This is a genomic window from Marinomonas spartinae (assembly GCF_900089775.1).
Lineage (GTDB): Bacteria > Pseudomonadota > Gammaproteobacteria > Pseudomonadales > Marinomonadaceae > Marinomonas > Marinomonas spartinae.
On record NZ_FLOB01000005.1, the window covers coordinates 1 to 57671 of the forward strand.

General features: G+C 44.7%; 46 protein-coding genes and 2 rRNA genes (1 of these 48 running past the window's edge). 23 read left to right on the top strand and 25 right to left on the bottom strand.

Going from position 1 to position 57671, the window contains the following annotated elements:
* Both MSP8886_RS11805 and rrf read left to right on the top strand, forming a co-directional pair.
* Positions 1-389, top strand: a 23S ribosomal RNA gene (locus MSP8886_RS11805); the annotation flags it as partial.
* A gap of 218 nt (positions 390-607) precedes the next feature.
* Positions 608-722, top strand: a 5S ribosomal RNA gene (gene rrf / locus MSP8886_RS11810).
* 129 nt (positions 723-851) lie between these two features.
* On the opposite strand, the gene MSP8886_RS11815 is transcribed toward rrf, so the two are convergent.
* Positions 852-1094, bottom strand: coding sequence for a hypothetical protein (locus MSP8886_RS11815; protein WP_067016658.1), 243 nt, complete (start codon positions 1092-1094; stop codon positions 852-854).
* Between the two features lie 859 nt (positions 1095-1953).
* On the opposite strand from MSP8886_RS11815, the gene MSP8886_RS11820 reads away from it, so the two are divergent.
* Both MSP8886_RS11820 and MSP8886_RS11825 read left to right on the top strand, forming a co-directional pair.
* On the top strand, positions 1954-2658 hold the full coding sequence (locus MSP8886_RS11820; protein ID WP_067016660.1) for a hypothetical protein: 705 nt from the start codon (positions 1954-1956) through the stop codon (positions 2656-2658).
* 10 nt (positions 2659-2668) lie between these two features.
* Positions 2669-3130 (top strand): hypothetical protein, encoded by a 462-nt coding sequence (locus MSP8886_RS11825; protein WP_067016662.1) that lies wholly within the window; start codon positions 2669-2671, stop codon positions 3128-3130.
* Between the two features lie 348 nt (positions 3131-3478).
* Here MSP8886_RS11825 and MSP8886_RS11835 read toward each other — a convergent pair whose 3' ends face one another.
* Positions 3479-4420: a LysR family transcriptional regulator gene (locus MSP8886_RS11835; RefSeq protein ID WP_067016666.1), complete on the bottom strand. Its 942-nt coding sequence runs from the start codon at positions 4418-4420 to the stop codon at positions 3479-3481.
* 104 nt (positions 4421-4524) lie between these two features.
* Between MSP8886_RS11835 and MSP8886_RS11840 the strand changes: the two genes are divergently transcribed.
* The gene (locus MSP8886_RS11840) at positions 4525-5421 is read left to right on the top strand and encodes a DMT family transporter (RefSeq protein ID WP_067016668.1); all 897 of its coding nucleotides are present in this window, start codon (positions 4525-4527) and stop codon (positions 5419-5421) included.
* A 222-nt stretch (positions 5422-5643) separates the two neighbouring features.
* A complete protein-coding gene (locus tag MSP8886_RS11845) occupies positions 5644-6957 on the top strand; it encodes an MFS transporter (RefSeq protein ID WP_067016669.1) in 1314 nt (437 codons plus the stop codon).
* Positions 6958-7088: 131 nt separating this feature from the next.
* Here the strand turns inward: MSP8886_RS11845 and purK are convergent, their stop codons facing one another.
* The 5 genes from purK to gap all read right to left on the bottom strand — a co-directional run bounded on the left by purK (position 7089) and on the right by gap (position 11900).
* Positions 7089-8153: a 5-(carboxyamino)imidazole ribonucleotide synthase gene (gene purK, locus MSP8886_RS11850; RefSeq protein ID WP_067016671.1), complete on the bottom strand. Its 1065-nt coding sequence runs from the start codon at positions 8151-8153 to the stop codon at positions 7089-7091.
* Positions 8153-8644 (bottom strand): 5-(carboxyamino)imidazole ribonucleotide mutase, encoded by a 492-nt coding sequence (purE, locus tag MSP8886_RS11855; RefSeq protein WP_067016673.1) that lies wholly within the window; start codon positions 8642-8644, stop codon positions 8153-8155. Before purE ends, purK begins: the two co-directional genes overlap by 1 nt.
* Before the next feature lie 238 nt (positions 8645-8882).
* Complete coding sequence (locus MSP8886_RS11860) at positions 8883-9338, bottom strand: methylglyoxal synthase (RefSeq protein ID WP_281197846.1); 456 nt, start codon at positions 9336-9338, stop codon at positions 8883-8885.
* Between the two features lie 18 nt (positions 9339-9356).
* Positions 9357-10805 (bottom strand): pyruvate kinase, encoded by a 1449-nt coding sequence (gene pyk, locus MSP8886_RS11865; protein WP_067016677.1) that lies wholly within the window; start codon positions 10803-10805, stop codon positions 9357-9359.
* An 81-nt stretch (positions 10806-10886) separates the two neighbouring features.
* Positions 10887-11900, bottom strand: coding sequence for a type I glyceraldehyde-3-phosphate dehydrogenase (gene gap / locus MSP8886_RS11870; protein ID WP_067016679.1), 1014 nt, complete (start codon positions 11898-11900; stop codon positions 10887-10889).
* 388 nt (positions 11901-12288) lie between these two features.
* Here gap and edd point away from each other — a divergent pair, with 388 nt between their 5' ends.
* The gene (edd, locus tag MSP8886_RS11875; protein WP_067016681.1) at positions 12289-14103 is read left to right on the top strand and encodes a phosphogluconate dehydratase; all 1815 of its coding nucleotides are present in this window, start codon (positions 12289-12291) and stop codon (positions 14101-14103) included.
* 347 nt (positions 14104-14450) lie between these two features.
* On the opposite strand, the gene putP is transcribed toward edd, so the two are convergent.
* Positions 14451-15950: a sodium/proline symporter PutP gene (gene putP / locus MSP8886_RS11880; RefSeq protein ID WP_067016683.1), complete on the bottom strand. Its 1500-nt coding sequence runs from the start codon at positions 15948-15950 to the stop codon at positions 14451-14453.
* Positions 15951-16422: 472 nt separating this feature from the next.
* Positions 16423-17292: a transcriptional regulator HexR gene (hexR, locus tag MSP8886_RS11885; protein ID WP_067016685.1), complete on the bottom strand. Its 870-nt coding sequence runs from the start codon at positions 17290-17292 to the stop codon at positions 16423-16425.
* Positions 17293-17383: 91 nt separating this feature from the next.
* Between hexR and MSP8886_RS11890 the strand changes: the two genes are divergently transcribed.
* Entirely contained in the window at positions 17384-18295 is a 912-nt protein-coding gene (locus tag MSP8886_RS11890) for a choline/ethanolamine kinase family protein (RefSeq protein WP_067016687.1), read from the top strand.
* A gap of 5 nt (positions 18296-18300) precedes the next feature.
* The gene (gene ung / locus MSP8886_RS11895) at positions 18301-18975 is read left to right on the top strand and encodes a uracil-DNA glycosylase (RefSeq protein ID WP_067016689.1); all 675 of its coding nucleotides are present in this window, start codon (positions 18301-18303) and stop codon (positions 18973-18975) included.
* A 38-nt stretch (positions 18976-19013) separates the two neighbouring features.
* Here the strand turns inward: ung and ygfZ are convergent, their stop codons facing one another.
* Complete coding sequence (gene ygfZ, locus MSP8886_RS11900; protein WP_067016691.1) at positions 19014-19925, bottom strand: CAF17-like 4Fe-4S cluster assembly/insertion protein YgfZ; 912 nt, start codon at positions 19923-19925, stop codon at positions 19014-19016.
* Between the two features lie 364 nt (positions 19926-20289).
* Between ygfZ and xylB the strand changes: the two genes are divergently transcribed.
* Complete coding sequence (xylB, locus tag MSP8886_RS11905; protein ID WP_067016693.1) at positions 20290-21774, top strand: xylulokinase; 1485 nt, start codon at positions 20290-20292, stop codon at positions 21772-21774.
* Positions 21775-21807: 33 nt separating this feature from the next.
* Here xylB and MSP8886_RS11910 read toward each other — a convergent pair whose 3' ends face one another.
* From MSP8886_RS11910 to MSP8886_RS11940, 7 genes are all read right to left on the bottom strand, one after another.
* Positions 21808-22710: a helix-turn-helix domain-containing protein gene (locus MSP8886_RS11910; protein WP_067016695.1), complete on the bottom strand. Its 903-nt coding sequence runs from the start codon at positions 22708-22710 to the stop codon at positions 21808-21810.
* 32 nt (positions 22711-22742) lie between these two features.
* A complete protein-coding gene (locus MSP8886_RS11915) occupies positions 22743-23537 on the bottom strand; it encodes an L-iditol 2-dehydrogenase (protein ID WP_067016697.1) in 795 nt (264 codons plus the stop codon).
* A gap of 79 nt (positions 23538-23616) precedes the next feature.
* Complete coding sequence (locus tag MSP8886_RS11920; RefSeq protein ID WP_083200933.1) at positions 23617-25047, bottom strand: mannitol dehydrogenase family protein; 1431 nt, start codon at positions 25045-25047, stop codon at positions 23617-23619.
* Entirely contained in the window at positions 25040-26143 is a 1104-nt protein-coding gene (locus MSP8886_RS11925) for an ABC transporter ATP-binding protein (protein ID WP_067016699.1), read from the bottom strand. Before MSP8886_RS11925 ends, MSP8886_RS11920 begins: the two co-directional genes overlap by 8 nt.
* Positions 26144-26157: 14 nt before the next feature.
* A complete protein-coding gene (locus MSP8886_RS11930; protein WP_139063137.1) occupies positions 26158-26988 on the bottom strand; it encodes a carbohydrate ABC transporter permease in 831 nt (276 codons plus the stop codon).
* Between the two features lie 10 nt (positions 26989-26998).
* Positions 26999-27859: a carbohydrate ABC transporter permease gene (locus MSP8886_RS11935; RefSeq protein WP_067016701.1), complete on the bottom strand. Its 861-nt coding sequence runs from the start codon at positions 27857-27859 to the stop codon at positions 26999-27001.
* Positions 27860-27954: 95 nt separating this feature from the next.
* Positions 27955-29274, bottom strand: a complete 1320-nt coding sequence (locus MSP8886_RS11940; protein ID WP_067016703.1) for an ABC transporter substrate-binding protein — start codon at positions 29272-29274, stop codon at positions 27955-27957.
* Between the two features lie 324 nt (positions 29275-29598).
* On the opposite strand from MSP8886_RS11940, the gene MSP8886_RS11945 reads away from it, so the two are divergent.
* Together MSP8886_RS11945 and MSP8886_RS11950 are read left to right on the top strand one after the other, a co-directional pair.
* Positions 29599-29877, top strand: a complete 279-nt coding sequence (locus tag MSP8886_RS11945; RefSeq protein WP_067016704.1) for an FAD assembly factor SdhE — start codon at positions 29599-29601, stop codon at positions 29875-29877.
* Between the two features lie 100 nt (positions 29878-29977).
* Complete coding sequence (locus tag MSP8886_RS11950; RefSeq protein ID WP_067016706.1) at positions 29978-30319, top strand: hypothetical protein; 342 nt, start codon at positions 29978-29980, stop codon at positions 30317-30319.
* Here the strand turns inward: MSP8886_RS11950 and nadB are convergent.
* A complete protein-coding gene (nadB, locus tag MSP8886_RS11955) occupies positions 30316-31911 on the bottom strand; it encodes an L-aspartate oxidase (protein ID WP_067016708.1) in 1596 nt (531 codons plus the stop codon). The genes MSP8886_RS11950 and nadB overlap by 4 nt on opposite strands.
* 215 nt (positions 31912-32126) lie before the next feature.
* On the opposite strand from nadB, the gene rpoE reads away from it, so the two are divergent.
* The 6 genes from rpoE to MSP8886_RS11985 all read left to right on the top strand — a co-directional run bounded on the left by rpoE (position 32127) and on the right by MSP8886_RS11985 (position 38101).
* The gene (rpoE, locus tag MSP8886_RS11960; RefSeq protein WP_067016710.1) at positions 32127-32720 is read left to right on the top strand and encodes an RNA polymerase sigma factor RpoE; all 594 of its coding nucleotides are present in this window, start codon (positions 32127-32129) and stop codon (positions 32718-32720) included.
* Positions 32717-33391 carry a sigma-E factor negative regulatory protein gene (locus MSP8886_RS11965; protein ID WP_067016712.1) on the top strand — a complete coding sequence of 225 codons (675 nt, stop codon included), beginning with the start codon at positions 32717-32719 and terminating at the stop codon, positions 33389-33391. Before rpoE ends, MSP8886_RS11965 begins: the two co-directional genes overlap by 4 nt.
* A gap of 2 nt (positions 33392-33393) precedes the next feature.
* Positions 33394-34359, top strand: a complete 966-nt coding sequence (locus MSP8886_RS11970; protein ID WP_067016714.1) for a MucB/RseB C-terminal domain-containing protein — start codon at positions 33394-33396, stop codon at positions 34357-34359.
* A complete protein-coding gene (locus tag MSP8886_RS11975; protein WP_067016716.1) occupies positions 34356-34826 on the top strand; it encodes a SoxR reducing system RseC family protein in 471 nt (156 codons plus the stop codon). The genes MSP8886_RS11970 and MSP8886_RS11975 overlap by 4 nt, the downstream gene beginning before the upstream one ends.
* Positions 34827-34887: 61 nt before the next feature.
* Complete coding sequence (locus tag MSP8886_RS11980; RefSeq protein WP_067016718.1) at positions 34888-36309, top strand: DegQ family serine endoprotease; 1422 nt, start codon at positions 34888-34890, stop codon at positions 36307-36309.
* Positions 36310-36670: 361 nt separating this feature from the next.
* Positions 36671-38101: an alanine/glycine:cation symporter family protein gene (locus tag MSP8886_RS11985; RefSeq protein ID WP_067016720.1), complete on the top strand. Its 1431-nt coding sequence runs from the start codon at positions 36671-36673 to the stop codon at positions 38099-38101.
* A gap of 113 nt (positions 38102-38214) precedes the next feature.
* Here the strand turns inward: MSP8886_RS11985 and argA are convergent, their stop codons facing one another.
* Together argA and argE are read right to left on the bottom strand one after the other, a co-directional pair.
* The gene (argA, locus tag MSP8886_RS11990) at positions 38215-39528 is read right to left on the bottom strand and encodes an amino-acid N-acetyltransferase (protein WP_067016722.1); all 1314 of its coding nucleotides are present in this window, start codon (positions 39526-39528) and stop codon (positions 38215-38217) included.
* The gene (gene argE, locus MSP8886_RS11995) at positions 39521-40777 is read right to left on the bottom strand and encodes an acetylornithine deacetylase (protein ID WP_139063139.1); all 1257 of its coding nucleotides are present in this window, start codon (positions 40775-40777) and stop codon (positions 39521-39523) included. The genes argA and argE overlap by 8 nt, the downstream gene beginning before the upstream one ends.
* Before the next feature lie 127 nt (positions 40778-40904).
* Between argE and MSP8886_RS12000 the strand changes: the two genes are divergently transcribed.
* From MSP8886_RS12000 to MSP8886_RS12010, 3 genes are all read left to right on the top strand, one after another.
* A complete protein-coding gene (locus tag MSP8886_RS12000; protein WP_067016724.1) occupies positions 40905-41852 on the top strand; it encodes a CYTH domain-containing protein in 948 nt (315 codons plus the stop codon).
* A 117-nt stretch (positions 41853-41969) separates the two neighbouring features.
* On the top strand, positions 41970-44933 hold the full coding sequence (gene glnE / locus MSP8886_RS12005; RefSeq protein ID WP_083200935.1) for a bifunctional [glutamate--ammonia ligase]-adenylyl-L-tyrosine phosphorylase/[glutamate--ammonia-ligase] adenylyltransferase: 2964 nt from the start codon (positions 41970-41972) through the stop codon (positions 44931-44933).
* A 151-nt stretch (positions 44934-45084) separates the two neighbouring features.
* On the top strand, positions 45085-45303 hold the full coding sequence (locus MSP8886_RS12010; protein WP_067016726.1) for a hypothetical protein: 219 nt from the start codon (positions 45085-45087) through the stop codon (positions 45301-45303).
* Positions 45304-45444: 141 nt separating this feature from the next.
* On the opposite strand, the gene sbmA is transcribed toward MSP8886_RS12010, so the two are convergent.
* Positions 45445-46716 carry a peptide antibiotic transporter SbmA gene (gene sbmA / locus MSP8886_RS12015; RefSeq protein WP_067016728.1) on the bottom strand — a complete coding sequence of 424 codons (1272 nt, stop codon included), beginning with the start codon at positions 46714-46716 and terminating at the stop codon, positions 45445-45447.
* A gap of 134 nt (positions 46717-46850) precedes the next feature.
* Here sbmA and MSP8886_RS12020 point away from each other — a divergent pair, with 134 nt between their 5' ends.
* A complete protein-coding gene (locus MSP8886_RS12020; RefSeq protein WP_245659093.1) occupies positions 46851-47756 on the top strand; it encodes a PhzF family phenazine biosynthesis protein in 906 nt (301 codons plus the stop codon).
* A 27-nt stretch (positions 47757-47783) separates the two neighbouring features.
* Here the strand turns inward: MSP8886_RS12020 and MSP8886_RS12025 are convergent, their stop codons facing one another.
* From MSP8886_RS12025 to MSP8886_RS12040, 4 genes are all read right to left on the bottom strand, one after another.
* Positions 47784-48917 (bottom strand): M48 family metallopeptidase, encoded by a 1134-nt coding sequence (locus MSP8886_RS12025; RefSeq protein WP_067016729.1) that lies wholly within the window; start codon positions 48915-48917, stop codon positions 47784-47786.
* The gene (locus MSP8886_RS12030; RefSeq protein ID WP_067016731.1) at positions 48917-50062 is read right to left on the bottom strand and encodes a YjgN family protein; all 1146 of its coding nucleotides are present in this window, start codon (positions 50060-50062) and stop codon (positions 48917-48919) included. The genes MSP8886_RS12025 and MSP8886_RS12030 overlap by 1 nt, the downstream gene beginning before the upstream one ends.
* A gap of 249 nt (positions 50063-50311) precedes the next feature.
* The gene (locus tag MSP8886_RS12035; protein WP_083200936.1) at positions 50312-51523 is read right to left on the bottom strand and encodes an aspartate aminotransferase family protein; all 1212 of its coding nucleotides are present in this window, start codon (positions 51521-51523) and stop codon (positions 50312-50314) included.
* A 51-nt stretch (positions 51524-51574) separates the two neighbouring features.
* A complete protein-coding gene (locus MSP8886_RS12040) occupies positions 51575-56398 on the bottom strand; it encodes an NAD-glutamate dehydrogenase (protein ID WP_067016735.1) in 4824 nt (1607 codons plus the stop codon).
* Between the two features lie 294 nt (positions 56399-56692).
* Between MSP8886_RS12040 and MSP8886_RS12045 the strand changes: the two genes are divergently transcribed.
* Positions 56693-57671 carry the 5' portion of a GlxA family transcriptional regulator gene (locus tag MSP8886_RS12045; RefSeq protein WP_067016737.1) on the top strand. The gene runs 41 nt beyond the window's last position, so the window shows 979 of its 1020 coding nt (coding positions 1-979); its start codon is at positions 56693-56695; its stop codon lies beyond the right edge, outside the window.

Consider the following 57671-nt stretch of genomic DNA (forward strand, 5'->3'; position numbering starts at 1 on the left):
CACATCCTGGGGCTGAAGCCGGTCCCAAGGGTATGGCTGTTCGCCATTTAAAGTGGTACGCGAGCTGGGTTTAGAACGTCGTGAGACAGTTCGGTCCCTATCTGCCGTGGACGTTTGAGATTTGAGAGGAGCTGCTCCTAGTACGAGAGGACCGGAGTGGACGAACCTCTGGTGTTCCGGTTGTCACGCCAGTGGCATTGCCGGGTAGCTATGTTCGGACGGGATAACCGCTGAAAGCATCTAAGCGGGAAGCCTCCCTTAAGATAAGATCTCACTGGAACATAAGTTCCCTAAAGAGCCGTTCGAGACGAGGACGTTGATAGGTTGGGTGTGTAAGTGCTGTGAGGCATTGAGCTAACCAATACTAATTGCTCGTGAGGCTTGACCATATAACACCAAAGTGGTTTTACTGGAGATGGTTCCTGACCCTTCCAGCACTTCCTCCTTCCATGGAGGTCGTAAGACACACAAAAGACACAGAATACGATCCGGTTTGAGCTTGGTTGTCGCTATTTCAAAACAGAATTGTTAACAGAGACAAGTGAACGAATTTGCGAGTTATGGAGAGGAAAACACAAAGCTTCCATAACAAACGCAAGCCAGTTTTCTTGATGATCATAGAGGCATTGAACCACCTGATCCCATCCCGAACTCAGAAGTGAAAAGTGCCATCGCCGATGGTAGTGTGGGAGATCCCATGTGAGAGTAGGTCGTTATCAAGATTTAATTAAGAGAAACCCCATCCTGCTAAGCAGGGTGGGGTTTTTTCGTTATGGGAAATCACCATCGCTGATGGACGTGAGGGGCACTTTATGACAGACAAGCATGTGAGAGTAGGTCGTTATCAAGATTTAATTTAAGAAAGCCCTGATAGTTATGCTGTCAGGGCTTTTTTTCGTCTCAAGAAACGTTTTTGTTGAGAAGCACTTTTTTAGAAGTGTTAGAAACAAATAAGGCTGCCAGTTGGCAGCCTCTTTCTGCATTTGCAGTTTGTGTTTACGGCGTTTTGCTTTGTTGGTTTTTTCGTGAACCCCACCTTTACGCATGATTGGGTCAAACGCATAGGGATTGCGTTTTTTCTGTTTAACTTTCATTTTTTTGATCCTTATATGATCCTTTTGAGTTAAAAAAAAGAAGGTATATTTTGAGGGTGGTAAGTGTGAATTACAACAGTGAATTTGGTTAAAAAAAGATCAGTCATCAAAGATGACTGAAAATCTACTAAATTTGACTGTTTCTTATCCACAGTAAGAGGTTAAAGCAATAGGGTTCCAAAACCCTCATTCCTGCGAAGGCAGGAGGCCATGTCCTTAACTCCCCGTCAAATACTCCGATTGCTCTGCCGATCACCCTGTCATTGTATTCATTTGATCTTGTTTCGCAGGCTCAACGCGTCGGCGTGAGTCCAATGCCAAGTTGAATAGAATCTTCCGTCTCTTTTTTGTGCGTTTTTCTTGGAACTAAGAGAAAAACTTCAATGATGGCAGATGATTAGAGGGGGAAACACTCCAAACTGTTCATGCCCTGCTTGTGGGTAGCATACTGAGCTTTATCTTGATGATATCTCCCAGGGAAAAATAACCCCCCTCCGCCAACCAGCCATAATAGTACCTAGAAAAGCAGCGATAACAAGGAAGTAAGATTCCCTGAAAACCAATCGAATTATCGCGTCTGAGGGAGTAGTAGTCTTTACTTAAGAGTCGAATCGCGCTAGAAAGCAAGAAATTAGGATTAAAATAGCGGCGAACTCAGGTCATCTGGCAAAGATGCTCAGATTAAGCTTGGTTTTCAGCGACTGAATATAACAGGGAGGTCACATCATGAAAAAGCAAACCTCTTATTGATAGTGGGGCCATTCAACAGACGGTTGGAGCTATGGTTTTGCCACTTTATAATCTCTTAGTCGTTATATTAATTGTAAAAACTCTGAAATAATTAACAGGAATGTTATAGATGGACATGAACCAGCAAAAAGACAAAGCAGCATTTGAAAGCGCGATTCGTGCATTAGAATCTGAAGTTGCAAATATTGGTGCCCACCTGACAGTAGACTCGACCGCAAGACAGATGTATTCGAAACAGATTCGTGCTATGTCCACAGAGCTAAGAATTATGGCCTCTACTGGCAAAATAACTTGGGCTCAGGCTGCTTCTCAGGCGAATGAGGCGAGAAATGTTATCATGGAGTTGGTCAGAACAAGAAGCACGCCTATCGGGTTAGCGATAGCTCAAAAGATGAAGCAACAAGGAAGAACCCTTAATGAGCTTATTGCAAAAAAAGCTCAGGCTTTATTTGGAAGAGGGGTGTCATTTAATGATTTAGCTGTAGAGCAACAAAATAGGGTCTATTCTGAAATAGTAAAATCAGCGGGAAAATCAGATCCTAAAGTTACTACTGCTATGAAAAAATTATCTCATGCAGGTAGAGGTTTTCTGTTCCTCTCAATGGCATTTTCAGTGTACACGGTAGCGACTGCCGAAAATAAGTTTGATGCTGCGGGAAAAGAGGTTGCGATCACAGGTGCAGGAATTGGAGGAGGTATAGCTGGTGGTGCTTTAGCGGGGTTAGCATGTGGCCCTGGTGCTCCGGTATGTGTAACTGTTGGAGCTTTTGTTGGCGGAGCGCTGGCTGCCTTTGGAGTAGGATTGATTTGGTGAGTATGGAATAATGAAAATTCTAAGTGATAAAGAATTCTTACTTAAATTGATGTCAGAATCAACCGACACGGAACCTCCAAAAAGCCAGATATGGGTCAATGGAAAAGCGGTAGATTCGTTTATTGAAGGCGAGGTATGTGAAGCGTGTATTGGTTATGAAAATTTTTATTTAGTTTTTACTACAAATAACTCTCCTTTCGAAGAGTCTTTAAATATTCAATTTCTCGACCAAAACTGTCGTTTGTTGGATCAAGCAACCCTAGTTTGGCCGTATAGCACAGGGTCGTTTACACTAATAGGTCTTACTGAACCTAACTTTATAGCATTTAAATTCTTCGAGGAAACTGTTTGGGAAATAGCGCTTTATCCTAGTAAAAAATTAGTGATTCCTTACTTTTCAGAGCCGGCTGGAGTGTGGAGAAAGTTCAGGCTAAGACATTATTTTAAGATATCTAAAAAATCTGTGGCATAAGAAAGATATAATGTCTAATCCAGTAGACAGATTTTCTAGTCGTGTTGCTGATTACGACAAATATCGACCTAGTTACCCATTAGACTTGATTAATAAGCTCTTGGAGCATTTAACCAGTTTTCTTTACATGGCCAAGTCAAGTTTAAGTACAAGTCGTCCATTTTTATTGGGCCAATTTGTTGCTGACAAAACGTTCAAGAGGAACAGGCAACGCGTGGCGAATTTTGCTCACATCTTGGTATTTGTGTTTACGGTGGTAAATTGAGGTTTAGCGGTAGTGCGTTGCTGCCCTTTAACCTGCCCTTTAACGCGGTGTTATCCCCGCCCCCACACTCATCTAACCATATATCATTCTCCCAATCCCAACCCCGCAGACTCATTAATCAACCATCGTTTTACTTCGGCAATTCCAGGTTCGTTGCGTCTTGAATATTTGTAAGCAAAGTAGAATGCATCGTCGGTTTCGATATGGTGGGTGGGCAGGCGGATTAGGTCGTCTTTGGTTTTGTCTTCATTGAACATATAGTCGTTGATCAGGGCGATGCCAAGGGAGTATTTAGCGGCTTCGTAGGTGAGCAGTAGATGGCTAAATTTATGCAGTTGTAGTTCGTCCGGTAGGATTTTTCCTTTCTCCGAAAACCAGCGCCGCCAGTCTTCTGTGTATTCGTTATAGATGCCAAAGGAAGTGACCAAGGGGAAGTCGCCCAATTTCTCGGGCTGTTTTTCAAGTAAGTTGGCCATGTCGGTGTCGGAATGAACATCGAGAGTGTTTTTCATGGCTTCATAAAACGCTGGGCTGCAAACGGGGAAGATCCTTTCCCGATAGATGGGGGTAAATGTGAAGCCGCGTTTGTCTTTGTCTGTGGTAATAAAGCAATCGGCGGTTTTGTCAGAAAGCTCGGGTGAGCTGTGGGTCATGGTAATGCTGATGTCTAGGTTGGGATGTCGTCGCATCAGGTCGGGTAGGCGTGGCATTAACCAACACACGGCAAAGGAGCTGTAGACGGCGATTCTTACCTTGGTTTCACTTTCTCCTCGTATCAGATTGCTAGCACGGGCAATTTGCGACAAGGAGCTGCTAATGGCGTCTAAATAGTGTTTTCCCTCTGTTGTTAAGCTGAGATAGCGACCTTGGCGTTGGAAAAGGCTTTCACCCAAGTGATTTTCTAAGGCGCGAATCTGATGGGAGACGGCGCTTTGGCTTAGGTTGAGCTCCTGGGCGGCAAGGGAAAAGCTATTTAATCTGGCAACGGCTTCAAAGACAGGTAGAGCTTTCAGTGGTGGTAGCATTTTATTATCCAAAAAACGAATACTAAGTGAGGATATATCATTTTATTGATGGTGAAGTCGAGGCTAGAATGCGGTTCTTTATATATTGTACTCAAGGAGCGGCTATGTCTGGAAAAACCATCGGTAGCGCTATTTTGATCCTAGTGATAGGTAACTTCTTCGCGACGTTTTGCGATGTGTTTATCAAAATGGCGGGCAGCAGTGTGGCCGTTTATCAGTTTACCTTTATGCGTCTTGTGATGATTTGTCTTGTGTTATTGCCATTGGCCTATAAGCACATTGATTTTAAAGGGGACATTGGCCTTAAGCTGCATTTGTTAAGAGGCAATCTGTGGGTATTGGCGAGTGTTTTATTGATTATCTCGTTAACGGCGTTGCCGCTTGCCACGGCCAATGCGGTGTTTTATATCGCGCCGATTCTGATTGTGTTGTTTGCGGGGATTTTCTTTAAAGAGAAAATTACCATGGGCATTGTGATTGCGGCTGTATCTGGCTTTGTTGGGGTATTGATCATTTTACGACCTTCTGACGTCAGTTGGGGGATGATCAGTGCGGTGTTGTTTTCCGTGGTATTGGCGACCAATAGTTTGCTGATTCGCAAGTTGCCAAAAAATCAAAACCTGTTCTTTGGGCTCTTGATAACCCATTTGTCGGCGTTGCCTTTAACGGCTTGTTTGGCGTTGTGGGAAGGGGGGTCTTGGAATATGGATGGCTTGTTATACGCTGGTGCATCGGCGATGTGTTCGATTGTTTATAGCTTAGCGTGCCTGCAAGGTTACCGCTATGTGGCGTCGAGCCAGGTGAGCAGTGCGGAATATTCCGGCTTGCTGTTTGCTGTGATATTGGGTTGGATTATTTTTAACGAGTCGATCGATTTCTTCTTTGTGATTGGGGCTCTGTTTATCATTTTGCCTTTGGCGTACTTGGGTAGCCGAGATAGACGTAAGCGCAAAGCTGAAGAGCGTATGTCGGTGGTTCGCTCGCAATTAGACGCAGGTTAAGTGTTTCCTATGACTGATGGGGACGTCTTCGCTATCTATAGGAGTAGTGTAGCCGTTCCGTCTTAGGTTGATGTCTTGATTGATTCAACAAAGTAGCCTATCTCTCTGGGTTGTTTTCCTTGTTGTTCACATCCCGTCACAGAAATTCATTATCTAAAGTGCTAGAATTTTGCGCTATTATCTCAGACAAGCTGAGACTGTTTTTTTGGAGTATGGGAATTTATGGCCAGCAAAGATGTGTTGGAGTCTGTGTACGAAAAAATAACCAATGAAGAAGATGCCAGAGCCTGTAAAGCCATTGATGAGTCGGCTTGTAAGGAAGTGCCTGGTAATTTTATCAAGCTGATTATCGCTCAGTTTTTTACCAATTTGGGCGATGCCATGATTAACCCAAAAATCACCTTGCCTTGGATATTAAATAGCATTGGAGCACCAGTGTATTTGCTGAGTTGGTTAGTGCCGATTCGTGAGTCTGGGTCTTTGTTGCCGCAATTAGCCATTGCGAGTTTTATACGTAAGTTACCGCTCCGTAAATGGGTTTGGATCGTTGGGAGTATTTTTCAGTCGATCAGTGTTGTGCTGATCGGGTTGATAGCCATGACGATGCAAGGGGCTGTGGCGGGTTGGTTGGTGATTGCCTGTTTGGTGGTGTTTAGTCTTGCCCGAGGGCTTAGCTCGGTGGCGTCGAAGGATGTGTTAGGTAAGACGGTTCCGAAAACGCAGCGCGGACAAGTGACAGGCTGGTCGGCAAGTGTCGCTGGGTTAGTAACCGTCGGGATTGCCATCGTCATGTTATTGAGTGCGTTAACGTCCTTTGAAGGTAATGCCTATGTGTATGGCGTTTGCTTAATGGGAGCGGCTATTTTTTGGCTGTTGGGGGCGTTGGTTTACTCCCGCGTTGTGGAGTTTTCTGGCGAAGTAGATGGCGGTAAGAACGGCTTTAAAGAGGCGCTTAAGCAGCTGAGTTTGCTAAAAACGGATAAAGCCTTTCGCCAGTTTGTGATCACTCGTTCGCTATTTTTATGTACCGCTTTGAGTGCGCCTTTTTATGTTGTACTGGCTCAGCATACCCTAGGGAATAACATGTGGGTGTTGGCGATGTTTATTGGTGCCAGTGGTTTAGCCTCGCTTGTTTCTGCGCCTTTTTGGGGAAAGTTCTCCGATCGTTCCAGTCGAAAAGTGATGATGGCGGCCTGTTTGTTTAGCTCTTTGATTGGTTTGGTCTTGTTTGCGGTCTCTTGGTTGGCACCTTCACTGTTAGACAATGTCTTGTTGCTACCGGTTTTGTATTTCTTGCTGACAATTGCCCATCAAGGGGTGAGAGTAGGCCGGAAAACCTACTTAGTAAATTTAGCCGATGGCAATAAGCGAACCAGTTATGTGGCCGTTAGTAATACGATGATTGGTTTTATCCTATTGTTGATGAGTTTTATTGGCGCGCTAACGCAATTTATCTCATTAGAAGGGTTAATTCTTGTTTTTTCGGGTATGGCGATTGTGGGTGTTTTGATGGCGTTACGCCTACCAGAAGTATAGGTAAGAACGGTCTGGCACTTTGTTGATTTAAGCGTTTGGTGGTACTAAAGAAAAAGAAGGCCCATTTAGCATTCGGTACTATTTAGTACCGTGCTCAATGGGCCTTTCTACTGCTTGTTCGCTATGGAGGATTAGGCGGGTAGGTTCGCTTTTAACCACTCAATGGCTTGTGGATAAGGCGCTGGCATATTGAGTCTGTCTAACGCCGTTTCCAGAACCGTTAGGTTGCCTGTGCAGAAGTTCAGGTGACCCACTTTGCGGCCAGGTCTAACGTCTTTTTGATACCAGTAGAGTTCTAAACTTGGGATGCTGAGCCATTGGTAATCCAGATCGACGCCGATCAAGTTCACCATCATACTTTGATTTTTGATCTCAGCGCTCACCAGTGGTAAGCCCATGACGGCACGGACGTGATTTTCAAATTGGCAAACGTTGCTGCCTGCTTGTGTCCAATGGCCACTGTTGTGCACGCGAGGGGCGAGCTCGTTAATCAGTAAGTCATCTCCCACGCGGAAGCACTCCATAGCCATAACGCCAACATAGTCTAATGCATCCATCAATTTACCAAGCATCGTCTCTGCTTTGCTTTGGTATTGATCGAGACGTTTAAGTGGCGATATTGATGCGTACAAAATACCATTGATGTGTAGGTTGAGGGTGAGTGGGTAAAAATACTTTTCACCATCTTTGCTACGTACACCAACAAGGGAGACTTCTTCGTCGAAGTTAATGGCTTGTTCGGCAATGGCTTGACCTTTCCAGTCGTCGGGAATTTCTGAGTTTTCCGCTTGTTTTAACCAATATTGGCCTTTGCCATCATAGCCGCCACGACGACGCTTCATAAGGACGCGTTCACCTAATGTGTCGTAGGCGTGTTGTGCACTAGAGTCGGCTTCTACAGGAAACCAAGGCGCCGTGGCAAGGTCAAGGCGGTCTAGCCATTGCTTTTGCGTTAGACGATCTGCCAGTTGAGGGAAGGTCGCAAGGTTAACAAAGTTGTTATGTGTGGCTAACTGTTTGGTGGCAACGGTTTCTGGCCATTCTTCTCGCTCGGCGGTAACGATGTCGTTTGCTTGCAGTGGTAGTTCGTCTGTCGCCTCAATATCCACAGGGCGCACATCAATTCCCAACGGGGTGCCGGCTTGTTTTAACATGGCGCCCAGTTGACCCGCGCCTAATACCCATAATGTTGACATTAGGCCTCCCGAGGATCTGGGTTAGCGAGCACTGTTTCGGTTTGTTTGGCGCGAAACGCATCAATTTTTTTCGCCAGTTCAGGGTCGTTATTGGCTAGGATCTGGCAAGCTAATAGGCCTGCGTTAAATGCCCCAGCAGTACCAATGGCTAATGTGCCAACCGCAACACCTTTTGGCATTTGCGCGATAGAAAGCAGGCTGTCCATGCCGTTTAGAGCTTTGCTTTGTACTGGTACACCGAGAACGGGGAGTCGAGTATGGGCCGCAACCATGCCAGGCAGATGCGCTGCACCGCCTGCACCACCAATGATAACTTGGAAGCCCTTTTTAACTGCGCTTTCTGCAAACTCAGCAAGTTTCACTGGGGTTCGGTGAGCGGAAACGACTTCCACATGGTAGCTAACGCCCAGTGTGTCCATAATTTCAGCGGCACCTTCCATGGTGGCCCAGTCACTTTTTGATCCCATAATAAGGGCTACTTTTGCTTGCAAGATCTTTCTCCTGATAAGGGTTCAACGTGGTGTTCAGGGGTGAATGTGTTGAACGACATACAATGGCTCTGACAAAACCTTGAGAACACCCTCGCTCATGTGGATGTTTTCAGCCTAATAGGTTTTAAAAGAGTGGTTTTAATTGCGCGTTAATATAGCCGATTTTGCCAAAAACCGCGAGGGTTGAAGGGGGAATTCATTTTACTAGAAGGGTAATGCCGGAATAAAAAAGAGCGACTTAAAGCCGCTCTTTTAGGTATTGCTCGTAATCAGGGATTTTTCGCTCGAATTCGCTATCAAATAGTGGGGAAGTGACGAGGAAATTCGCCGAGGACACGCTACAGGCTATGGGAATGTTCCATACCGCTGCAACACGAAGTAGTGCTTTGATGTCAGGGTCATGGGGCATGGGCTCAAACGGATCCCAAAAAAAGATCAAAACGTCGATTTTGCCTTCTGCAATCAAGCCACCAAGTTGTTGATCACCACCCAGTGGGCCACTGATAAGGGATTTGACTGGCACATCCAAATGCTTTTGCATTAAATTGCCCGTTGTCCCGGTTGCCATCAAATTGTGTTTGATTAACTTTTCTTTGTGCTTTTTTGCCCACTCAATAAGCTCAGGCTTCATATTGTCATGGGCAACCAGAGCGACGTTTTTACGCTCTGGTGTGGTGATGGTTTTCTTTATCAAGAGAGTCCCCATGTTGGGTTATTCCGCTGTATCGCCAACTTTGACGATTTTCATCATGTTAGTTGTACCGTAGCTTACTAAATGATCGCCTTTTGTCACAATAACAAGGTCGCCGTTTTTAATCAGACCAAGGGATTTAACATGATCGACAAGCCCCGTCACAATCGTATCCACATTGAACTCTTGCGAAGAGAAAGCCACGGGGGTTACGCCACGATAAAGGTTGACTTTGTTTAATGTAGCTTGGTTTGGCGACAAGGCATAAATTGGTAAGCCTGAGCTGATACGCGACATCAGAAGCGGTGTCGTCCCCGATTCCGTTAAACTGATGATGGCTTTCACCCCTTGTAGGTGGTTAGCCGCGTACATAGCCGACATGGCGATGGTTTCATCGATACCGGTGAAGGTCACGTCAATACGGTGTTTAGAACGGTTTATAGCAGGCTGTTTTTCCGCGCCTAAGCAAACACGGTTCATGGTCTTGATGACTTCTTCAGGGTATGCACCAGCTGCCGTTTCTGCTGACAACATAACCGCATCGGTACCATCTAGCACGGCGTTGGCTACGTCGAATACTTCAGCACGGGTTGGCATGGCGCTGGTGATCATGGTTTCCATCATTTGCGTTGCGGTAATAACAGGGCGGTTCAATTGACGGCAACGTTTGATCATGTGTTTTTGTACACCAATCAATTCGGCATCACCGATCTCCACGCCTAAATCACCTCGGGCAACCATGACGGCATCGGATGCCATAATAATGGCGTCTAATGTTTCGTTATCCGCTACGGCTTCGGCACGTTCTACTTTCGAGACGATGCCTGCTTTCAAGCCCGCCGCTTCAGCAAGAGCACGAGCTTCGTTTAAGTCATCCGCACTGCGAGGGAAAGAAACGGCAAGGTAATCTGCTTGCAAAGCTGCCGCTGTTTTGATGTCTTCTTTGTCTTTGTCTGTTAGGGCTGCGGCAGAGAGTCCACCGCCTTGACGGTTGATACCTTTGTTATTAGATAAATCACCACCGACAATGACTTTGGTAATGACTTCTTGGCCTTTTACTTCGATCACTTCTAGAACCACACGGCCATCATCCAATAGGAGAATGTTGCCAGGCTGAGAGTCTTTAGCCAGTTGTGGGTAATCAATACCAACACGGGTTTCGTCGCCGCTGTTTTTGTCAAAGCCAACGTCAAGAATGAAGGTTGCTCCATCTTTAAGCTCAACTTTGGTGTTTTTAAAACGAGCAATGCGGATTTTTGGCCCTTGTAGATCGCCCAGAATTGCGACATGACGACCATTCTTTTTCGCCATTTCACGTACCACATTGGCACGATTGATATGGTCTTCTGGCTGTCCATGGGAAAAGTTAAGGCGAAACACATTTGCACCAGCCAAGATCAGTTTCTCGATCATCTCTGGGGAGCTAGAGGCTGGACCAAGTGTTGCAACAATTTTCGTTCTACGAGTCATGATAGATTACCAAACATTTGAAAGCGTATAGAGAGTATAAGGTAGGACAAAGGCTGCGTCAGCAGCCTTTGCTAATATTGCTTATTTTGCGTTCATTAGTGCAATGGTATTGTCTAACATGCGGTTAGAAAAGCCCCATTCGTTATCATACCAAGACATCACTTTGACCAATTTGCCTTGAACTCGAGTTTGTGTCGCATCAAAGTTAGACGTAAAGGCGCTGTGGTTGAAATCAGAGGACACCAGAGGATCGTGGTTAATATGCAGAACCTGGGCAAGAATTGGGTCGGCTTTAACCGCATCTTCGATAATTTGGTTGACCTCTTCCACGCTGGTTTCACGAGGTGCTAAGAAAGAAAGGTCGACTAGTGATACGTTAATGGTGGGTACACGAACGGCCATACCGTCGAATTTCCCCGCCAATTCAGGTACAACGAGACCAACGGCAGCGGCTGCCCCTGTTTTACTTGGGATCATGTTCATTGCTGCTGCACGAGCACGATACAAATCAGAGTGGTACACATCAGACAAACGCTGATCGTTTGTATAAGAGTGGATTGTGGTCATCAGGCCACTTTCGATACCTAATTTGTCGCTCAGTGGTTTGGCAATCGGTGCCAAGCAGTTAGTGGTGCAAGACGCGTTTGAAATAACAGTCATGTCACTGGTTAGAACGTTTTGGTTGACGCCGTAGACAACGGTGGCATCGACTTCTTTGCCTGGGGCAGAAATGATGACTTTTTTCGCACCTGCATTAAGGTGAGCGCTGGCTTTTTCTTTGGTTGTGAAGAAGCCTGTACACTCAAAAACAACGTCTACTTCTAATTCTGCCCATGGAAGATCCGCTGGGTTGCGCTCAGAAAATGTGCGGATTTTATCTTGGTTAATGTAGAGTGCTTCTTCATCAAAGGTTACATCTTCATTAAAACGGCCATGGACTGTGTCATACTTAGTTAGGTGGGCGTTGGTTTTTGAGTCGCCAAGGTCATTAATTGCGACGACTTGAATGTGCTCGCGTTTGCCTGATTCGTACAAAGCTCGCAGTGTGTTGCGTCCAATACGTCCATATCCGTTAATCGCTACTTTAATTGTCATACTCACCTCTAAATACAGTGGAAGTCCATTCGTATCCTTACTAGATTATAGTTAAGAATACATGGAAGAATGTGTTGTTTTACGTAAAAATACTACATAAAAGGATTTTTAAGCAAGGACAGTGCTGTGTTGGTGCCCTTTATTGCTTAAAAAATAAACATTAGTCATGTTATAGCACAAAGCGTATATTAAAAATGTTACCAAGGATGACTATTTTAAAGCAAAATCTGGCTTTATGTGAGCTTTTTTGGTAAAAAAATTACAGGATTTTTGATTTTTACTGGATTTGTTCGCAAATTTAAGATGAAATCTCTAAAAAATGTAGTAATATTACATAAAATATTTTCACGTCAGTTGGACAAAGACTGTTGCAAAACCGGAGAGAAGCATGAATTCTATTGTTACGAAAGTAACTGAGGCTATCATTGAGCGCAGTAAAACATTACGTTCACAATACTTATCCGATATGAAAAAAGCACAGGAGCAAGGACCTCACCGAGGTAAATTGTCCTGTGGTAACTTGGCTCATGGTTTTGCCGCATGCCAACCTACTGATAAGCAAAAGCTAACGTTAATGGAAGAGGCGAATATTGGCATCGTCACGTCTTATAACGACATGCTGTCTGCTCACCAACCATACGAAAGCTATCCAGATCAAATTCGTAAAGCCGTTCAAGAAATGGGCTCGGTTGCCCAGGTCGCTGGTGGGGTTCCCGCCATGTGTGATGGTGTGACACAAGGGCAGGATGGCATGGAGCTGAGTCTTTTTAGCCGAGATAACATCGCACAAGGGGCGGCGATTGCGTTGTCTCATAATATGTTCGATGCGGCTTTGTACCTTGGTATTTGTGACAAAATTGTTCCAGGGTTATTAATTGCCGCACTGCGCTTCGGTCATCTTCCTGCTTTGTTTGTACCAGCGGGTCCAATGCGTTCGGGTATCACCAATGCGGAAAAGTCGGCGATACGTCAGCGCTACGCTCAAGGTGAGGCGACTCGTAAAGAGTTGCTTGAAGCCGAATCTGCTTCTTATCACAGTGCCGGGACTTGTACTTTTTATGGTACGGCCAACTCTAACCAACTGTTGGTCGAAATGATGGGGCTGCAACTGCCTGGCTCTTCTTTTGTGAATCCTGATGAGCCACTACGTGCTGAATTAACCAAATATACTGCTCAGTTGGCAACAAAATCCACGGCGTTGGGACGTGACTATCGTCCCCTTTACGAGATTATCGATGAACGCAGTATTGTTAATGCCATTGTGGGGCTATTAGCGACAGGTGGCTCCACTAACCACACTATGCACATCGTTGCCTACGCTCGTGCTGCTGGCATTATTGTCACTTGGGATGATTTTTCAGCCCTGTCTAAAGTGGTGCCATTATTGACGCGTATTTACCCAAATGGTCAAGCTGATATTAACCATTTCCACGCCGCTGGTGGCATGGCATATTTGGTTAAGCAATTGCTAAAAGGTGGATTGCTGCATGAAGAGGTGAATACCATCGTTGGGAAAGGTTTGCAGCATTACACCAAAGAACCATTTATCGACAATGGTCAATTGGTATGGCGCGATGGCCCAGAAGCAAGTTTGGATTTAAATGTCATTCGTCCTATTGAGGACCCGTTCAGTCAAGAAGGTGGCTTGTCTCTGCTTAAAGGGAATCTGGGCCGTGCTGTGATCAAGGTGTCTGCCGTAAAAGAAGAGAACCGTATTATTGAAGCGCCAGCAGCGGTTTTTCACAGTCAATATGAATTAGCCGATGCCATTTCCAGTGGTAAGCTAAAACGTGATTGTGTTGCCGTGGTGCGTTTTCAAGGGCCAAAAGCCATCGGCATGCCTGAGTTGCACAAATTAACGCCTTTCTTAAGTAATCTTCAGGATCAAGGCTATAAAGTAGCATTGGTGACAGACGGTCGCATGTCTGGGGCGTCAGGTAAGGTACCAGCGGCGATCCATCTGACACCAGAAGCGCTAGCGGGCGGTTTGATTGCGAAGATTAAAGAAGGCGATCTTATTCGCTTGGATGCGGTAGAAGGTACGTTGTCGGTCTTGATTAGCGATGAAGAGCTGAATGCACGAGAGCCTGAAGACTTCGATCTGTCTGATTCCCATCAAGGCATGGGGCGTGAATTGTTCAGTGCTCATCGTCTACTGGTAAGTGGTGCTGAGCAAGGGGCTTGTACACTTTTTAATGAATAATGTTTGATTTTAAATGATCGGCTGAGAGTTGATCATTCGCGTTTCCTCTGACTACTAACGTTTGTTAGTAATGGTGTTTAGGGCTTGCTTTGCAAGCCCTTTTTTTATGCTAAAAAAGCCAATCCCTGAGTCATAGCGGACGGGGGGCTTTGTATCTGGCGTCTATAATAGGTGCCTAACGACATCATTGCTTATCAGTACGATGGTATAACTTACTCTTTAGGCGTGAGTGGTGTTGTTTGCTTTTAGATTAGAGAAGTGGCGGCAGCATCACATAAAAAACCCAGATCAACTTAGTTGATCTGGGTTTTTGACTTTAAACCTAGTGATGGCGATTGGATCAATCATCAAGCCATGGTTTCTAGAGATTTTTCGTACTCGTCGAAGGTGTCGGTCACTTTCTTCTCTGGAGCACCACCAAGTAAGCTAAAGACAATAATGGCGATGGTTGAGAATAGGAAACCAGGTACGATTTCGTATAAATCGAAAATACCACCGTGTAATTGCTTCCAAACAACGATAGTCACACCCCCAACAATGATGCCTGCCAAGGCGCCGTTGCGGTTCATGTTGCGCCAGAATAGGCTCAACAGGATAGCTGGACCAAATGCTGCCCCAAAGCCTGCCCAGGCATAAGACACTAAACCGAGTACAGAGCTCTTAGGATTTAATGCCAATGCCATGGCGATAACTGAAATTAATAGAACTGCAAAACGACCCACATTGACTATTTGTTTTTGTGTGGCGTCTTTATTTAACAGCTGTTTGTAGAAGTCTTCTGCTAAAGCGGAAGAAGACACCAATAACTGGGAGTCTGCCGTACTCATGATAGCCGCTAGGATGGCGGCCAACAGAATACCTGCCACCACGGGGTGGAACACGGCGTTGACTAGAATCATGAAGATTTTCTCAGGGTCAGCTAACTGACCACCTAAGTTGTTATCCACATAGACGATGCCGGTTAAGCCGATGGCTAATGCGCCTGCCATTGAAAGAGCCGTCCAAGTAACAGCAATACGACGTGCTGTTTTAATGTCTTTATTAGAGCGGGAGGCTTTAAAACGTGCCAAGATGTGAGGCTGACCGAAGTAACCAAGACCCCAAGCCAGTAGAGAAATAATTCCGATGGCGGTTAAGGGTTCACCGTTCACGTTATGCCAAATTGTCAGAAGTTCTGGGTTTTTTGCCTCGAGTGTGGATGTTAGCTCAGAAACACCACCTTGAATGGCGACAATCGGAACAATTACCAAGGCGGCAGACATCATCAGACCTTGAACTAAGTCTGTCCAAGCAACGGCTAGGAAGCCACCAAATAGCGTATAAGACACCACACAGATGGTGCCAATGATGACCGCATAACGGTAGTCTATACCAAATACGGTTTCGAATAATTTACCGCCAGCCACTAAGCCAGAGCTGGTATAAAACAAGAAGAAGAGTAAGATAAAGATCGCTGAGATAGACTGAATCAATCTGGATTTATCTTGGAAGCGTTTGGCTAGAAAGTCCGGTAATGTAAGGGCATTCTCTGCTTGAATGCTGTAGGTTCGTAGACGCTTTGCACAGATTAACCAATTTAGCCATGTACCAACAAATAAGCCCGCGGCAAGCCAAATGGATTCCATACCGGATGCAAATGCATAGCCAGGCAAACCTAGCAGCAACCAGCCACTCATGTCGGAGGCGCCAGCGGAAAGGGCGGTCGGCCAAGGGCCTAACGAGCGACCACCTAGAAAGTAATCCTCAGAACTTGATGTTAGTTTGTAAGCGTAAAGCCCGATGGCTAGCATGACGATAAGATAAGCTAAAAAAGTAAAGCCTATCGCGTAGCTACTATTCTCAATCATTGTTGTCCCCAGTTTTGATAAGTCGTTGTGATGTGCTTTTGAATCAGTGTTGTTTTCACTGCTCTACTCGACAACGCTTCGCGTTAGTCGCTATACAAAAAGCCGTTTCTGATGAGTGAAGACTCATTCGAAAACATCGTCTCGTTATCATTGTTTATGTATTTATTAGAATGAACAGTCCTTGAACAATGTAAAAAAAATCACTTGATAATGCCTTTTCATGACCATTTTTAACATGTTTCAAAGGTTGACCCGTGATTCTAGGTGGGTGTTCTTCGATAATCTTTCAAAAAAATCCGGCAAAATTGTAACAAACTCGTTTTGTGGCGAGAAAGGTAACTTTATTTTGTCAGTTTTTTGTTTGTTTTTTGTATTTGAGGGGGCGGTTTTTCGTATTGGAGAGGGGTTAAGGAGATAGATAAAGCGCCATCGATTTATGACGCTTTATCTGAGAGACGTGCTCTGGGACAGGTTACTTATGTTTGTCTGTTTTTGGCAGACGAGTATCTTGCACACTCTGCTTGAGCTTTTTAAGGTGAGCATTGAATTCAGGCCCACGTTTAAGTAGCACGCCCGTCGCTAAGGCATCGATCAAGGTGAGGTAGACGATACGGGAACTCATTGGAGTATAAATATCCGTGTCTTCTGTCTCTTCAATAGGCAAGACGATGGAACAATGCTCTGTTAAAGGTGAGTCTGGATTGGTGATACCAATGACTGATGCGCCTGTTGCTCTCGCTACTCGTGCTGTTTCGATCAAAGGGAGCGTCCGTCCTGTGTAGGAGATCACCACAATAGCGTCTCCAGAATGGGCTCCAGCTGCTGCCATACGTTGCACGAGAATGTCTGTATAGGCGACAACGGGCATATTTAAGCGGAAGAACTTATGATGAGCGTCTTTGGCAACAGGGCCGGATGCGCCTAAACCGTAAAACTCAATGCGCCTTGCTTGGGCAAGGACATCGACGGCCCGGCTGATTAGACTTTCTGGTAAAATCTCTTGAGCACGAGTCAGGTTGTTTTTCGCCGCTTCAAAAATTTTCGTTGTCACCGCACCTGGTGCATCGTCAGGTTCAACGTTCAGATTCACATAAGGGGTACCGGTTGCCAAACTCTGAGCGAGTGAGACTTTAAAGTCTGGAAAACCGCTACCGATTAAGCTGCGACAGAATCGATTTACCGTTGGCTCACTGACTTCTGCTCTAGAGGCTAATTTTGCAATACTCGAATGGATGGTCGTTTTCGGATCAGCAAGAATGGCCTCGGCAACTTTTCTTTCGGATTTACTCAAAGTGCTCAGTCGTTCCTGGATCTTCCGAATAATGTCTTCGTGTTTATTCATTAATTCTGCTTCAAAGTTGTCTATTGACTCGGATAGTTTAATAACTCATTCTGACAGCGACTTCCAATTCTGGCAATAAAAAGGATTTAAAATGGTCCATTTAACAGACTATTTCGATAAAATGGCTAATATTCTCCCCGAATTTAATAAAATTAAAGTCGTGGAGTTTGAGGAGGGATTTTCCAATAAAGTGTATCGCTTAGATTGGAATAAGGCGCCTCGTATTGTGCTGCGGGTGCCGGAACTGGATGGAGAGGTTTTTGGTATTGATCGGCAAAGTGAAATGACCGTTTTGCTTGCCGCTTCGCAGGCAGGCGTATCGCCTCCCGTGTTGTGGCATGATACAGATGGCGCCTTTGCTTGTCGGTTTGTTGTGCAGCCTTCGTTGGGCTGGGATGTGGCGCATTCCTCAAGTAATGTAGTGAGAATTGCCCAAGCTTTGGCCCAAGCTCATTGTTTACCTAGTGTAAGCCACGCTTTCTGTATTTATCGTTTAATTGAGCAATATCTGCAATCCATCGATTCTTTTATATCGCCTGACTCTGAACTGAAGGCAGAGTGGTCGTACTTGCAGACGATCTTTTCCAGTTTACCCCGTGTTGCCTCAAGTAGTGAGCCTGTGGTGTGCCATAATGACTTGAATCCCAAAAATGTATTAATAAATGATGAAAAAATTTGGCTGATTGATTGGGAATATACGGGTATGGGGGAGCCTTTATTTGATTTGGCGGTAGTGGCCAAATCACATAACCTCGATGAGGGACAGCAAAGATTACTTATTCGCAGCTATGATAATAATTTGGACGAGCAAGAAACGCTGAGTAAAATCGCCCTCTATAGTAAGGCCTATTCTTTACGGGAAATGGCTTGGTTGTTATTAAAACATGTCTCCTCTCGGGACGATGTGCAATCTTTAGCGTATTATTACGAGTTTAAAACCATGCCATCTCTGAATCCTTTTATAGATCAACATGACGATGTCAATACGATAGCCATAGAGTAGTTTATATGAATTTAGCCCCCGCTTGGCACGCTCGATTAGCCAATGAATTCGAGCAGGATTACATGCAGGTTCTGCGTGAATTTCTTAAGAGCGAAAAACAGCAGAGAAAAATTATTTATCCGCATTCAGATGATTGCTTTAATGCGCTCAATGAAACACCCTTTGAACAGATAAAAGTGGTCATTTTAGGGCAAGATCCTTACCACGGAGAGGGGCAAGCTCATGGTTTGTCTTTCTCGGTGAAACCCGGTGTGAGGATTCCGCCTTCCCTTCTGAATATCTATAAAGAGCTGCAAGCAGATTTAGGGATTGCCCCAGCGGGGCATGGCTATTTAAGTCAATGGGCGAAACAAGGTGTCTTACTGCTTAATAGCGTATTGACGGTTGAGGCGGGTAAAGCCGGCTCCCATCAAAATAAAGGCTGGGAGCGCTTTACTGATAAGATCATCGAAATGATCAATCATGAACATCAAGGGGTCGTGTTTTTGCTATGGGGAGCCTATGCGCAAAAAAAAGGGCGCTATATAGACAGGCAAAAACACTGTGTTCTGGAAAGTGTTCACCCATCGCCTTTATCGGCCCACCGTGGCTTTTTAGGCTGTCGCCATTTCTCACAGGCCAATCACTATTTAACGCAGACTGGAAAAGCGCCCATTAACTGGGCACTGGATCCGGTGTAAGACGCGCTGTCTGTGTGATTATCTAAGAAACGTGTAGGCTAGCGTTTATCTAATCTATAGGGGAGCGCTAGCGGCTCTACTGACGTGTCTCCCAGTTTTGGGGCGGACAATTCTTCTGGCTCAATGTTGAGAATGACTTGAGCAACAGACCAATCGTCACAGCTTGCTTGGGCAAAAAGCTGTCCCACTACTTTGTCACCAAGATCGGTCAGGTTTGACTCAGCGGTCGGTCCCCCTTGCCAGTAAAAGAGGGCAAGTTGCTTTTTGGACTTCCCACGGTATTGCATGCGTGCGACGATCTCTTGTCCCGTGTAACAGCCTTTGGTAAAGCTGATTCCTCCAGTTCGCTGCATGTTGAGCCATTGAGGAAGAATGTCTTCACTTTGCTCAGCACGAATTAATGGCCGTGCTATCAAGAGGTTTAGGACATCCGCATATTGCTGGTTTTGCTCTTCTAGAGAAGTATTTTGTGCGGGTTCAACCAGCCAGTCGGTACGAACTGGGTACTCACTCAAGGTAAGACGCATGGCACTATGGTCTGTTTGAGTTGGTAATATTTCGGTTAATTGTTCTGGTTGCGTGCTGGTTGCTTGAGTTTGGACGCTGGTGACGCGATAAGCGTCAGAGGCATCCGCTAATTCTACTTTAAAAAAAACCGCGTATTTTTTCAGGTGCGTGAGTGTCTTTTCTAGCAAATCCTTCGACATTAATAAAAGAATCTGTTCATCCTGTTGAATCACTAAAAAGTTCGCGATGATGCGGCCTTTGATGCTGCAAACCGCCCCATAGAGACTCTGAGATGTTGTCAATTTGCTCATATCACAGGTGATTTGCCCCTGTAGAAATTTTTTACCATCAACCCCGCTGACTTGAAGCACACCAATTTGTTGCTGATGCGCAATAACGTCTTGAGAGAGCATGGTGTCGGCAAAGGTGGATAAAGCAGTCATAAACGTTTTTCCATGATAGTTGGCAGTAACGATTGGCGATAGTGGCTAACGCCACTATATGATGCATCTAACATGGCGCTAATAGCATCGTTTTTCAATAGGGAAGTCTGTTATAAATAAGGTTTATTTCATTGTAAGTGATGAGTGAATGAGAGAGAAATATACTATTAGTTGATGATTTTTATTGAGTTTTGATACGAAAACCGCAAGTTAGCGAAATACTATTGACGTTAGGGAGTAGACTTTTCAATATGAGGTCTTTTCACGCTGCTTGTCTTAGTTTTCCTTGTGGTTTTTTGAAGGCTCTCAAGCGTAATAATAAAAATAAAGACGCCAGTCGCGTCGATGAATGAGAAAGGAAACTATGTATTTAGGTCTTGATCTTGGTACGTCAGGTTTAAAAGGCGTGTTGATTGACGATAAGGGCGATGTGGTCGCACAAGAATCCGTCTCTTTATCGGTCAACAGCCCACACCCAACATGGTCCGAACAAGATCCATTGTCTTGGTGGCAAGCCTGTATTGATGTGTTAGGCCTGCTGGGGCAGCGGGTCGATCTCGGGCAATTAAAAGCTATTGGTATATCCGGACAAATGCATGGTGCGACCTTGTTGGATAAACAGGGTGACGTCTTGCGTCCATGTATATTGTGGAACGATGGCCGCAGTCAGGCACAATGTAGCGCGCTAATGGCGAATTATCCCTCATTAACTGAGCGTTCAGGTAATTTGGCAATGCCTGGTTTTACCGCCCCTAAAGTGCAGTGGGTGAGAGAACATGAACCTGAGATTTTTGCCCAAATTGCCTATGTTTTACTGCCGAAAGATTATCTCGTTTATCGACTTACAGGAGTCTTATCGACGGATTGCTCTGATGCGGCGGGGACCCTTTGGTTGAACCCTGCTACACGGCAATGGGATGATGAGTTATTGGCGGCAACGGGCTTAACGCAAGCGAATATGCCTACCGTCTTTGAAGGATGCGATGTGATTGGTCATGTGTCTGATAAGGCGAGTAAGCAATTAGGATTGCCTAAGCTTCCTGTTGTCGCGGGTGGCGGTGATAATGCCGCCGGAGCTGTGGGCATGGGGGTGACCCATGCTGGTCAAGGGTTGTTGTCTTTGGGCACTTCTGGGGTGTATTTTGTGGTGAGCGAGAGCCATAAAGCCAACCCTGACAATACGGTGCATGCGTTCTGTCATGCTCTACCAAATCGTTGGCACCAAATGGGGGTTACCTTGAGTGCGGCTAATTCTCTCTCTTGGTTGGCTAAGTTGGTAGATGGTTCCGTGTCCTCTTTGCTTGAGGAGCTTGAGCGGTCAGGTAAGAAACAAACATCGGTGATCTTCCTGCCTTATCTAAGTGGCGAACGTACGCCCCACAATGATCCGGATGTTCAGGGACAATTTATTGGTTTACGTAATAGTACTGATCTACCGGAGATGACCCTAGCGGTGCTCGAAGGCGTCGCTTTTTCTCTATTGGATTGTCAAAATGCTTTGTCTCGCGCTGGGAGTGAGGTGAATGATTTGTCGTTAATTGGTGGCGGCGCTCGTTCTTCTTTATGGCGACAAATATTGGCAAATGTATTGAACAAACGGATGATTTACCGAGATGGTGGCGATGTTGGTCCTGGACTCGGCGCTGCCAGATTGGCTTTGTTGGGGGAAAAACGACAGGCAGGTGGGGAGATTGAGGCGCTTATCTCTCAATATTGTGCTTTACCCGAGGTGCTGGCTAGCCATCAGCCAAATACTCAACTGTCCGATTATTATCAGGACAAATACGCTTTGTATCAGGCGTTCTTCGCGGCGACTAAAGAGCTAAATCATGCTCTGGCGGCTTTATAGTTTATAACGAGAGTTTGGGGCTTATAGCCAGAACTAAAATACTGTCTCGCTATACTGTCCCAAACGGTTACTGCTTTGGCTGCGAAAGTCCCTAGGGGTGACGCCTTTTAGCTCGTGAAATCGACGGTTGAAATTGGCAACGTTCTTAAATCCCACCTGAAAGCAAATATCGACAATTTGTTGATCGGTTTCTGTGAGTAAATTGCACGCTCGGCTGATGCGTACTCGGTTTAAAAATTCCGTAAAGCGGTTTCCGGTTGCTTTGCGAAAGAAACGCGAAAAGTGGCTGTCAGACATGCTGACTAAGTTAGAGGCATCTGACAGGCAAATATCCTGATTGTAATGTTGAGTGACATAATCCACCACTGTATTGATTTTACGTTGCAGATTTTCATTGGATTTTAAGTCTATCTGTACCGTAGAAAGCAGGCGATAGTTCTGGCTCTGGGAAAGTTTTTTCAATAGAGGGAGTGTTAGGGTGAGGCGTTCCAAGCCACTGGCGTCTCGGATGGCGGCAAAGGTTGTCTTCAAGTAATCAGGATCCTCTCCCAGAAACTCCAGGCCGGATTTGGCCCGTAGTAACATGGGAAGTACTTCAGACAGCTCTGGGATAATCTTCATACCTTGAGCAAAGGATTCATGGTCAAAGCGTATCACCATATCCCTCGTGTCGGTCGGTGGTTCGTTGCTCTGGCAGATCCAATTATGGGGCAAGCGGGGCCCCGTGAGAATTAACTGACCTGGTTTGTAGTTGCCAATGTAGTCACCGACAAAGACCTTGCCTGACGTGGAGACAATAAAGTGCAGCTCGTAGTCATCATGGGCGTGCCAGCGAATTAAATCGCTGGGGTAGCCGTGTTCCAGATAACGTATGGTTTCGATTTCACCTTCCACTAATTCGTATTCGGGAGTATTTCGTTTTATTGTTTTAGTCATAAAAAACTCCTAACAAACTTAATGCTTAGCGATTAGCTCATTACGTTGCCACCATCAACATTATAGGTTTGTGCGGTAATATAATCGGCTCCGGATGAGGCCAAAAACAGAGCCAGAGACGCCACTTCTTCGGGTTTGCCCATGTAACCTAAGGGGACGGCTTTACCGACAGCAATTTTCTTTTCACCTATTTCTAGATCTTCGTATTTTGCAAACAGCTTGTCGACCTCTTTCCACATGGGCGTGTCGATTACGCCGGGAGATATGGCGTTAACATTGATTTTATGGGGCGCCAAAGCTAACGCGGCTGACTGGGTGTAGCTGATCACGGCAGCTTTGCTGGCACAGTAATGGCTGACCAGCGCTTCGCCCCGGCGTCCAGCTTGAGAGGCCAAATTAATAATCTTACCTGGAATGTGTTTTTCTACCATGGTTTGGGCGATTTTTTGCATCGTGAAAAACATGCCTTTGACGTTAATTGCAAAAATACGGTCAAAGCTTTTTTCTGAGGCTTCTAGCATCGGTGCTAAGTCAAACACGGCGGCATTATTGACCAAGATATCGATTTGTCCGAATGTGCTGATGCAGCTGTCGATGAGTTGATCAATTGCTTCTAGGTTGCTCACATCTGCACCAATATAACGAGATTGGTTTGGGTATTTTGCCAGAACTTGTGCAATGGGTTCTGGTTCAGATTTAGGGTAATCACTGAGGATCACTTTGGCGCCATTCTCAAGATAGGTTTGAGCAATAGCGAGACCAATACCTCCGGCGGCGCCGGTTATGAGGGCAACTTTGTTGGTAAGGTCATGGTTGCTGGTGGCCATGTTGATATTTCCTTGTATTGTTGTTTTTAGATTAGGCATACAGCGTTAGGGTAATATACCTAGTGTTTATTAATGGTAATCAAGCGTATGTTGCTTGCATTTCTCGGATTGCCTGAGCCAAGTGTTCTGGGAAGTTTGGGTAGTCCTCAGGGAGGTTGCCCCATAGAAACCGATCATGGGTGAAGGCTTTAATGCCGGCTTCGTCATTGGTGAATGCCTTCATGGCATCGAGATTGGGCTCGTGATAAGGCATCTCTATTTGGCCTGCGGCGGCTTTTTGGAAAAACACAAACCAACCTGCAATCCCCTGTAGGGTTTTATGAGGAACACGATTCAGTTTGTAGATGCCTGCCAAAGACGGATAGACAAAAATAGGATATTTGGCATAACCATCGGTACAGATGCGTTCCACTGTGTCGCCAATATTGGCGTTACTGAAGCGGGCAGCAATGATGCTGAAGTAGTTGGGCAGATCGACAATAGAGTCACCGATGGCTGGAATGGCATCCTGATTGGCAAAGTCAGTGAAATATTGTTTTAACTCGGCGTCCCGCATAGCTTCATCAAAATAGGTTAACCCTTTCAATGCCGCTTGATAGGTGACGCAGGTGTGGCCAGCATTGAGAATGCGAATCTTAGCTTCTTCATAGGGGTCGACTTTATCGACCATTTGTACGTCAACTTTTTCCAAAGGAGGACGTTCACCGGCAAAATTGTCTTCAATCACCCATTGAATAAAATCTTCCCCCATTACGGTCATTTGATCGTTCATGCCAAAGCGTTCTTGTACGTCTTTCACATGAATTTGGCTGGGCTTAGGGGTGATGCGATCCACCATAGCACAAGGGAAGGTCACATTGTCTTTGATCCATTGGGCCAAAGCTTGGTCTTGTTTAGCGGCTAAAAACTGCATCAAGCCTGTCTGCAAATGTTTACCGTTATGACGCAAATTATCGCAACATAAGAGGGTGATTTTGGCTTTTGAGGTTTCACTGCGTTTTTTAAGCCCAGCATACAAGAAGGCGTAGAGAGTATTTCTGCCCCCTTCGATGTCCGCTTGGATGGCTGGATGATCTTCTAGCAGGACTTGGTTTTCATCCAGATAATACCCACCTTCTGTCACCGTAGAACTGACAATTTGGATGCTGGCATCGGCAATAGCCTTGTCTACTTCCTGTGGTACTTGCGCACCGTCAATCTGGTGCATGATGGAGCGGATATGTTGGTATTCGGTGCCGCCTTTTGGATCCATCGTCTTCAGAACATACTCGCCCTTTTGCTGCATAAAACGGGTGAAACTGGCACTGTCTTGAGGACGAATATTGACGCCAATAAGGCCCCATTGTTTGCCTTCAGGCTCAGCCAGTAAACGGTCAAGGTAAACGGCTTGGTGAGCACGGTGAAATGCTCCCACTCCAATATGTACTATGCCTGGCTGAATCTCATCCCTTTGATAAGGCTGGCTAGACAATTGGGCCTGATGTTTACTGGGGTTCAGGTAATTAGTCATAAACTGTCTCCTCAGCGATCATAGAAATAACGCGATCACTGTCGTTGAGTAGAATAATTTCGTCGGTATCGATGTTGATGTGAACCTGTTGTTCGTCCTTGATTCTGCTACGTGCGGCGGCCTTAACGATGATTCTCTGCTGATTGCTGAGGCGCACGTGGGCGTAGGCTTCAGAGCCTAAGTGTTCGATCAGTTCTACATGACCGGATAAATCCCCATCACTGTCTACTAGGGCGAGATGTTCAGGGCGAATCCCTAATGTGCTATTGGTATTGATGTCTTCTTGAAGGCGAGAGACAGGGAAGCTGGTTTTACCACCGCCCACACTCAGTGCTAGACGGTCTCCTTGGTTGTCTATCTGATCGATAGGTATTAGGTTCATTTTTGGAGTACCGATGAATTCGGCCACAAAACGACTTTTAGGTTGACGGTACAGTTCTAGTGGCGTGCCGACTTGCTCGATTTGTCCCGCGTTGAGAATGACAACACGATCCGCCAAGGTCATGGCTTCCACCTGATCATGGGTGACATAAATCATGGTGGTGCCCAGTTGTTTGTGCAGACGAGCCAGTTCTAGGCGCATCTGTACTCGAAGGGCGGCATCTAGGTTAGAAAGTGGCTCATCAAATAAAAACACTTTTGGCTGGCGCACGATGGCTCGACCAATGGCTACCCGCTGGCGTTGGCCACCTGAGAGTTCTTTGGGTTTTCGTTCCAACAGGGTGTCCAGTTGCAGGGAGGTGGAAGCTATGCGGACTTTTTCATCTATTTCAGTTTGTGGTGCTTTGGCTAGTCGCAGAGCGAATGACAAATTCTCTTTCACTGTCATATGTGGATAAAGCGCATAGGACTGGAACACCATGGCTAGATCCCGTTTGGCAGGTGCCAGTTCGCTAATTTCCTGACCATCGAGATTGATCTTCCCGCTGCTACTGGTTTCAAGACCTGCGATGGTGCGCAATAGGGTGGATTTACCACAGCCAGATGGGCCAACAAAGACGATAAATTCACCTTCCTCAATGGACAGGTTGATGCCGCGCAGAGCATGGTAGTTATCATAATGTTTTTGTAATCGATTAATTGTTAAATAACTCATGGCTTAAATTCCTATTATTTGACGGCACCAAATGTCAGGCCTTGGACCAACTGTTTCTGACAGAACCAGCCGAAGATGATGATGGGGGCACAGGCTAGGGTGGAGGCGGCTGATAGCTTGGCCCAGAATAAGCCTTCAGGACTTGAGTAAGAGGCAATCATGGCGGTTAGTGGTGCCGCATTGGTAGCCGTCAGGTTGATGGACCAAAACGCTTCGTTCCAACACAAGATGATGGATAGCAACCCCGTTGAGATGATGCCGCCAACGGACAAAGGCATCACCACTTTGGTAACTTCCGTCCAGGGCGTTGCTCCGTCCATTCGTGCGGCTTCTAGAATTTCTTTAGGCAAATCCTTGAAGTAGGAAAACAGCATCCAGACGATGATGGGCAGATTCATCAAGGTAAAAATGATGATCAGTCCAGTTCGTGTATCGAGCAGTCCATAATCTCGACCTAAAAGATAAATTGGCACCAATACCCCAACAGATGGCAGCATTTTGGTGGACAACATCCATAACAGGATATCTTTGGTCCGCTTGCCTGGGAAAAATGCCATAGAGTAAGCGGCTGGAATGGCAATGATCAGAGCGATGATGGTGGCCCCAAAGGAAATCACAACCGAGTTCATGGCATGGTACAGATAATCGCTACGCTCCTGCACAATAGCGAAATTCTCTAGGGTGGGTTTGAAAAACAGCTCCGGCGGAAAGGCAATGGCCTGAGCTTCTGTTTTAAAGGAGGTAAGAAACATCCAAAAGATTGGGAAAAACAGTACTAAGGCGATTATCCAAGCCAAAGAGCCAATCAGGACGGTTTTGAGCTTTTTTTGTTGAGTAAGAGTCATCACAATCACCTCACACCGTTAAGTTTTTGCCGACGGCACGGATTAAGAAGAAGGCCACAATGTTCGCCAAGACGACAGCGATTAAGCCGCCAGCCGAGGCTGTGCCTACGTTAAATTGCAGCAGTGCTTGGTTGTAAATCATGTAAGCCAAGTTGGTGCTGGAGTAGCCTGGGCCCCCATTGGTGGAGACATAAATCTGCGCGAACACCGACAATAGAAAGATTGCCTCTATCATGACGACCACGGTAATGGGTCGAGATAAGTGCGGAATGGTCAGATAGCGGAAAATATGCCAGCTAGTGGCACCATCCATTTGCGCGGCTTCTTTTTGTTCGTGATCTTGTGATTGTAAGGCGGTAACAAAGACCAAAATGGCAAAAGGCAGCCATTGCCAACTGACCATGACGATAATTGAAAACAGCGGGTAGGTAGAAAGCCAGTCAATGGGAGTCAGTCCGAGGCTTTGCCATATCCAAGCAAAAATGCCATAAACTGGATTCATCATCATGTTTTTCCAAACCAAGGCATTCACCGTGGGCATAACAAAGAAGGGCGAGATGAGCAGTACTCGCACAATGCCACGGCCAAAAAAGGGTTTGTCAATCAGGGCAGACAACGCGACCCCAAGCACGACGGTGATGATCAATACGGACCCAACCAGAAGAGTGGTATTGCCTATTGCGGTAAGAAAGGCCGGGTCCGTTATGAAGAAATCGTAGTTCAACCAACCAACGAACCGAGTAGAACCCGGATACAGTAGGTTGTAATGAATGGTTGAGAAGTAGATGGTCATGGACAAAGGTATGATCATCCACAAAAGCAACACGATGACAGACGGAGCCATTAACAAGCGAGTGATAGTACGCTTCATGGGGAATCTCTCTCTTATTATTGTTATAAAGGCCAGTGGAAGGTCAGAAAGTTAGGAACAAAGGAGGGTTGTTCCTTTGTTCCTAAACAGCAAGGTTAGTAGTAACCTGCCGCTCGCATTTGACGTTCTGCAATTTTCTGGGCATTTTCCAGCGCTTGATCCACAGACATTTTTCCGGCCAGAGCGGTGGAAATCATTTGTCCTGTGATCGTTCCTATTGATTGGAACTCAGGAATGGAAACAAACTGTATACCCTTGTATGGTACAGGTTTTAAAGTACTGTCCTCTGGGTTGGCAGATTTGATGGCGGTAAACTCCGCTTTCGCAAAGATTGCAGCTTTTTGGAAATTAGGGTTGGCATATGTACTTTCTCTTGTACCAGTAGGGACAGACGCCCAACCATAATGCTTCGCAACCAATTTAATGTAGCCTTTAGAGGTTGCCCAACGGACAAATTTTTGTGCGTCGGCTTGATGTTTACTGGTGACAGGAATAGCGAGCGCCCATGACCACAGCCAATTAGAGCCTTTTTTGGTGACTTCATAGGGTGCCTGTGCGAAGGCGACTTTGTCAGCAACTTTACTTTCTTTTGGATTTGATACAAAAGAGGCTGCAATGGTAGCGTCCACCCAGATACCGCATTTGCCTTGTTCAAATAAGGCAAGATCTTGGTTGAAGTTATCCGAAGTGGCTCCTGGTGGTCCGTATTTTCTCAGCATGTTGACGTAGAAGGTAACGGCTTTTTTCCACTCAGGTGAGTCAATTTGTGGATGCCACTTCATATCAAACCAGCGTCCACCGAAGGCGTTAACAATGGTGGTTACTAGAGCTGTATTGGCTCCCCAGCCAGCTTTGCCGCGTAGACAAATACCATATATGCCTTTTTTTGGATCGTTTATGGCTTTGGCCACTTTTTCGATATGCGTCCATTTATCTCGATCGGTGATTTTCATGCCCGCTTTTTCAACTAGATCCTTGCGGTACATCACCATGGAGCTTTCTCCATAGAAAGGTGCCCCGTAGAGTTTGTCCTTATAAGACAACCCTTGGCGAATGGAAGGAATCAGGTCTTTCACATCATATTTGCCACTGGTATTGATGGGGGATAACCAACCGCGTTTGGCCCAAATAGGCGTGTTGTACATGCCTATGGTCATGATGTCATACAAGCCACTTTTGTTGGCAATGTCTTGCGTAAGATTCTGGCGTAATTGGGTCTCTGGAAGCGTAACCCACTTGATTTTGATACCAGGATTGGCTTTTTCAAACTCGGGGGTGAGCTTTTGCATTTGGATCATTTGACCATTATTAACCGTCGCAACGGTCAGAACGGTATCGGCGATGGCGTCTGTAGTTAGCATAGTTGCTGCACAAGAGGTGCCTATGACAAGCGCGGCTTTCGCGAAGTTTTTCATAGTAGGTCTCTCCCTTTTGGAGTCGTTATTATTTTTATCTCGTTAACCTAGTCTTGATAATTTTGGTTACCAAGTTGTTCAAATATATGCTTAGTGTTATTTCCTCTCTAATACAGAAAACTCCAATATTGGTACTATTTTGCTTTGTTTTTGCTTTTGTCTGGAAAAATGAGTCAAAAAAGTACGTTTAATTTTTTGGGGTCTCATTACTACGCTTAAAAAATCATCTGGTTTTAAGATCTGCATCAGAGAATCTGTGTTAGCTATTTTCTGTTTTGCGGCAAATGGCTATAATGAGCCCGATTCTATTTAGGGGAACATTGAATGACTGAAATCACCGCCGATTCCATTGAATTTAAACGTCTTAAAATGCAGTGCCGTCGAGGCATGCTAGAGCTGGATGTTCTTCTTGAACCTTTTCTAGAGGAAGTGTATCTAACCTTGGAAGAGGAAGATCAGCAGCGTTTTATTAAACTGCTTGCCTGTGAGGATCAGGAGCTATTTGTTTGGTTTATGCAAAGAGAAGTGGCACCAGATCCGGATCACGCCCGTATCGTTAATATCATTTTGACCCGTGTTCAGCCTGAAAACTACAAGGCTTAACCCCTCTATAATTGGCATAGCACTTTGGCTTTTCTTTGCTGGGTGTTGTGCTCTTCTCCTGCGTGTTTTCTGGTTTCCTCCGTTGTTTTGGTGGGGGCTTTTGATTGTTTTTGTATTTGGCTTCTTAGGTCTAGTGGTTTACCGCCGAGCATGCGGCCCTATTTACATTGGGATTGATGAGTTTGGTGCTTTCTGGCAGGAACAGCAGCGTATTGAACGCTTAACTTTTGTGCGAGTGAATGGGGTTCAGCTGATTGCAACCTTTGCGTCTCAGGAGTCGAAGCTTACACGATTTTTTTGGCCAAGTTATCGTGTGATTTATCGAGACAGTGTGCCTTATGACACCTATCGCTTGCTGCGTTCCTATGGCGCACAGCAAATGTTACGACAGCGTGCCGAGGCGACAAGGGATAAACCGTCTGAGCAAGGGGATTTTATTTAAGGCTTATTATGAGGAGAAAGAATGGTCGGTTCACTGTTTTCCAGCTTGTCTGGATAATCCAGTGTGAAGTGTAACCCACGGCTTTCTTTTCGTGACATAGCGGATTGAATAATTAGATCTGCCACCACGGCCAAATTACGTAACTCTAATAAGTCGCTAGAGACTTTGTAGTTTTTATAAAACTCTTGAATCTCTGACTTTAGCAAATCCACACGATGTTTGGCGCGAAGTAAGCGTTTATTGGTTCTAACGATGCCCACATAATCCCACATAAAGCGGCGCAGCTCTTGCCAGTTATGGGTGATGACGACATCTTCATCTGAGTTGGTGACTTTCGATTCGTCCCAGTCTGGAATGATTAAGTTTTCGTTTTGGATCGGGTGGTTCATAATGTGTTTAGCCGCTGAACGAGCAAAGACAATACATTCCAATAACGAGTTGCTTGCCAAGCGATTCGCTCCGTGTAGGCCGGTATAAGCGGTTTCACCAATAGCATAGAGATGGCTAATATCGGTCGCACCATTTTGATCTACTACCACACCACCACAAGTATAATGCGCCGCAGGCACGACGGGAATCGGGTCTTTGGTCATGTCATGTCCGCACTCTAAGCAGCGTTGATAGATGGTAGGAAAGTGTTCTTTGATAAAGTTTTCGTCTTTGTGAGAGATATCTAATAACACATGATCAATCCCTAGACGTTTCATTTCATGATCGATTGCTCTAGCAACAATATCTCTGGGGGCTAACTCAGCGCGTTCATCAAATGATGGCATAAAGCGTGATCCGTCAGGTAGCAATAAGCGGCCACCTTCACCACGGACGGCTTCTGAAATCAAAAAGGTTTTGGCTTTAGCGTCATACAGACAAGTCGGGTGAAACTGATTGAATTCCATATTGCCAACACGGCACCCAGCACGCCAAGCCATCGCAATACCATCGCCTGAGGCGGTATCTGGGTTGCTGGTATAAAGATAAACTTTACTACTGCCACCACAAGCGAGAGAAACGTTCTTACCATGGAATACTTCGATAACATCGTCATCTAAGTTGAGTGCATAAACGCCGATAGCACGGTTTTCTCCTGCTAACCCCAATTTTTTAGAGGTAATGACATCGATCGCGACACGGTCAGGGAAAAATTCGATATTGGGATGATTTGTCGCATTTTTTATCAGAGCTTGTGAAATGGCCAAGCCTGTTGCATCGGCACTGTGAATAATACGTCTATGGCTGTGTCCACCTTCTCTTGTTAGGTGGTATTCTTCGTTATTGCCATAGCGGGTGAAAGGAACGCCTTGGTCAATCAACCAAGCAATGCTTTCTTTGGAGTGTTCAACGGTGAAGCGAATGGCATCTGGATCGCCCAGTTCTGCGCCAGCATCAATGGTGTCGGCAATATGAGACTCTATGGTATCTTTTTCGGATAATACCGCTGCTACACCGCCTTGTGCGTAAAGTGTTGACCCTTCGCGAATATCGGCTTTGGTCAAAATGGCGACTTTATGCGTGTTAGCCAGTTCAAGTGCTAAGGTCAATCCTGCAGCACCTGCACCGACGATAACGATATCGTGTTTAAAGTGTCGACTCATTATTGGGTTCTACTAAAATAGTGTCTGAAGTTTTAATGTTACTATTGTTAAACATAAATAGTGAATACTTTCTAAGAATGCGCTTTATTCTCCAAAAATATACACATTTTAAAAAGCGCTTGGGGCGAGTCTTATTTTTATGGGAACTCATAACATGTTGCGTTGTCTCTTATGTGTGTACAGGCACAGATGTGGAGTATTAATTAGGGGTGCCTATGCTGAGTGAAACGTCCTCTGATCAGGCGTTGGTGGAAAAAGTGCAGCAAGGCGATAAACGCGCCTTCGATTTATTAGTGGCTAAATATCAATATAAGGTAATTGGGCTAATTGGTCGCTATGTACAAGATAAAAATGAAGTATTAGATATTGCTCAAGAGAGTTTTGTTAAAGCTTATAGAGCAATCGACTCGTTTCGTGGTGAAAGTGCGTTTTATACTTGGCTCTATCGAATTGCCGTCAATACGTCCAAAAATTATTTAGTTAATCGGTCTCGTCGTCCACCAAGCTACGATATGGAACTCGATAATGATGACGTAGAGAGTCATCATGATGCGTTATTGGATACGGATACGCCAGAGGCATTGCTCAACCGTGACCGATTAGAAAGCGTTATTAGAGAAACTTTAAAGACCTTGCCAGAAGAACTGAGAAGCGCATTAACCCTAAGAGAGTTTGATGGACTGAGCTACGAAGACATAGCACTTATTATGGAATGTCCTGTTGGAACGGTGCGATCCAGAATATTTCGTGCTCGCGAGGTGCTGGAAAAACAAATACGTCCATTTTTAAATGGAGGAGACACTTTATGACGACATCAAAAGAGATTGATTCTGTGATGTTAGACAGTCTTTCGGCCATGTTTGATGATGAGGCCAGTGAGCAAGATTTAGAACGTCTTCTTGAGGTCGACGAAAGCCTTGGTAAACCAATGCAAGCGTTCCATATCATTCAGCAGTCGTTGCATCAAGAGCTGGCGGTTAATGCGAATACCAGTGTGAACTTAGTCAGTCGAGTAAGGGCGCAAATCGATCAGGAAGATCAACAAGCGGCGCTGGATCATGAGAATCAAAGTGCTACTGTCTCGCCTATTGGACAGGGAAATTTGGCATCGCAACAAGTCTCTCGGGAGGGAGCATCTTCTGACTCCATCGGAGATGAAACCACATCAAAGATGAAAAGCGTTTGGTCCTTATGGCCTTCTTTGGCGACGGCAGCTAGTGTAGCGATTGTGGTGGTGTTTACTGGCAATTATGTAATGTCCCCTGATACCGTTCCTGCTCAGGTGGCGACTGTGGAGACGCCACAAACAAATGTGGCGTTGCCAGTGACGACTCTATCTGAACTCAACAAGCAGCCACTTGATGGGGATAATCAACGCTTGCAAACCTATCTGCGACAACATGCAGAGCAAGCGACTATCAGTGCGGGTCAGGGCATCATTCCTATGGCACGTCTTGTTAGTTACCCAACGGAAGAGTAAACATGAAGCAATTACGTATGTGGAGTGTTTATCTACTGTTGATTTGTCTGATACCTGTTTTCGCTCAAGCGAAAGCGAGTCAGCCTGATGCTGCTCAGTTGTTTATTGATATGTCTAAATCGTTCTCAAACCTTAGCTATGATGGCATTTTTGTGCATTCTGAAGAGAATCAAATGAACAGTATGCGGGTTAAGCATGAACGTAAAGAAGGTAAAGAATACGAAAGTCTTGTCGATCTTGATGGTCAGAAGATTAAAGTTTTGAGGATCGGTGATACAGTAATTTGCGTTTATCCCAATGAGTCGTACTCTAATAAGTTAACCATTGGTAAGGCTCCGTTTGATCGTTTTAAGCAGTTAGATATTGACCGGTTAAAACAGGGCTATCGGTTAGAACTGAGCGATAAAATGGGGCGGATTGCCGGTCGAGATACGCGTGTCTTGAAATTGGTGCCAAAAGATAGTTATCGTTATGGTCATGAGCTTTGGCTGGATGTTAAAAATCATTTTCTTCTGAAACATGATATTACGGATGCTAGTGGTAAATTATTAGACCGGATACAGTTCACTGCGGTGAACTTTCATCCAAACTTACAACGCTCTGACTTTATTCCTAAAAAAGGGGAATACTCGGAAAAACTAACAGAACCTATGTATCGTGCTGTAAAAAGTAAGTGGACGTTTGATTGGTTACCTCCTGGTTTTGCTTTAGTTTGGCCCAATGCTAGGGCCATACATCAGGGTTCTACTATGCTTCTCCTGTCCGATGGAATGGCAAGTATTTCGGTGTTTGTGGACACCGTAAGCAAGCCGAAGGCGACAACGATGATGAATATGGGGGCGACCATGGCAGGGGAAAAAACCATCAAAGTAGGCAAACAGCTTTATTTGGTGACGATGGTTGGTGAAGTGCCAAGCATAACAATAGAAAAACTTATGTCCGTCTTTAGACCAAAGGCAAAAGAATGATAGAAGAAACGGGAACGGTATTATCCGTTGAAGAAGGCTATGCGGAGGTAGAGACCATTCGTACCAGCAGTTGTACTTCTTGTCGGGCACGCCACGCTTGTGGACATCACGCGATTGCGCAGGTGTCGGCCAGTAATCGCATGCGCATGCGTGCAACGGCCCCATTTGATGTAGAGGTGGGTCAGCGTGTTGTGGTTGGCATTCCTGAAGATACCTTGTTACAAGCCTCTTTTTGGATGTACTTGATGCCTTTGCTGGGATTAGTCGGTGGCGCTATGATGCCGTCTTTATGGCAGGCTAGTAGTGACGTATCGGTTATTTGTTCTATCATGGGTTTTGTTTTTGGGTTATTGCTAGCAAAGAGAAAATCGTTATCTGAAATAAATAATCCCAATTTTTACCCGACCATTTTGCGGATAGAGATGCCCTTAAGGGGTGAACATATTCCATTAATTTTTACGCCTTAAGTGTAGAACCTTCTTCACCTGGCACTGTAATCAACTTGATATGTCTTAAGGAGACCAATCAATGAACAGATTGCTTAAACAAACGAGCATCGGTGTCGTCATGTTTATGATGATGTTTTCCATGTTCGCCAAAGCTGCTGAGCTGCCTGATTTTACGAAACTTGTGGAAAAGGCGGCTCCGGCTGTTGTTAATATCAGCACTGAGCAAACGATATCAGCAAACGTTGCGTCGCAAGATGGGCCGCAGCTTGATCCAAATAATCAAGCACTGAACGAGTTTTTCCATCGTTTTTTTGGTCAGCAACCTTTCCCAGGACAACCTGGTGGCCCGCAGGCGCCTAGACAGGAAGAGCGTAGCTCTTTAGGGTCAGGGTTTATAATTTCACCCGATGGTTACATTTTAACCAATGATCATGTTGTTAAAGGCGCGGATGTGATTCATGTGACTTTAAGTGATCGTCGTGAGTATAAAGCCAAATTGATTGGTGTGGATGCGCGTACTGACTTGGCTTTGTTGAAAATTAAAGCGAAAGATTTGCCCACCGTTAAAATGGGCAATTCTGATACCTTAAAAGCGGGCCAATGGGTATTGGCAATTGGTTCACCATTTGGCTTTGATCACTCTGTCACCGCTGGTATTGTGAGTGCAACAGGACGTAATCTACCTGACGATAATTATGTTCCTTTTATTCAAACCGATGTAGCCATAAACCCAGGCAACTCAGGTGGTCCACTATTTAACTTAGATGGACAAGTTGTGGGGATTAACTCACAAATTTATACCCGTTCTGGCGGCTTCATGGGCATGTCCTTCGCGATTCCATCCAATGTGGCTATGTCCGTAGTCAAACAGCTAAAAGAGCATGGTAAAGTATCTCGTGCTTGGTTGGGCGTGTTGATTCAAGATGTGAATTCGGACTTAGCACAATCCTTTGGATTACAGCGTCCCCATGGTGCGCTGATCAGTCGTGTTATGCCAAAATCGCCTGCTGAAAAAGCAGGGTTGAAATCGGGTGATATTATCCTGTCCTTTAACGGCAAAGAAATTAACCATTCTAGCGCATTGCCTTATATGGTTGGCCAGTTGAAAGCAGGTGAAAAAGTGACGATGGATATTTTCCGTGATGGGAAAAATAAAACGATCTCTTTGACACTTGAGACTCGACCTGCCAGTAAGCATAAAACGGCACAGTCTATGGCAGAGCAAAACCGTCTTGGCATGGTCGTTGGCAACCTTACTGCGGATTTAGAGAAGAAACTCGACACTAAACACGGTGTAGTGGTTGAACAGGTGATTGGTGGTGCCGCTTCTCGCAATGGTTTAGAGCAAGGAGATGTGATTACGATGTTAGGTGGTAAACAGATTAAAGATGCTCAAAGCTTTTCTGATATCGTGAAGAATATACCGGATAATCGCTCTGTTCCGATGCGTGTGATTCGCCAAGGTTATCCAATGTTTATTCCATTTAAAATTGGCAAATAAATAATTGGCAAGTCGTTAATTAGTTTCGTATTTAAGCGAATTCCTTTGATAGAAAGCCCTTCATATTGATTCAATATGAAGGGCTTTTTTTGGGCTAAAAAAAACAGCCAGTTATACAGCGCAATAGATTTATCATATCACCGCCAACGGGGAGCGTTTGATCATTGTAAAGAGAGATGATGCGCTGTATTTTTACTGATCTGGTTAAAAAACGAACTGAAATAGTGCGTTTTTATGATTTCAGCGTCTATTTGAGTGCAATTTTTCTTGCTACTTGCCTTTCCTATTTGGTTCAATACCGCCCCTTGAACTGGCAATAAACGCCTCGCCAGCAATTTTATCCATTTCTAGGAGTTTTGTTTTGCTTGTACAACTAACTGATTTACTGTGGAGCTATGTTCTGATTGCATTGCTCATTGCTGTTGGCCTTGGTTTCACCCTGTCGTCCCGATTTGTTCAATTTCGATTTTTTGGGCGCATGTTTTCTGTCTTATTCGGTAAAAAAGAAGCGGCTAAAAATGGTCAACTGACGTCTTTTCAGGCCCTCGTATTATCTGTTGCTGGGCGAGTGGGCGGTGGTAATATAGCGGGTGTGGCGGTTGCTATTACCATCGGTGGTCCAGGAGCGATTTTCTGGATGTGGCTGGTGGGTCTAATGGGAATGGCCACCAGTTTTTTTGAATGTACCCTAGCACAAGCTTATAAAACGGCAGAACCTGATGGTTCTTTCCGTGGTGGCCCTGCACAATATATTTCGCGAGGTATTGGGGCTAATTGGCGTCCATTGTCCATTGTATATTCTATTTTATTATTGATTACATTTGGTGTGGCCTTTACTGGCGTACAGTCCTATGCGGTTGCCACTTCGTTGCAGGATGCCTTTCATATTCCTTTAAAAGTGAGTGGCTTGGCTTTAGCCGTTGTGATTGCTTTGATCATCTTTGGTGGTGTGAAGCGTATCGCACGTATCGCTGAAATCCTTGTGCCAGTGATGGCCATTGGTTATCTATTGTTGGCATTGATTGTGTTGGTGATGAACGTGACGGCCATTCCCCATGCACTAGAACTCATAGTGAAAAGTGCGTTTGGTTTAGGTCCTGCTGTAGGTGGTGGTATGGGGGCTGCCATTATGATGGGAATGAAACGAGGCTTGTTTTCTAACGAAGCGGGTTTAGGGAGTGCGCCAAATGTAGCGGCGACGGCTTTTGTTCCTCATCCTGTTAACCAAGGTATTGTACAATCCTTTTCTGTTTTTATTGATACCATTTTACTTTGTACCTGCACGGCATTGATTATCCTACTGGGTACCAATTACGATCCAGCAAGTACTAATATTGCAGCTGGTGGGGTGGCCTTAACTCAAGCCTCTTTAGCGACCCACCTTGGAGAGTCTGGACGTATCTTTGTCAGTATCGCGCTTTTGCTATTTGGCTTTAGTACTATCTTGTATAACTACTATTTGGGTGAAAACAGCTTAGCCTTCTTATTCCGCAAAGGAAAAGGGACATTGGCTGTCATGGTCTTTCGTTTAGCGGTTATTTTACTGTGTGGTCTTGGTGCAGTTGCCAACTTAAACTCTGTTTTTGCTTTTTCTGATTTAACCATGGGGCTGCTTGCGGTTGCCAACTTGACGGCCTTGATTATGTTATTCAAGAAAGGCTTACGTATTCTTAAACACTATGAGGATCAGTTGAAAAAAGGCATAGAGAGCCCTGTTTTCTCTGCGGCTGATCTTCCTGAGCTGAACTTGGATGATAAGGCATGGCCAGCCCAGACTGTTGAAAAGAAGTAGGCTAGGATTGGGCTGATTTTTGATCAATGGCCTAGCTCTTGAAAACACGTTCTAAAATGAAAAAGGCGCTCCGATTATGATTCGGAGCGCCTTTTTTACTATAAGTGTTTTCGTTAACGCAGCGTTTTAACAAATATTTTTGAGTTTCGCTGGTAATTATATAAAGCTTGTTTTTTGGCAGGCAGTGTCGTTAGTGATGTTTCGCTAAAGCCTCGCTCGATAAACCAATGGGCAGTTCGTGTTGTCAGTAGAAACAAGGTGCTCAAATTTTGTTGCTTTGCCGACAGTTCAATACCTTTTAAAAGACGGTCACCGCGATTTAATCCGCGGTAATCCGGCGATACTGCTAGGCATGCCAATTCCCCCGCATTTTCTTGCTCAAATGGGTAGAGGGCAGCGCAAGCCACAATGGCACCATCTCGTTCAATGACGATAAAACGATCCACTTCGTTTTCCAGTAATTCCCGTGAACGACGAACCAAAACCCCTTTATCTTCTAACGGGGCAAGCAGGGCCATCATACCGCCCACATCATCAATGTGAGCGGGACGAAGTTGCTCGTAACTGTCTTCGTCTATCATGGTGCCTGCGCCCTCACGGGTGAACAGCTCTCTGAGTAAGGCACCATTTTCGTTATAGGAAATCATATGCGCCCTTGGAACATGTTGGCGAACAGCGGCGACACAGGCTTCTAAGGCCACTTGGGTGAAGTGTGGTAGGCTATTGTTTTGTAAAATGATTTCAGCATCATGGGCGACCAGTTCAGAGTAGAGCTCTCCTTCAAGATCAAAAACCCCTTCTTCTTCTGAGTAGATGATTAGCTTATCCGCTTTTAGCTGTACGGCGGCTTGTATGGCAACGTCTTCAGCTTTCAGGTTAAACACTTCTCCTGTTGGTGAAAAACCAAGATGAGGCAATAGCACCATGTTGTCATCTTCAAGCAGGCGAAAAATCGCCTCGGAGTCTATGCGACGCACTTCCCCTGAATGACCATGATCAATGCCATTCACTACGCCTAATGGACGTGCGATGACATAGTTACCACTGCAGACTTTCAAACGAGCACCTGCCATTGGGGTATTGGATAAACCCATGGACAGTTGGGCTTCTAACTGTACTCGAACAGCGGCAGAGGCTTGGATTATGTCTAATAATTGTTCTTGTGGTGTAATCCGGTAGCCGTTTTCGAAAACACTGACAGAGTGTTTTTGTGCTAAGGCCCTATCAATTTGGGGACGAGCACCTTGAACCAATACAAGGCGAATGCCTAATGAATCCAAGAGGGCTAAATCATGAATGATGCTGGAAAAGTGATCACATTCCTGTGCTTCTCCAGGGATTAAAATAACGAACGTTTTTCCTCTATGGGCATTAATATAGGGAGAGGAGTGGCGAAACCAGTCCACGTAATTGAGTTCTTCAGGCACGGTCTTCCTCGTCTATGTTGTTAAATGGGTCGATCTTAGTTTGCTCATGGTGTTTATTGATAGATGAACTGTTAGTGTTAGGCTGTGTTTTATAGACTGTTTGTAAGCAATAGCGATGTACTAAGCCGCGTAGAATATGTTGCATAGGTTTTATCTGGTCTAGTGCCATAAACTCGTTTGGCTGGTGGGCTTGATCAATGGAGCCTGGGCCCAGTATTAAGGTCTCGATGCCAAGTTGATTTAAAAAGGGGCCTTCGGTACAAAAAGCGACACTGTCGCCTGTTTGCTGGGTCAGTGCTTCACAGGTTTTTAAAATATCAGAATCCGTGGATGTTAGGAAAGAGGGAATATCTTCAAACAAGCTGCGCATTTCTATTGTGGTACCTGTTATCTCTTCGATTTTGGGTAAAATCGCTTGAATTTCTTCAATCAAGGATTGGTTACTCATTCCTGGTAAAGCGCGTAGGTCAAAGTCTAGTTCACATTTTCCACAGATACGGTTTGCGCTGTCGCCACCGTGTATGCAACCAAAGTTCATGGTTGGGTACTCAATGACAAAATTGGCGTCGCGATATTTTTTCTTCAATTGCTGGCGAAAGGTCATAAGCTCGGACATGACCATATGCATGGCATCCATGGCGTTATTGCCAAGGGAAGGGTTGGATGAATGGCCAGACTGTCCTTTAATTTGAATACGTTCCATCATAATGCCTTTGTGGGCATAAATCGGTTTCAGCAAAGTGGGTTCGCCGATTACCGCATAACGAGCCTTAATTTTCTGCTGGCTGACTAATGCACGGGCACCTGACATCGAAGATTCTTCATCCGCAGTGGCGAGAATAATTAATGGCTCTTTCAATTGAGTCAAATCCATATCGCGCAGGGTATCGATGACCACGGCAAAAAAGCCCTTCATATCACAACTGCCTAACCCATACAGTTTGTTATCCCTCTCTTCTAAGCGAAAAGGATCCGATTGCCAGCGATCTTGGTCATAAGGTACGGTATCTGTATGACCGGATAGGACTAAGCCGCCTTCGCCTTGGCCAATTGTGGCAATCAAGTTGACGTTGTTAGGGCGGTTGGGAATCGCCATGACCTCACAAGAAAAGCCCAAGGAGGAAAGCCAGTTTTCTAGCAGTTCAATGACTTTTTTATTTGACTGATCCCAGCTGGCTTGACTAGAACTGATAGAGGGCGATGCAATCAGTTGAGACATCATGGTGATGAGCGGCGGTGGAGTGTTCACAAGCTATCCTCGATCAAAGTGATAACGCTAATATTACTACTGTAGGCTGGGCATCTGATACACTTAAACAAAAATTAAGTAGTCTCTGATGTGATAATGCGTCAGAAGTGAATGAGGTTAAGAAAATATGGCTACCGAGCTAGAACTAAAGCTAATGGTTCAGTCCGAGTATCTCAAGCCTGCAAGTGAGTTTTTAGATGAAATTTGCAAACAAGCTAATGAGACAAGTTCCCGTCAACCTACACTCTCTTTGATGAATGGTTATTTTGATACCGCCGATGCGATGCTGATGGATGCGGGGGTGGCCCTGCGTATTCGGGCGGTGAATCAGAAATACATTCAGACATTGAAAACCCGGGGCAGTAGCCGAATTGGCATGCATGCCCGTGGCGAATGGGAATGGCAGGTGCCTAATGGACAATTAGATTTGTCCTTGCTAAACGCCGTACCCTTACCCGAGTCGTTAATGGATTTATCTTGGGGGAAAGATCTGATCGAAGTTTATCGAACGGACTTTGAGCGCCAGGTCTGGCTGATAGAAGAGCAGGGCACGCAAATGGAAGTGGTGTGTGACCAAGGGGTCGTGACCTCTGCTTATGGTCAAGAGCCCATCTGCGAGTTGGAAATTGAGCTAAAATCGGGTGATGACAAAGTCTTATACGAATTCGCTCACAAGTTAGCCCAACAAGTTCCTGTGCAAGTGAGTACGGTGTCAAAAGCACAAAAAGGGGTTCGTCTTAAGCATGGACAGATTCAGTTTCCAGAGAAGCCAGACAATACTGCGACAGAATTTGACTTCGCAGTATATTGGTACGAATCTTGGTTAGTCTACTGGGAGGCCATGTTTTATATGGAAGATGAGATATTGATTCAACCCATTCGTCATTCGTTAGTTCAGTTGGCCTATTATTTGTCGTCGGAACTGAAGCAAGAAGTGCTGCTATTGGAGAAAGCATTATTAGCCGCGTCTTCAGAGTTTGTAGAAGACTTGCTCCCTCACTTTGGAGGTTTGAAGCAAACTGGCATTGTGATGTTAAAAGTAGGTCAATGGCTTAATCAAGCCTCGGCCCGTTAGACTATTGTGTTGCCGATCCTGCTGAATGTTGATCAACAGTTAATTCGTTTATCCATAATAAAAATCGCTACCTTTGCATGATGAGACTCCCGTAGACATCGTGTAAAGGCTTAAACCATGAAGAAGGAATCTCCTTTGACCCCGCTTGTAAAGAACACTGCTTATCTTGTTTATTGTAATCAACACCCTAATCGATCGACGCTTTACGAGGCGATCCAAGAATCTAGAGAGCGGTGTGGGTTGTCTCTTCTCAATCAAGAGCAAATCGATCGTTTAGAGCCGCTATGGTTGTTAAGCGATTATTTGCATCAGCAATGGGTGCGCTTTCCTCATTGGTTAGACAATCATTTATGCGATACAACGTACCTACCGCGACCATCCTATGAAGCGATGATGGCAGGTGAAGCCTACTTTGCTAGCGATGCGGAAACGGTCAAAGAAGTGTTGCAGCAAGATCAAGAGTCAATGGGGCTGGATGAGCCGAGTTTGATGAAGCGCTTGCGACTTTATCGACAGTGGTGGATGACACATTTGATTGCGCTGGATCTTCAGCAGCAGATTTCTCTAAAAGAGCTAACTGCTATGCTAAGCGGTCTAGCCGATGCCTCAGTTAAAGCCAGCTTAGCGTGGAGTGTTCATCATTATCAGACGCTTTATGGCCATGCTTTGGATCAGCAAGGCAAAGTGCAATCTATGATTGTGATTGGCATGGGGAAATTAGGAGGCAACGAGCTCAATTTATCGTCTGACATAGATTTGATCTTTGCTTTCCGTGAGCATGGCGAGACTCAAGGAGGGAAAAAGAGCCTTTCCCATCAAGAATATTTCACGAAACTTGGGCAAAAGTTAATTCAACATTTAGATCAGGTCACTGCAGATGGCTTTGTCTTTCGTGTCGATATGCGCTTGAGGCCATTTGGTCAGTCGGGTGCGTTGGTGCTCAATATGGACTCTTTGGAGCAATATTACCAAGATCAAGGGCGTGACTGGGAACGTTATGCCATGATCAAAGCGCGAGTGATGGCAGGTGACCAACAAGACATTGCCGAGTTTGAAGCTTTACGCAAACCATTTGTGTATCGAAAGTACCTGGATTTTGGAGCGATTGGCGCTTTGCGAGATTTGAAGCAGATGATCGCCAAAGAAGTACGCCGAAAAGGCATTGAACATAATATTAAGCTGGGGGGAGGTGGTATTCGGGAAGTTGAATTTATTGCTCAAGCCTTACAAATTCTCCATGGTGGACGAGATCAAGGGCTTCAAAAGCCCGCCTTATTGTCTGTTTTACCTCATCTGGAAAAACATCATTATCTTTCCTCAACCGATGTTGCCACACTCACACAAGCGTATCTTTTATTGCGTCGCACAGAGCATGCACTGCAAGCGTATCGAGACGAGCAGACCCAGCTCATACCAGAGGATGAGATGGGTCAGGCTCGCCTAGCCATTATGGTGGGCTTTGATTCTTGGCAAGCATTAAATGATGAACTGTGGCGCTTGCGCCACCTCGTTCATGGGATTTTCTCCGAGCTGATTGATGATGGTGAAGAAAGCAGTGAAGAGGTGAAGCAACAAGAAAGTTGGCGTTTATTGCTGAAAAATGCCAAAGATCAAGAAGCCATTGCCGATGCCATTGCCGATATTCAATGGCAGGATAGAGAAGCAGCCGTGAATCGGTTAAGTGTGTTTTTAAGCTCAAAAGGCGTGGTCTTTATGCAGCCCATTGGGCAGGAGCGTCTATCGGTTTTTTTAGCCGCCTTTGTATCTGCATTAGCAGAAGAAAGGGCTCCTGATATTATTTTAGAACGTATTATCCCCATTCTGGATGCGGTATTGCGCCGTACTGCCTATTTGGTTTTGTTGTGTGAAAACCCCACAGCCATTACCCATTTAATGGGGTTATGTCGTGAAAGTGCTTGGTTTAGCGAAGTGATTTCCAGCTCCCCAGCGTTGCTGGATGAACTATTAGACGCAAATACTTTATTCTCCCCCCCTAGCAAAGCCATGCTAAAAGAAGAGTTACAACAAATTTTGCTGCGCCTGCCAGAAGAGGATGAAGAAGCCCAAATGGATGCTTTAAGGCGCTTCAAACGATCCATTACTTTACGGATTGCGGCCTGTGATATCACAGAAATCTTGCCTGTTATGAAAGTGAGTGATCACTTAACTTGGTTGGCAGAAGTCCTGTTGGAGCAAGTCTTGCAGCAATCTTGGTGGCATTTGACCCATAAGCATGGTTTCCCTGTTCAGGAGGGGGAGTTGGTCAGTTCACCACAATTGGCGATTATTGGCTATGGCAAGTCTGGTGGTTTGGAGTTAGGTTATGATTCGGATTTAGACTTAGTGTTTGTTCACGATGCTCAAGCCAACGGCTACACCAGTGGTGACAGAAGTGTCGATCATTTAACTTTTTACACACGACTCTGTCAGCGTATTATTCATATGCTAACCAGCTTTACTGCGGCAGGTCGTTTGTATGAGGTAGACATGCGATTACGTCCCTCAGGTAATTCGGGGTTATTAGTCAGTAGTCTGGAGGCTTTTAAGGACTATCAACAAAAAGAAGCGTGGGTGTGGGAGCATCAAGCATTAACCCGTGCCAGAGCGTTAGCAGGGGATGAGGACCTGATAGCAAGATTCGAGGCCTGTCGTAAGCTGATTATTGGCAATGAACGGGATCGCGTTGAGCTCAAGCAAGAAGTCATCAAGATGCGTGAAAAAATGCGCGCCCACCTAGACTCCGGAGGGAAAGAGAAGGGCTTTGATTTGAAACAAGGTGCCGGTGGGATTATTGATATTGAGTTTATGGTGCAATATCTTGTGCTGGCTTGGTCCCATCAGTACCCAGAATTAATGCGCTATTCGGATAATGTGCGTCAACTAGAAGCCGCAGCCAATGTCGGTTTGATCGCTGATGAAACGGCGCAGGAAATGACGCAGACGTATACTTTGTACCGTGCTTTGAATCACCGTTTGAATCTTCAAAAGCAAGGCCGGGTTGTACAAAGAGATACGTTGGAGAGCAATCAGGCGTTAGTGAGCCGCCACTGGGATGAGTTCGTGAATAAGACGAGTTTATAGTGTGACTAATTGAAAACTTTCTTTTTATTATCAGCCGAGTAGACAGGAAAAGCACTTAATGAAAATAAACTGATCGTAAAATGAACAGTTTTCAGCTATAATGGTCATATAGTAAACGGAAAGTGTTTTTAATGACGTTTGGGAGGTTATTATGGATGGTATCAGTGGCGCTAGTGCAGCTGCATCATATGCCAGAGAAGCCTACACTGCTAAGTTGTCTCAGGATGCCCAAGTGCAACAGGGTCAGCGGGCGCTTGACCTTTTAGCGAGCACCGACAGTAACCCAAAAGCCAATCCTACGCCAGCCGCTAGCAGCGGCAGCCATATGACAACGGATAATCTTGGACAGAATATTAATATTAATGTCTAGAATGGTTAGTCTTCGAGTTATAAATATTCGAAGTAACAAACAAAGATTAATGACAAAAAGCCAGCTTAGTTAGCTGGCTTTTTTGTTTTTGATGTCCCGTCCTGAAATAGCGTTATGTCAATAGAGACAAATGAATGATGATTAAGCGGTTGGCGTCTCTTCGATAGAAGGCAAAGGCTGATCATCGATAGCCGCTTCAAAGGCTTTTAAACGTTTGTAGATAGAGAGCAATTCAACAATCGTGGTCCAAGAACCGACCAAAAATTGGAATGAACCTTCCACTTGGTTAAAAGCATTCAAAATTCGGTTTAGAAGACCTAAAGTAATCGCGCCAGCAACGATGGAAGGTGCGAGAGCAATAAGGGGGACAAATTGTCCCATATATACATAAGAGTAGCGTATTACGTTAAAATATAAGTAATGGCCATACAGTCTAAAGTAGTTTCTGCGGACATTCGTAAAGAGCTCTGTAAGGGTTAGTGGCTCTGCGCGATCTTCAAAATCTTCCCCATATACCAGCTCCTTACGATAAGCCGCTTCTACTCGCTGGTTTTTAAACTCTAATCCTGGAAGTTTAATACCTGAAATAGCAAGCAAAACAGTACCAAAAATTGACCAAATAATAGCAACAAAAACCAAAGGCTGAGGCACTTCACCGATGAATGGAAGTTCTTTTACATGGCTTGATAAACTCCACAGAATAGGTAAAAAAGCCAATAGAGTCATAATGGAATTGATAAAGCTAACTCCTAACCCTTGAACAATATTGGCAAAACGCATAGTGTCTTCTTGAATCCGTTGAGATGCCCCTTCTATATGGCGAACTTGCTGCCATTTAGCGGTGTAATATTGGGTCATAGCCGTACGCCAACGAAAGACATAGTGACTAACAAAAAAGTTGTTTAATACTGAGACAATAACAGAAACAAAAACAATGATAGATACAGTGGACAGCTGAGCATAAAAACTGGTAATCGTTATGCTGTGTGGGCTGCTTAGGGCTTTTTGAATAAGGTCGTAAAAACCGCCGTACCATTCGTTCATCATTACGCCTAGTTGAACACTAAACCATGTAGTAAAGATGATAAGACCAGAACCTATAACAGACCATTTAGCCCATTTTTGTCCACCAAACGTCATCCATACACCAATAAAAATAGCGTAGCAAACGGCCATATATTGGTAGAGCCATACATCGACAGCTGTTTTTTGTTGACTAGCAAATGCGGCTTGTGCGGCGGCGTTCGCACCTTTGCTTAAGGCATCAGGAAAATGCACGCCAAATACCGAACCTAAGCTTAATAGGTGACCTAGGTCTTGAATTTTTGTATACCAACCGATGACACAAACAAGGGCCCATAGGGCGAAACTTAGAAAAAATAATTTGGGTTTGGGAAAGAAGGATAAAAACACTATTTGGTTTCTCTATAAAGTTCACTTACAGATAAGTCGTTGATCTAATAAACTAGCCCAGCGACGCTTTTCAAGAGAGTAAACTAGTCGAACACTAAGAACAATCTTCGTCATGAAGAGAGGTTGGAATAAACATGAAAGTCGGTTCAGTAGTGATGGAAAAAGTAGAAGACAAAATGCCTCCTGTCACTGTGTATTTAGTCGAGGCGTTTTCCTACCTTGAAAAGGGTGGAAATACGGCGGGGGTGATGTTGAACGCAGACAATTTGTCTAGAGAGGATCGTCTCAGCATAGCGAAACAAGTCGGCGTCTCGGAAACGGCGTTTGTTTCTCAAAATGAAAAAGCGGATTTTGCGGTGGCGTTTTTTACGCCAACGGAAGAAGTGGATTTTTGTGGGCACGCTACCGTGGCGACTTTTTGGCTGTTAAAACATCTAGGTATTGTCTCTGAGGGACGTTATATGCAAGAGACAAAGGCGGGTGTGTTAGCGGTTGACGTGGACACTACAGGGTTGGTTACCATGGAGCAGACTCGACCAACTTGGATGAACGTCTATTCTGCTGATGTTATTGCACCGCTATTTGGTTTGTCAGAGAGAGCGCTTTCTAAGCTAGCTTTACCGATCCAAGCATTATCGACTGGATTACCGGACATTATCGTGCCCGTACCGAAAGGTGAATTAGACAAGGTGGTTATGGATGAAAAAGCGGTAGTGGACTTTTCTCGACAGGAGAAAGTGATCGGCTTTCACCTTTTTGAATTAAACCCAGAAAAAGGTGGGGTGACGGCTTATTGTCGTAACTTTGCGCCTGCAGTTGGGATATCCGAAGAGTCTGCCACAGGCAGTGCGAGCGGTGCTTTGGCTTGTTATTTATACAAACAGTTAGGTTTAACCAGTATGTGCTTTGAACAAGGCCGAGCAATGGGAAAAACGTCGCGCCTCTGGGCTGAATTAAGTATTAAGGCAGATGACATCGCTCAAGTACACGTGTCTGGTATGGCGTATTTGAGAGATCGGATACTCGTTGCGCTTTTATAAGATGTTTCTTAGATGATGGTTTTTATTTTACGGTGACGGGCAGTGGGTAAGGCCTTGATTAAAGCAGTCTTGATAATGCTTTCCTATTCTTACTCTTTGTGCCGAGCTTGGATGAGTAGAAAGTAGTCTAGAAAAACCACCGTCATCAGATTGTGTTTTTGTAGACCCCTTGGTGTTTTTAAGGTCATTGTTAGGTATGCCTTTGTTGGAGGTTTGCTCTATTCTAGTGAGGATGTCCCCTAAGCTGGATGGGGGGATGTTAGCTGTTAAAGCATGCTGATAAGCAAATTGATCGGCTTGAGCTTCATAATGTCGTGAATAGACATTGCTGATGAGAAATGATCCGACGCCAATACCTAAGTCATTCATTGAGTTTATATCGCCAAAAATCAATGAAGCGGTGACGGCCATTATGCTACCTTCGATGACTTTCTTTAATGCATGACGGCCTACGATATGTCCCATTTCATGTAATAAGATAAGATCAATTTCAGCTTCGTTGTGGGCGAGTTGTATTAAACGGTCCGTTATGATGATATCGCCATCTGGTAATGCCAACGCATTGGCAATGCCTGTTCCTTTTTCTGATGGCCAACGACGAAAATGCAGAGTGAAAACGGTTTTGTCATCGGTTTGATAAAGAGGGACGATTTTATTTTCAAAGTGTTGGCGTATCTTAAGCTTTTGCTCAGAAGGTAGCTGGCTCGCGCTTAATACGGTGGCATCTAAAAACTGTAGCGCATGGCTTGACAGTACTTGATTAGCTGAAGCAGGGAGGTTGTTGGCGATAACGTTGCTAACCACTGGTAGACCCCATTTAAAGCCTGAAAAAACCACCGCAATAATGATAAAAATGCAGGCAATGGTAAACGTTAGATTTTTTTCTAATATATGAATGAATGCCATTAGCCGAGTTGATGTTATGGTATCGTTCAGCAAGGCATCAATGGCATCATTATCTTGTGTTTCAAATAAGCTTCCATCCTTTAAGGTTATTTTTCGCATGATATTCCCTATGCGGTCCGATACCTTAAGTTCATTATGAGAGCCTATAATAGAAGAGAGGCCTTCAGCGCGAAGCTGAAAGCCTCTCTTATCAATATGTAAGGTGGCAGGAAACGATGTTGAGCATCCTGCCAAGTAAAGTCTACCTTGTATCATTACAGGGCAATACCTGCGACATCAACATCAAAGGCATCACCAAGTTCTTCGCCTAAAGGTCCTTTGTTATCACTTTGTTGGCTAATAAAACCGTCAAAGCCTTCTTCCGCATGAACATGAATACTCTCCATTGAGTAGCGATAAAGTCGTATCGCAGTCCAAGGATAAGCTAAGCCCAGTGTACAGATCAGTAGTAGAAAATTTGTAAAAGCGATGATGAAAAATTTATTAGCGGCTAAGGTTGATTGGAAACGAATAGACTTATCTAGCTGCATACTGTTTAAAATATATTGACGTTGGCGAGCCGTAGTATAAGAAAAAACATACATACCAACTAAAATAAAGACTATGTAGAAAATGATAAAAGCAGAAAGAATAGTAGCTGGGCTTGGCCTAGAGCCTAAGCCTCGCATGCCTTGTAATGTTTGAGATAGTGCATTGAAACCTACACCATAGACGATAATTAATGAAATGGCGGCAAGTAAAAGGCCTAATCCAGTCGCTTTAAGCATAATAAAGAAAAAAGGTCTGAATTCAAGTTTGGCCAAGAATTTCCCTTGACCAAAGTGAGAGCCATTGATTAAAAAGTTACTGGTTACCATTTTGATTATAGCAATATAGGCAGGGCACGCAAAAATCAAAAGCAGAAGAATGATTTTTATATTGTCAGGTTGTGGAATGGCTGAAAAAATAAAATATATGACAATGAAGCCTGCGATCAAAAGACTGATAGGGTAAGCGAGTATCGCTATATAAGAGCTTGAAAGATTTCCAGTAAAGCCGAAGCGGACATTGCGATAGCTTGTCATGCGAAAGTTGAATTTTAGTGAACGCCAGACGATCCAAGGCAAAGCAATAACCAGTGCAATTGGGAAAATACCACTTAATGCCGCATTGGTTTTCGAGAGAAGTATATATAAAGCCAAAATAACAATAGCAATGAGGTAACTCGGGAAGAGCTGTTTTCCTGTTGCGTGATATTCGAAGCTTGCGTTATCTAAGTCGGTATTACCATAAAAATAGCGCAAAGAGCGAACTTTTGCCCAAGGCCGATATAGACCTATGGTAATAATGGTTAATAGAGTATTAACAATCCAAATTTTGAAATATTCACTGCCCGCTCCATGAAATTTTATCGGAGTCATGTCCTTTTGCCCTCTTCATAGGTGTGTCTGATTTCTCGGGATATTAACGTCATTCTGAAGAGTATTCAATGTTTAAAGACTCTGTACGTTGTTAGGAAACAATGTTTTTAGTCTTGGGTCGAATCTAAATATGATAATAGAAAGAGATCGTTGAATAATAATCTGGATGATACTGTTCGTTTTTTTAGACATAAAAAAATCGGACCTAAGTCCGATTTTTGAAAAGTCATCTAACGATAAGCCTGTTGATTAGTTTGCCAGTACTTTGGCAATAGCGCGATCAAGACGAGCCAAACCTTCTTTAATATCTTCCTCAGGAATGATCAAAGACGGAGCGAAACGAATCACGTTAGGGCCAGCAACCAGTACAAATAAACCTTCTTCTGCTGCAGCGGTTAAAAAGGCTTTGGCGTTACCAGCAAACTGCTCGACAACTTCTGCACCCATCAATAAGCCCATACCACGAATGTCTTTGAAGACATGGTACTTTTCATTTATGGCGTTAAGGCCTTCAACAAATAAGTCGTGACGCTTGTTAACACCATCAAGCACTTCTGGTGTGGTGATAATATCAATGACTGCTTCGGCAATGGCGCAGGCCATTGGGTTGCCGCCATAGGTGCTACCATGGGTGCCAAAGACAAAACTTTGTGCGACATTGTCTTTTGCTATCATCGCCGCAACGGGGAAGCCGTTACCCAGCGCTTTTGCAGACGTTAGAATGTCTGGTGTGACACCAAGCTGTTCGTAAGCGAAAAAAGTGCCTGAACGACCCACACCAGATTGTACTTCATCGTATACCAGTAAGGCGTTGTGTTGATCACATAACTCACGTACTTGTTTAGCAAAGGTTTTGTCAGCAGGAATAATTCCACCTTCCCCTTGAATAGGCTCCATGACAACGGCACAGGTCTTGTCGGAAATCAGCGATTTGAGCTCTTCAATATCATTGAAATGACAGTGAGTGATGCCTTTTGGCGTTGGCTCAAACCCTTCTTTGTACTTAGGTTGGCCACCGACAGAGACAGTGAACAAAGTACGCCCATGGAATGATTGGTAGAAAGAGATAATTTCGTTCTTTTCTGGACCAAAATGATCAAACGCGTAACGACGAGCCAATTTAAACGCTGCTTCGTTGGCTTCTCCTCCTGAGTTACAGAAGAATACTCGATCAGCAAAGGTTTTTTCGGTTAGCTTTTTTGCTAATCGCAATGCTGGCTCATTGGTCATGATGTTGGCTAAATGCCAAAGTTGTCCTGCTTGTTCGCGCATGACGTTGACCAATGTTGGGTGAGAATGCCCCAATGCAGTAACGGCGATGCCGCCTGCAAAATCGATATATTCTTTGCCTTCTTGATCCCATACGCGAGAGCCTTCGCCACGTACTGGAATAATCGCAGAGGGGGCGTAGTTAGGAAACATTACTTCGTCAAATGTTGCTCTCGTTACTTGTTCTGTCACTTTTATATACCTCGTTAAAATGGGCGACTGTGATACCAGTCGCCCTTTGGTTTATATCAGATTTCTCAGCTCACGAATAGCAACAGTGATCATTGCAAGCGTTAAATCCGACTCGGATTTGATTTCTCCGAAGGTCGTTCTGTAATGCTGAATGTTATCGCTGTTCTGTTCGCGCCAATGGGCCAATCTTTCTTCCTGTTCCTTGATATCAGGGCTGGATTGAATGACTTCTTGAGTGAGGGTTCTTAAGCTGTTATCAACTTCGTCTCCCAAGCCTGCTTTTGCACGACGTTGCCACATGTCGCTAGCAACCAATTCACTAACACTATGACGTAACCAATGTAGCTCAAGATCCATTTCTAGAGCGAAGTAGGTTTGTGCCACATCCAATACTTCTTTGTCTGTGTTGGCGGCAACCCGAATAATGTCTAATCCATAGAACAGGTAGTGCAACGAAGAGATTTGATGGGCAATGTCCTCAGGGATACCTTGCGCAGCCAGCTCCATTGTGATGTCCGTTAGATGTTGTTGGCTAGGCTCGGTCAAAATGGCTTGCATATTGGCTCGAATGATTTCCACACCTGGCTTATATGTGTCTTTCAGTTTTTGAATAGATAAGCTTTCTCGTGTATTACGCAGTAACCATAGTGTTGCGTGTTCAAGTAAGTTTTGAATGCGAATCAGGAGTTTATTTAAGAGACCATTATTGACTTTGAAATCCAAGTCATTAATTGCATCCCAAAGTCCAGGGATGCCAAAAATGTCTTCTGCGGCCATGTAGGCACGTACTAAATTTAAGGCCGATGCACTGGTTTCTTCTTGTACGTAAGTACTGAAGGTTGGGCCCATGCGATTACCAATATTATTAGTAACGTGGCCGGCAATAATCTCTTGTAATAAGGGGTGAGACGCCATTTGATTATCAAAGCGCTTACCCAATTGGGTTGGGAAGTATTGATGAATTTGTGTTAGTAAGTCAGGGTCTTCGCCAATACCGTCTTCAACTAATTGCTCAGACAGCTTGATCTTAGAGTAGGCCAGCAGCACAGAAATTTCAGGACGCGTTAAGCCTTGTCCTTTATTCATGCGTTTCTTTATTTGCCCATCGCTTGGTAGAAATTCGATTTCACGGTTTAGACGGCCTTCACGAACCAAGGATTGAATCAAACGCCAATGGTCTGCTAAGCGTTCCGTTGCTTGTGAGTTCGCAAGCGATAAAACGTGGCTTTGACCCAAGTTATGACGCAATACCAAGCTGCCCACTTCGTCGGTCATTTCAGCCAATAAAGTGTTACGTTGCTTCTCCGTCATGTCGCCGTTTTCAACTACACGGTTTAGCAGAATCTTAATGTTCACTTCGTGGTCAGAGCTGTCCACGCCAGCTGAGTTGTCGATGGCATCGGTACTAATTAAACCACCATTTTGAGCAAATTCAATACGACCGCGTTGTGTTAGGCCCAAGTTACCGCCTTCGCCAACAATCTTACAACGAAGTTCTTTACCATCAACACGTAACGAGTTATTACCGCTATCGCCTACATCTGCATGTGTTTCGCTCTCAGCTTTGACATAAGTTCCGATACCACCGTTCCACAATAAGTCGACAGGCGCTTTGAGAATGGCGTTGATCAGATCCGTAGGGGCCATGGATTTCATGTTGCCTTCGATTCCTAAGGCTTTACGAATGTCTGCGTTGATCGGAATGGATTTTGCCGAACGGTTGAAAATGCCACCCCCTTTAGAAATCAATTCTTTATTGTAATCTTCCCAAGAAGACCGTGGCAGTTTAAAGATGCGTTCACGTTCAGCGAATGAGGTTTCTAGATCCGGTGTTGGATCAATGAAAATATGCATGTGGTTGAAGGCCGCAATCAACTTGGTATGTTTTGACAGCAGCATACCATTACCAAATACATCCCCTGCCATATCACCGATGCCAACCGCCGTAAAGTCAGTGGTTTGACAATCGATGCCGATTTCTTTGAATTGACGTTTGACGGATTCCCATGCTCCACGAGCGGTAATCCCCATTTTCTTATGGTCGTATCCGTTAGAACCACCAGAAGCAAAGGCGTCACCTAACCAGAAACCGTATTTTGCTGAAATGCTATTCGCCAAATCTGAGAAGGTCGCGGTGCCTTTATCGGCGGCGACAACCAAGTAGGGATCGTCTTCGTCATAACGCTCAACGCAGACAGGTGGGACTAATTTGTTTTGAACTAGGTTGTCTGTGATATCGAGTAAACCACTAATAAAGGTGGTGTAACAACGTATGACTTCGGCCTGAATGTCTTCACGAGAGGCGTTTTTCTTTAATTGTTTGGCGACGAAGCCACCTTTTGCACCAGTTGGAACGATTACGGCGTTTTTCACCATTTGTGCTTTGACTAAGCCAAGCACTTCGGTGCGGAAGTCTTCCATACGGTCAGACCAGCGTAAACCACCACGCGCGACTTTGCCGCCACGCATGTGCACCCCTTCGACCCAAGGCGCATAAACGAAGATTTCGAATTTAGGGCGAGGTAGTGGTACGGCTGGAATCATGGATGGATCCAGCTTAAATGACACGTAGTCTTTGATGTTGCCATTTTCATCGGGCTGGTAGAAGTTAGTACGAATCATTGCCTGAACAACGGACAGGTAATGTTTCAAAATACGGTCTTCATCAAGGTTGGCCACTTGATCTAGTGCGGCTTCAATCTTCTCAAGCAGTTTTTGGACTTTTTCTTCTCGCTTAGTGGTTTGGTTTGGATCAAAGCGCTGCTCGAATAATTGCACAAGTAAACGAGCGATGTTGGCATTTTTCTCCAGAGTTTGCTGCATATACTGCACAGAGAAGGGGACTTGTAGCTGCATCAAGTACTTAGTTAAAGCGCGCAACATAGTCACTTGACGCCATGTGAGGGAGGCATCCAGCACTAGGGCATTGAAGCGATCATTTTCAACACGGCGACTGAATACTTGGCTAAACGCTTCTTGGAAGGACTCGCGTTGGGCATTTTTCTCAAGGTTCACATCAGCGTCAACGCTGATAGCGAATTCGACAATCCAAGTATTTTTGATGTTTTCTTCATGGTTGTCCAACTCATAGGGACGAGCTTCTAAAACACGTAGTCCCATGCATTCTAAAATAGGGAGAACGTCTGATAATACTAGTGTGGTACCAGAGCCATAGACTTTAAAGAAGTAGTGGTTTTTGCTTTGTCCTACTTGGCGGTATAGATGAGTGCTGATATCGCCTTCGCCCGCTAACGAGTTTAAGCGTTCAATGTCCAATACGGCAGCATTGGGGGAGAAATCTTCGTGGTAAGCAGCGGGTAGGTAAGGCGCGTATTGTGCGTATAGATTATTACCACCTTCTTCTCCATTACTGGTTTGTAATGCAGTGAGTAACTTATCATCCCAAGAGCTCATCGCTTCTTGCATTTTACGCTGAATGTCATCTACATCGACATCTGGGCTGTTTTTAGGATCGGCAATTTGGATCGTGAAGTTAACGCGGGCCAATACCATTTGCGAGAATTGGACATTGAACTCTGCACTGGTGCCGTTGCAAGCATTCATCAAGATGTCTTGCATTTTGATGCGGATCTCAGTGTTGTAACGATCCCGTGGTACATAAACTAGGGCATTTAAGAAGCGGCCATAAATGTCTTTACGAATGAAGACTCGTAGTTGACGACGCTCTTGTATCGCAAGGATTCTTTCAATGATGCCGTAAAGCTCTTCTACGGGAGCGTGTAGCATTTCGTCACGAGGGTAGCTATTTAGAATGTGTTTTAAATTTTTTCCTTTATGACTGTTTGGATCCACATTGGCTTTTTCAATAATGTGCGCCAATTTTTTGCGAAGTAGTGGAACGTCTTGCATACGCGCGATATAAGCGGCAGAGGAGTACAACCCAAAGAAACGCCATTCACCAATAACTTCTCCTTTTTTGTCAAAACGTTTGATGCCAAGGTAATCAAGGTGAACAGGGCGGTGAACGGTAGAAATGGCGGTTGATTTGGTCAAAATCAGAATATTGTCTGGGTCGACGGCTAGACCTGCAAGATCATCGTTTAGGACAATATCGCGTTTCACTTTCTTATCATTAGTGTCACGGAAAGTACCAAGACCCGAGCCATCGACTAACTTAAGGTGTGTTTCATCTTTTTCTTTAACCAGATCGTAGGCACGGAAGCCGATAAACGTGAAGTGGTTGTTACCAACCCAGCGTAGAAAATCTAAGTTTTCCTGATGGTTATCTTTGTCTTTTAAATGTGAGATTTTTTCTGACTCAGCGATGGCTTCGTTGAGTTTCTTTTGCATGAGAGACCAGTCTTCGACGGTTTTTTTGACGTCGGCTAAACTGTTAAGCAGTTCTTCTTTGATGTCATCAAGCAGGTTAGTATCGGATAAGCGATCAATTTCAAACCGCATCAGGGCTTCTGTAATGCCGTTATTAATGGTTTCGGCAACTTCCTCCAACTCCCCTTTTTTATTTCGCTTAACTTGGATAACAGGGTGGGCCGTTAAGTGGATGGTGTGCCCAAGGCGAACTAACGCCATGTTAAAGGAAGACACTAAAAATGGCATGTCATCGGTTAGGATCTCGATAACGGTATGAGTGGATTGCCAGCTGTGCTCTTCAAAATTGGGGTTGTAAACCCGAACCTTAGGCTGGTTACCAGTACGCAGTTGTAAAAAGTCCCATAGGCAAATGATGGTGCCGTATAAATTCTCTATGGGTTCATTGACCATGTCTTCTTCTAAAGCATCCCGAAAATAAAGACGCGTTAGATTGCTGATGTATTGGGCTTCACTTGCACTAAAATTGTCTCTGATTTCAGCTTCAATGCGATCTATTATTTCGTTTTTTTTGTTGTCAATCATTAGAACTTTTCCTCACTTGGCGTTCTGATTCTGATAAATCTAGCTGTAGTTAGCAAATAACGAAACTTTTAGTTTTTGATGCGAGTGTCTGTTAATAAAAGTATACTCTATTAAAACTATATTAATTTCGTGATTGCGACATTTGTTTGCTGTGTCTGGTGTCATTCACCAGAGAATGTGTGTTTTTAGCAAATCATCATGTCTACATTCATTTTAAACGAAATAATGCTCTAATTTATCTACTGATCGCAGGATAATAAATTGTACAAGAACGAATTCGCATCACGAGAAATCATGCAGGCGAGTAAAAAGCCGCAAAAATACGGTTTTCTACTATTGCCGAACTATTCCATGCTGGGTTTTTCTTCTGCCATCGAAACCTTACATATGGCGAACTGGGTGACAGGGAAAGAACTTTATGGCTTTTGTACGATTGGTCATGAGAAACAGTCAATCCCTTCCAATACAGGTATTAGCACGCTTACCGACTACTTAACCAGTGACGCTCCTAGGGACTTAGATGCAATTTTTGTGTGTGGAGCCTCCCCTGTGACACAAAACGAAAGTAAAAGTTTAGAAATTTGGCTGAAGAAACAAGCAAAACAGGGTGTTAGTCTCGGAGGGATTTGTACGGGAAGTTACTTATTAGCCAAATCCGGGCTGTTAAGTGATTATCGTGCGACCATTCATTGGTGGGATATGGCGAATTTGCGTGATGAGTTTCCTAACATCATTGTGTCGAATCACCTGTTTGAGGTTGATCGAGATCGCTTTACCTGTAGTGGGGGATCTGCTGCCATGGATATGATGCTGTTTTTGATCGGTAAGCAACATGGGATGACATTGGCCAGTAGTATTTCAGAACAGTTTGTTTGTGAGCGCATTCGTATGCATGACGATCCTCAGAGAATCCCATTGCAGGCGAGAATTGGAACGGGACAACCTAAGTTGGTGGAAGCGGTGCAGTTGATGGAAGCGAATATTCGTGAGCCCCTCTCATCGGATGATATTGCTTACCATGTTGGTGTATCTCGACGTCATTTAGAACGGCTTTTTAAACAAAACCTGGACGTTGTGCCATCCCGCTACTATCTTGAGTTACGCCTCAAGCACGCTAAGCAGCTTTTAATGAAAACAGACAAGTCGATTATGGAGGTGGGGTTTGAATGTGGTTTTACTACGGCACCCCATTTTAGTACCACTTATAAGGGGTTTTTTGGCGTCACCCCAAGAGATGAACGTAAAAATTTGCAGATTAAGGCCTATCCACCTG

Coding starts and splice junctions, on each gene's coding strand:
- rpoE (WP_067016710.1), top strand. CDS start 32,127: ATGCTGAGTGAAACGTCCTCTGATCAGGCGTTGGTGGAAAAAGTGCAG.
- MSP8886_RS11820 (WP_067016660.1), top strand. CDS start 1,954: ATGGACATGAACCAGCAAAAAGACAAAGCAGCATTTGAAAGCGCGATT.
- MSP8886_RS11890 (WP_067016687.1), top strand. CDS start 17,384: ATGGTCCATTTAACAGACTATTTCGATAAAATGGCTAATATTCTCCCC.
- ygfZ (WP_067016691.1), bottom strand. CDS start 19,925: ATGACTGCTTTATCCACCTTTGCCGACACCATGCTCTCTCAAGACGTT.
- MSP8886_RS11835 (WP_067016666.1), bottom strand. CDS start 4,420: ATGCTACCACCACTGAAAGCTCTACCTGTCTTTGAAGCCGTTGCCAGA.
- gap (WP_067016679.1), bottom strand. CDS start 11,900: ATGACAATTAAAGTAGCGATTAACGGATATGGACGTATTGGACGCAAC.
- MSP8886_RS11970 (WP_067016714.1), top strand. CDS start 33,394: ATGAAGCAATTACGTATGTGGAGTGTTTATCTACTGTTGATTTGTCTG.
- MSP8886_RS11975 (WP_067016716.1), top strand. CDS start 34,356: ATGATAGAAGAAACGGGAACGGTATTATCCGTTGAAGAAGGCTATGCG.
- MSP8886_RS11845 (WP_067016669.1), top strand. CDS start 5,644: ATGGCCAGCAAAGATGTGTTGGAGTCTGTGTACGAAAAAATAACCAAT.
- MSP8886_RS11940 (WP_067016703.1), bottom strand. CDS start 29,274: ATGAAAAACTTCGCGAAAGCCGCGCTTGTCATAGGCACCTCTTGTGCA.
- purK (WP_067016671.1), bottom strand. CDS start 8,153: ATGTCAACATTATGGGTATTAGGCGCGGGTCAACTGGGCGCCATGTTA.
- MSP8886_RS11840 (WP_067016668.1), top strand. CDS start 4,525: ATGTCTGGAAAAACCATCGGTAGCGCTATTTTGATCCTAGTGATAGGT.
- MSP8886_RS12030 (WP_067016731.1), bottom strand. CDS start 50,062: ATGACTCCGATAAAATTTCATGGAGCGGGCAGTGAATATTTCAAAATT.
- putP (WP_067016683.1), bottom strand. CDS start 15,950: ATGATTGAGAATAGTAGCTACGCGATAGGCTTTACTTTTTTAGCTTAT.
- MSP8886_RS11910 (WP_067016695.1), bottom strand. CDS start 22,710: ATGACTAAAACAATAAAACGAAATACTCCCGAATACGAATTAGTGGAA.
- MSP8886_RS11945 (WP_067016704.1), top strand. CDS start 29,599: ATGACTGAAATCACCGCCGATTCCATTGAATTTAAACGTCTTAAAATG.
- ung (WP_067016689.1), top strand. CDS start 18,301: ATGAATTTAGCCCCCGCTTGGCACGCTCGATTAGCCAATGAATTCGAG.
- glnE (WP_083200935.1), top strand. CDS start 41,970: ATGAAGAAGGAATCTCCTTTGACCCCGCTTGTAAAGAACACTGCTTAT.
- edd (WP_067016681.1), top strand. CDS start 12,289: ATGAATTCTATTGTTACGAAAGTAACTGAGGCTATCATTGAGCGCAGT.
- hexR (WP_067016685.1), bottom strand. CDS start 17,292: ATGAATAAACACGAAGACATTATTCGGAAGATCCAGGAACGACTGAGC.
- MSP8886_RS12020 (WP_245659093.1), top strand. CDS start 46,851: ATGAAAGTCGGTTCAGTAGTGATGGAAAAAGTAGAAGACAAAATGCCT.
- MSP8886_RS11925 (WP_067016699.1), bottom strand. CDS start 26,143: ATGAGTTATTTAACAATTAATCGATTACAAAAACATTATGATAACTAC.
- MSP8886_RS12010 (WP_067016726.1), top strand. CDS start 45,085: ATGGATGGTATCAGTGGCGCTAGTGCAGCTGCATCATATGCCAGAGAA.
- MSP8886_RS11825 (WP_067016662.1), top strand. CDS start 2,669: ATGAAAATTCTAAGTGATAAAGAATTCTTACTTAAATTGATGTCAGAA.
- nadB (WP_067016708.1), bottom strand. CDS start 31,911: ATGAGTCGACACTTTAAACACGATATCGTTATCGTCGGTGCAGGTGCT.
- MSP8886_RS11980 (WP_067016718.1), top strand. CDS start 34,888: ATGAACAGATTGCTTAAACAAACGAGCATCGGTGTCGTCATGTTTATG.
- xylB (WP_067016693.1), top strand. CDS start 20,290: ATGTATTTAGGTCTTGATCTTGGTACGTCAGGTTTAAAAGGCGTGTTG.
- MSP8886_RS11815 (WP_067016658.1), bottom strand. CDS start 1,094: ATGAAAGTTAAACAGAAAAAACGCAATCCCTATGCGTTTGACCCAATC.
- MSP8886_RS11920 (WP_083200933.1), bottom strand. CDS start 25,047: ATGACTAATTACCTGAACCCCAGTAAACATCAGGCCCAATTGTCTAGC.
- MSP8886_RS11965 (WP_067016712.1), top strand. CDS start 32,717: ATGACGACATCAAAAGAGATTGATTCTGTGATGTTAGACAGTCTTTCG.
- pyk (WP_067016677.1), bottom strand. CDS start 10,805: ATGACTCGTAGAACGAAAATTGTTGCAACACTTGGTCCAGCCTCTAGC.
- MSP8886_RS11915 (WP_067016697.1), bottom strand. CDS start 23,537: ATGGCCACCAGCAACCATGACCTTACCAACAAAGTTGCCCTCATAACC.
- MSP8886_RS11935 (WP_067016701.1), bottom strand. CDS start 27,859: ATGAAGCGTACTATCACTCGCTTGTTAATGGCTCCGTCTGTCATCGTG.
- MSP8886_RS11930 (WP_139063137.1), bottom strand. CDS start 26,988: ATGACTCTTACTCAACAAAAAAAGCTCAAAACCGTCCTGATTGGCTCT.
- MSP8886_RS12040 (WP_067016735.1), bottom strand. CDS start 56,398: ATGATTGACAACAAAAAAAACGAAATAATAGATCGCATTGAAGCTGAA.
- MSP8886_RS12000 (WP_067016724.1), top strand. CDS start 40,905: ATGGCTACCGAGCTAGAACTAAAGCTAATGGTTCAGTCCGAGTATCTC.
- MSP8886_RS12025 (WP_067016729.1), bottom strand. CDS start 48,917: ATGATACAAGGTAGACTTTACTTGGCAGGATGCTCAACATCGTTTCCT.